Consider the following 54,903-nt stretch of genomic DNA (forward strand, 5'->3'; position numbering starts at 1 on the left):
CGGAGCCGGAGATGGTGAAGAAGGGCACGTTGGCCTCGCCCGCGACCGCGCGGGCGGTGAGTGTCTTGCCGGTGCCGGGCGGGCCGACGAGCAGCACGCCGCGCGGGATGCGCCCGCCGAGACGCTGGAACTTCTGCGGATCGCGCAGAAACTCCACCACCTCCTGCAAATCCTCCTTCGCCTCGTCAATCCCCGCAACATCGTCAAACGTGACGCGGCCATGGGCCTCGGTGAGGAGCTTCGCCTTCGACTTGCCGAACCCCATGGCGCGGCCTGCGCCATTCTGCATCTGCCGCGACAGGAACACCCAGGCGCCGATGAAGAGCGCGATGGGCAGGATGTTCATGAGGACGGCGATGAACCAGGGGGTCGAATCCGATTGCGGACGGGCCGTGATCTGCACGCCCTTCTGCTGCAGCTTCGCGACCAGGTTGGGGTCGTTGGGCGCATAGGACGAGAAGTTTCGGCCGTCGGTATAGGTGCCGCTGATCTCCGGCCCAGAGATAATCACGCTCGTGATGCGGCCGGCATCGGCGTCGCTCAAAAGCTGGCTGTAGGCGATGTCGCTGCCGCCGCCCCGTTGACCCGGGCTCTGGAAGAGAGTGACGAGCGCCAGCACCAGCAGGAAAATGACAACCCACAAGGCGAAGTTGCGGAAATTTGAATTCATCGGATCAGGTTCTGCCCCAGAGGGAGATGAAGCACGGGAAAGGCAAGAAATCTCCCCGCACGGCTAAACTCAATGTAGGCACACCATTCTCCCTTGCCAAGGGAATGCGGCGCGTATGGGGCATCATCCCAAGGTCTTGGCTAAGAGAATTGGCTAACGGCCCCGTGAGCGCGGCGGTTCCGGACCGAGCTCCAGACGGCCTGCCCGGTCGAGATGGAGAAGAGCTGCCGCGATCGTCAGCCGCAAGGGCTCACCTGCCCCGATGGCCTCCCTCAGGCGCTCCAGGCAGGCTTCGAGCCGCTCCAGGCGGGTGCTCTCGAAGCCAGTACGGTCCAGGGCCTGCTGCAGAATGCGTAAGGCGATCTCGAAGGGCTCTTCCACGAGGCAGGCGGCCTGGAAGGCGAATGTCCCCTCCCCAGCCTCGGGATGTGAAGCTTCCAGAGCCCGGCGGGCCTTGATCTCCAGCGCCTCCTCGACCTGGGCGGCCCGCTCGGCGAGGCGCGCCAGGCGCTCGGCGGTGAGCCCCTCCTTCTCAAGAAGAGGCATCAGTCCGCGCCATCGCACCCGGGCGAAGCGCTCGTCCGCATTGGACGGGTCGGTGACGAAGCCCCATCCATTGCGCCAGCACAGATCGAGAAGCGCCGCCTTCGGCCAATCGAGGAGCGGCCTGACATGGACAAGGCCCTCCCGGTGCCGCTCCCGGCGCATGCCGGCCAGACCCTTGAGGCCCGATCCCTTGGCAAGGCGCATCAGGATCGTCTCGGCCTGATCGTCCTGCGTATGGGCGGTGACGAGATGGGAGGCTCCAATCTCGCGTGCCAGTTGCCCGAGAAGGCGATAGCGCGCCTCCCTCGCGGCCTCCTGCAGGCCCGTTTGCGGCTTGTCGCCCGTCCAGACGAGGGTGCGGTGGGGAAGACCTAAAGCGCTCGCCTCCTGGGCGACGAAAGCAGCCTCTTCAGCCGCTTCGGGGCGAAGGCCATGATCGACGGTAGCGACGAGAATGGGAGGGCGATGCGCAGGCGCCCAGCGGGCGAGAAGATGCATCATGGCCATGGAATCCGGCCCGCCGGAGACGGCGGCCAGAATGCCCGTGGCATGGCTCAAACTGGAAAAGTGAGGCTCCGGATCATCGCTCCGGATCGGATCGTCAGGCGAAGGAGCGGACACTGTTCGCGTGCTCGGCTGTCAGCCTCGTCAGGTGCATTTGTTGCGCTTCTGCTCGCGCTCGGATGCCTGGCGCACATTGGCGGAGGCTTGCGGATACTTGCGGTCCAGCTCGCCGAAGACGGCGCAGGCCCGGTCGCGGGCGCCCATGTTGTTGAGGGAGATGCCAAGACGCAGCATCGCATCGGGAGCCTTGGCGGCATCGGGATGCTCGGCGGAAACGTTCAGGAACTGCTCGGCGGCCTCCCGATGGCGACCGCGCTGAAGATAGGTTTCGCCGAGCCAGAACGTGGCCTCGGCCACCAGTCGGTCGCGCGGATTGGATTGCAGGAAACGGCGGAAGCCCATCTCGGCCCCATCGTAATCCTTCTGCGTGAAGGAGGCATAGGCCGTATCGAAATCGGCCTTGGGATTGCCGACGCTCGTCGCAGCCACGCTTGGGCCGGGGCGAGGTTGAATCGCGCCCTGCGGCATGGCCATGCCGTTGCCGACAGCGCCAGGAGCAGGCTCCCCGTCTTCCTCAATCAGCTCGCCAATGCCACCGAACTGCTCGCCCCCCTGCTCCGCTTGCGCCAGAGGCGGCGAAGCGGGCGTGGAGCCCAGCGGGCGCGGGGCGCCCGGGGCTGACGGATCCTGAGAGGGATCGTACACGTCGCTGCGGCGCTGCGGTGCCGTCTGAGGCTGGGCCTGCGGCTGCGCCGGGCGCGGAGCAGGCGTGGCCGAGGGCTTCGAGCCGCCACGGCCCGAGCTTTCCTGGAAGCGGAACTCCACGTCCTCCTGGAACTTGCGGAGCTGGTCCTTCAGCTGGCGGTTCTCGAACTGGAGCTGCTCGAGCTGGCCGGACATCTGCCGCATCTGGTTCTCGAGGCGGTTGAGACGCACGATGGCGTCGGCCGCATCCTGCGCGGCGGCAGGGAGTGCCAGAGCAAGGCTTAGGGCGAAAAAGCTTAAGAAACGTCGAAACATGCTGGATACCGTTAAAGGTCGTTGAGCGACCGTGCCGATAACACAAAAGCGCCGCCACGGCGATAATGTGGCGGCGCTTCTGAGTTTCACATTTCAGTGGTTTGCAGATTTACGCGCCGGCTCCGCCACCGAGGACGGTGACCGCGCGGCGGTTCTGCGACCAGCACGAGATGTCGTTGCAGACGGCCACCGGGCGCTCCTTGCCGTAGGAGACCACGCGGAAGCGGTTGGCCGGAATGCCGCGCGAGATCAGGTAGTCACGCGCGGTCTGGGCGCGGCGGGCCGAAAGCGAGAAGTTGTACTCGCGGGTGCCGCGCTCGTCCGCATGGCCTTCGAGGATGAAGGTGTAGTTCGGATAGCGCTGCAGCCATTGGGCCTGCTTGTCGAGGGTGGCCACCGCCGTGGGGGTGAGATCGGTCGAATCGGTCTCGAAGAACACGCGGTCGCCGACATTCACGACGAAGTCCTGGGCGCTGCCGGGGGTAGCGGCGCCGCCGGCGCCGAAACCGTCGGCCATGCCGTCTTTATTGGAAGAACAGGCTGCGGCTCCGAGGGCGAGAACCATGGCAGCAGCGAATTTGACGGCGCGCAGCGACATCATTGGCATTACTCCTTACACATACGTTTGCCGAACGTTGTGTGCGTTATATCGGGCGGATGGTTAAAGGAGGGTTCCGTCAACCTTCTGAGGGACTGCCGGAATTAAGGTCAATTATGGCCAAGTTGTGGAAGTTGCGCTTAAGGTTAACAGGTTGTGAAGAAGGGTTTCGCCTCTTGTTCGCCCCAATCATGCGTCGAATCCCCGTCTTGAGCGTTGAGAGGTCATGAATCTCATCAAGAACCAGCCCGGCCTGTCGGCTCAACCCTATCGCGCGGCCTTGGACGAGCTCCGGATGGAACGGGCCTTCTCGCGCATCGCCGACAGCGACCTGCGCCAGGGCAACGCCATCCGGCTTCTCAAGGACGCCAAGGAAAACTACCCGGCCTGGCTCGAGGCAATCCGGTCCGCCCAGGACGTGATCCATTTCGAGAACTTCATCATCGCCAATGACGATACCGGCCGAATGTTCGCGGAGGCGCTCATGGAGCGTGCGCGCGCAGGCGTGAAGGTGCGCGTGCTCTACGATTGGCTGGGCTCGTCCTTTCGCGCCCTGCCCGCCTTCTGGCGCCGCCTGCGCGATGCGGGGGTGGAAACGCGGGTGTTCAACCCGCCGCGTCTGATCGACCCGTTCTGGATCCGCCGCAACCACCGCAAGCTGATCACTGTGGACGGTCGTATCGGCTTCGTCTCAGGCCTTTGCATCTCCGACAGCTGGGAGGGCGGCAAGGAAGGCGATAAGGAAAGAGAACCCTGGCGCGACACAGGCATCGCGGTGGAAGGCCCGATGGTGGGCGACCTCGATGCAGCTTTCGCGGATAGCTGGGTGATCGCAGGGATGCGGCCGATCCCGAAATCGGAGCTTGCCCAGGCCGAGGCGATTCCGCATGCGGGCAGCACCGCCGCGCGTCTCATCAGCGGCGAGCCCGGCATGTTCCGCACCTACCGGGTCGACCAGTTCATCGCCGCGACCGCGCAGCGAAACCTGTGGCTCACGGACGCCTATTTCGTCGCCACCACATCCTATGTGCAGGCATTGGGCGAAGCTGCGCGCGATGGCGTGGACGTGCGCCTGCTCGTGCCGGGCACGAGCGACGTTCCAGCCTTGCAGCCCATCGTGCGCGCGGGCTACCGCTCCCTCATTGAAGCGGGCATTCGCGTGTATGAGTGGAACGGCTCGATGCTGCACGCTAAGACCGCCGTGGTGGACGGGCGCTGGGCGCGCGTGGGCTCCACCAATCTCAACTTCGCGAGCTGGGCCACCAACTGGGAGCTCGACGTCATTGTCGAGGATACGGCTTTCGCCGAGGCCATGGAGGCGATGTACCTGGAGGATCTCGCCAACGCCACCGAGATCGTGCCCGGCTGGCAGGCCCGCCGCAGGCGCGCGAAGAAGATGCGCTCCAAGCGCGGCCAGCGCCTGAAGCGCGGTGGCGTGCGCAGGCTTGCCGCCGGCGCGCTCGCCTTGTCGAACAGCATCGGCAAGGCCATGGGATCGCGCTCGCTGACAGCGACCGAGACCAGCAGCATCGCCATCATCGGCTTCGCGCTGCTAGCGCTTGCGGTGCTCACCATCGTGGTTCCCGCCATCGTCGTTACGCCGGTCGTGATCGGGCTCGTCTGGTTTGCGCTGGCCCTTCTCATCCGCGCTTTCCGCATCAAGCGACGCATGCGCCTCAGACGCCGCAAGATGGCGATCCGTCGCCGCTTGAGCAAAATTCGGGCAGAAACCCCCGCTGGAAAATAAAGGAAACCGGTTGCCAAGCTCCGGCATTGGGAGGATGCTTCTCCGCGAAGGGGCTGATCGAAGGAGACGACGATGACTGCCGGAACCTCCAACCCTTCTTATGATCCGTTCTATCGCGCCGAATCCATGAGTGCGCTTCTTGCGCGCAACTGGTGGGCCATGGCGCTTCGCGGCGTGTTCGCCGTGATCTTCGCGCTGATCGCCTTTTTCTTGCCGGGCGCGACGATCCTGTCCCTCGTCTTGTTCTTCTCGGCCTACATGCTGGTCGACGGCGTGTTCGGCATCATCTCGGGCATCCGTGCCGCTTCGCGCCAGGAGCGTTGGGGCCTGTTGATCCTAGGCGGCATCCTCAACATCCTTGCCGGTGTCGTCGCCTTCATGATGCCGGGATTGACGGTGCTGTTCTTCGTCACGCTGCTTGCCGTCTGGTCCCTGGTCACCGGCATCTTGACTGTTGCCGCCGCCTTCAAGTTGAACCCGGCTTTCGGACGCGGCTGGCTGGTTTTCAGCGGCCTCATCTCGGTGTTGTTCGGTGTGGCGCTTCTGATCGCGCCTCTCATCGGCGCCGTGGTACTGACCTGGTGGCTCGGCGCCTATGCAATGGTCTTCGGCATCGCGCTCATTGCGTTCGCACTCAAGCTGCGCAGCCGGAAGGACGCGCTCATCGATAACGCTGCGCTGCATGCGTGAATGAAAAAGGGGCGCCGATTGAGCGCCCCTTCGTTTCTCTTACTGTCGCGTCTCACTGAGCAGCGGAGACCAGGTCGGGTCCGACGCGAAGGACGGCGTCGGCACGGGCTGCTCCACGCGGCCGGTGACGTCGACCATGTAGAGCTTGCCGCCGGACTGACCGCCCGGGTCACGGAAGAACAGGATGTACTGGCCGTTCGGCGCCCAAACTGGGCTCTCATTGTGGAAGCCTTCCGTCAGGATGCGTTCGCCCGATCCGTCCGGCTTCATGATGCCGATGGCGAAGCCGCCGGAATGCTGCTTGGTGAAGGCGATGTAATCGCCGCGCGGCGACCAGGCCGGCTGCGAATAAGAGCCGTCGCCGAACGAGATGCGGCGCTGGTTGGAGCCGTCGGCATTCATCGCATAGATTTGCTGCTTGCCGCCGCGATCGCTCTCGAACACGATCTGCGAACCGTCCGGCGAGAACGATGGCGAGGTGTCGATGGCGCCCGTCGAGGTGAGGCGCGTGGTGGCCTGCGAGCCGAGATTCATCAGGTAGATATTGGCGTTACCGCCCTGCTGCAGGCTCATGACGATGCGCTGTCCGTCGGGCGCGAAGCGCGGCGACGACGTCATGTCGGGGAAGTTGCCGACGATCTGCCGGGCGCCGGTTTCGAGATTGATCACCTGCACGCGCGGCTGCTGGCCTTCCGTCTGCGACATGTAGGTGATCTCCTGCGTCACCGGCGAGTATCGCGGCGTGACGACGAGGTTTTCGCCTTGCGTCAGATAGCGCACATTGGCGCCGTCCTGATCCATGATGGCGAGACGCTTGCGGCGGTTCTCCTTGGGGCCCGACTCTTCGACGAACACGATGCGCGTATCGAAGAAGCCGCCGACACCGGTGATCTTCGTATAGACCGCATCGGAGATGATGTGGCCGACGCGGCGCCAGAAATTGGCGTCCGTCACGTATTGCTGGCCCGTGAGCTGCTGGCCGGAATCGATGTCCCAAAGGCGGAACTCTGCGCGAAGGCGTCCCGAGGGATCGCGCGACACGCGGCCTGTCACGAGCGCCTGCGCGCCCGCCATCTTCCATGCATCGAAACGCGGCGCTGCATCGAAGGACGGACGCTCCGGGAAACGCGACCTGTCGAGCGGCGCGAAATAGCCGGAACGCTGGAGATTGTTGGCGATAATGCCGGACACGCGCTGGCCGAGATCACCCTCGCCCGAGAAATCGGCGACGGCAATCGGCATGGGCTGGAACTGCCCACCCGGGCCAATACGAAGAGATAATTGCGCGGAAGCTTCAGGTGCCGCCACGACGAAAGCGCCAATGAAACAGAATGCTGCGAGCACAGCGTTGAGCAAAGACGACCGAAGAGGCATGTTCATATCCATTGCGTGGTCATGAGGTGTCATCGAAGCGAGGGACTCAGATCTGGTTGGTATCGAATTCGATATTCCAGAGCTTCCACTCATTGTAGTACGGCGCGAACTTCGCCGGGATATTGTAAGGGGCGCAGCGTCGCACGGCACGCAAAGCAGCTTCAGCGGTGCTCCTGTCGATCTGATTAGGACCAGAGCGAAGAATCTTGGGCTCTGTGGCAAGACTGCCGTCCTGATTGAAGCGCACGTCCAAAACCGGGAGCATGACCGTTCCGCCTGCAGCGCCGATGGGCGGCTGATAGCAACGTTCCATTTGCTCCTTTAAGAGCCCTCCAAGAGCATCCCGCATGCTCGGATTGAGCTTCGGAGCCGTGCCGGTCTGCGTGCCGAGCGAGGCCTGCTTGTTCACTTCCGCGCCAGTGGAACCAGTCGACCGGCTCTTGTCCTTGTTGTCGAGGAACTGCTTCAGGTCGCCCATGTCGAGCTTCTTCGCGACCTGAGCTTCCTTGCGCGCTTTCGCCTCGGCTTCTTCCTTGGCCTTCGCGTCAGCAACCTTCTTGGCTTCTGCTTCGGCTTTCGCCTTTGCTTCGGCCTCGGCCTTCTCCTTGGCCTTCGCTTCCGCGACGCGCTTGGCCTCGGCGTCCGCCTTTGCCTTCGCTTCAGCTTTGGCTTTCGCCTCCGCTTCGGCCTTTGCCTGCTCGATCTTTGCGTTCTCGATGGCTTCGGCCTCAGCCTTCTCGGCCGCTTTCTTCTCTTCTTCCGCCTTGGCTTCCGCAGCTTTCTGCGCCGCGGCCTTGGCGGCGGCAGCCGCGGCAGCAGCGGCGGCTTCCTGCTCGGCAACCTTCATGTCGTCGGGACGCTTCGGAGGAGCCGGCGCGTTGGTCTTGTCTTCGCCAGGCGCGTTCTGCTCGACCTTGTCGGCGACGCGGTCGGCGCGCGGCTTCGGCGTCGGCTGAACGCTCTTGGCATCCGTCTCGCCCTTGGTGATCTGCGAGAACTGATTGTCGGTGATGACCTCGACGGGGATGCCTTCCTGCGCGTCGGGGAATTCGGCGGCGAAAGGCAAGCCGATCAGGGCAGCCGCCAGCAACGTCACATGCGTGACGCCGGAGACCCAGAAGCCCGGTTCGGATGGGTTGAATTTCAGCTTCAACGCCACGTTTTCTTGCCCCTTACCACCAATCGAACGTCTTACTGCGCCACCTCGGTCACGAGCGCGACGCGCTTGTAGCCTGCGGTCGTCACGATGCTCATGATCTGGGCGACGCGCCCGTAATCTACCTTCTTGTCGCCTCGCACGAAGACGCGCTCGTCGAAGCCCGACTTCGACACTTCGGCGAGCTTGCCGACGATGGCGTCATCGGTCAGCTCGGTCTCGCCGAGGAAAACCTGTCCCGTCGCCTTGATGGAGAGCGTGACGGGCTTGGCATCCGAGTTCAGAGGTGCTGCCTTCGTCTGCGGCAGATCGAGCGGAACGCCTGCGGTCATCATCGGTGCCGCCACCATGAAGATGATGAGCAACACCAGCATGACGTCGATGAACGGCGTCATGTTGATCTCGTTGATCGCGCCGCCGCGCTTCCCGCGTCTGCGACGACGCCCGCCTCCGTTTCCTGCTGCAACCATGGCCATGGCTTAAAGATCCTTATCTCAAGCCGCGCGCGAGATGCGCTCGTCGATCTGACGCGACAGGATGGCGGAGAACTCGTCCGCGAAACCTTCAAGCCGCGATTGCATCTTGCCGACCTCGGCCTGGAGCTTGTTGTAGGCAAGCACGGCCGGGATAGCGGCGAAGAGGCCGATGGCGGTGGCGAATAGGGCCTCCGCGATACCGGGAGCCACGACCGCAAGGCTCGTGTTCTTGGACGCCGCGATCGAGGTGAACGAGTTCATGATGCCGACCACCGTGCCAAAAAGGCCGATGTAAGGACCGGCCGAGCCTATGGAGGCGAGAATCATCAGGCGGGAATCGAGACGCTCCACCTCGCGCTGGATGGTGACGTCGAGAACCTTGTCGATGCGCTGGGACAGGCTCTGGAACGAGCGGCCCGAGCCCTCGAAGGAGCGCTTCCACTCGCGCATGGCAGCGACGAACACGGCCGCCAAGCCGGTGGCCGGGCGGCTCTGGAGGGAGCGGAACAGCTCCTCCAGGGACTGGCCGGACCAGAACACGTCCTCGAAACGATCCATGGCCCGCTTGGTGCGCGCGTAGAGCAGGGTCTTGTCGATGATGATCGCCCAGCACCACACGGAGGCCGCGAGCAGGCCCATCATCACGAGCTTGACCAGGAAGTGGGCCTGCCAGAACAGGCCGATGAAGGACATGTCGTGCACCACAGGAGCGGCCTGGGCTACATCAGCCGGATTCATAAGTTTCGTCCTCGCTCTTCGAGCAGCCTTGAGAGGAGCTCAAGGCCCCCGCAACACGGTCTAGGAAAATCTTGTTCTGTTACCCTGCTCGTTCGCGCGCGAATCTGTCGAAAGTAAGGGCGCGACGCCCCAGGCAGCCCATGATGTCCAGATCGTTGTCTTTTAGGCACAGGGTAAGGTTAAGGCTTGGTTTAAGAGTGGCATGAAGCCCGGAAATAAAGGGGGAACCTGCCCTATGGTCACGGTTGCCGGAAGCGCGGAACGGGCCCTAAAATCCAACCGAATTCCCGCCCGAACTCGGCTTGAGGGGGATTTGAGCCCTGCTAAGCCTGCAACCCTGCCCGGCGTGTCCGGACACCCCGACCCGGAATGACGATGCCGATGAACCAGAACTCCTCCAAGGTCGTCGAGCGTCAGCTTGACGCCTATAACGCCCGCGATATCGACGCCTTCATGGCGTGCTGGGCAGAAGATGCGCAGGTTTTCGCCTTCCCCGACACTCTGCTGGCAGAAGGCGCTCAGTCGATCCGCGAACGTCATATCGCCCGCTTCCAGGAGCCGAACCTCCACGGCAAGCTCATCTCCCGGATGGCCGTCGGCACCATGGTCGTGGACCAGGAGGTCGTGACCCGGACCTTTCCGGAAGGCTCAGGGACAGTCGAGGTAATCGCGATCTACGAGGTCGAGGATGGGCTGATCCGCAAGGCCTGGTTCAAGATGGGAGCGCCGGTTCTCGACAAGGCGGCGTGAGGTTTATTCCTCACCGCCCGAGAGCGCAGCGCGAAGATTGTCGGGAATGCGCACGGCCCGCCCGTCGCGCACGGCGGCCACCATGACGTCGGCGCGCACGAGCACCTCGTCACCGCGACGCACCTCCTGCTCCAGGGTCATCGACGCGCCGCGCATTTCCTTGGAACGCGTGACGATGGTGAGCACATCGTCCATCACGGCGGCACCCAGGAAATCAATCGTCATCTTGCGCACGACGAAGGCAAGGCCGCCCATCTCGGCATGAAGATCCGATTGCGCAACTTCCACCGCACGCAAGATTTCCGTGCGTCCGCGCTCCAGAAAGCGCAGATAGCTCGCGTGATAGACGCGCGCGGAAAAATCCGTGTCTTCGTAGTAAACGCGCACGGGCAGATGATGCGCGCCGTCGTGCATGATACCTGAGAGATGGGGCCAGGATTGTTCTACCTCACGCATCCTCATCCCCGTTGAACAGCCCAAACTGTGCCGTCGTCTCGCGCGTCGGTTCCGGCATGCCGAGATGCTTGAAGGCGTGCGGGGTGAGGATGCGGCCGCGTGGGGTGCGCTGCACGAAGCCTTTCTGGATGAGATAGGGCTCGATGATATCCTCGATGGCGTCGCGCGGCTCGGAGAGTGCTGCCGCGATGGTCTCGATGCCGACCGGTCCGCCGCCGAAGGAATTGGCGATCATGGTAAGGTATTTGCGATCCATCAGGTCGAGACCGATGGGGTCGACATCGAGCAGGCGCAGCGAACGGTCTGCGAGTTCGCGCGTGACGGTCTCCGCATTCTCGACGATGGCGAAGTCGCGCACGCGGCGCAGCAGGCGGCCCGCGATACGCGGCGTTCCGCGCGCGCGGCGGGCGATTTCGTTCGCGCCTTCCTCGCTCATATTCAAGCCCATCACGCGTGCGCCACGGCGCACGATGAGTTCGAGTTCATCCACGGTGTAGAATTCGAGACGGATCGGAATGCCGAAGCGGTCGCGCAGCGGCGTCGTGAGAAGGCCCGCGCGGGTGGTGGCACCCACGAGGGTGAATTTCGGCAGCTCGATCTTCACCGAGCGCGCGGCGGGGCCTTCGCCGATGATGAGGTCGAGCTGGTAATCCTCCATGGCGGGATAGAGGATTTCCTCCACGGCAGGATTGAGGCGGTGGATCTCGTCGATGAAGAGCACGTCGCGCTCTTCGAGGTTGGTAAGCTGCGCCGCAAGGTCGCCCGCCTTGGCGATCACGGGGCCGGAGGTGGAGCGGAAGTTCACGCCGAGCTCGCGCGCCACGATCTGCGCCAGCGTGGTCTTGCCGAGGCCGGGCGGGCCGACGAAGAGCACGTGGTCGAGCGCATCGCCCCGCGCCTTGGCGGCATTGATGAAGACCTGGAGATTGGCGCGCGCGGCGGCCTGGCCCGTGAAGTCGCCGAGCGACAACGGCCGGATCGACGCATCGACATCGTCCTCGCGCTTTTCGGCGCTGAGCAGGCGGCGGGAATCGGTCAAAGAGGCTTACCTTCCAAAGGCTTCATATAGGCGAAGGGACACTAATACGCCATTCTTAACAGGATCAAAACAGGAACGTCGATGGGTCGCGGTCCTTACCGCGCCAGTTCCCTCAATCCCAACCGGATCAGCGTCTTCGCCTCAGCTTCCTCGCCCGCCTGTTTCATGGCGGCGGCGACCGCTGCGGAGGCCTGGACCTGCGGGTAGCCGAGATTGACCAGCGCCGAGATGGCGTCGGCCACAGGTGCGGGCGCGCTCCTGTCGTCGATGGCATCCGACAGGCGGATGAGCGCCGGGTCGACGGCGGCGAAAGCCGGTGCCTTGTCCTTAAGTTCTGAGACGATGCGTTGCGCGAGCTTCGGGCCGACGCCGGGGGCGCGGCCGACCGAGGCCTTGTCGCCGGTGGCGATGGCGGTCGCGACGCTGCCGGGATCGAGCACCGAGAGGATGCCGAGCGCCACCTTGGAACCTACGCCCTGCACGGATTGCAGCAGGCGGAACCATTCGCGCTCCGCGTCGGACTTGAAGCCGAACAGGCGGATCATGTCCTCGCGCACATGGGTCTCGATGGACAGCACCGCGGCCTCGCCGGTAGGCGGCAGATTCTGCAGCGTGCGAGAGGAGCAATGGACCACATAACCTACCCCGTGCACGTCGAGGATCACGAAATCCTCGCCGTAGGAATCCACCACGCCTTTGAGTTTGCCGATCACGTCAGTCCATCCCCCTGGTGGTCATCCCGGGGCTGCGGAGCAGAACCCGGGATCGTGTGCAGGATAAAACACTGTTTCCCCCAGAAGGGAAGTCTTTGGTCGCGCTTTGTTCTCATAGCAATCCCGGATCTTCGCTTTGCTTCGTCCGGGATGACGCTTTTTCAGATGGGCTTAAAGGCTCGCCGCCAAAGCCCGCGCCTTGCGGTGATGCGCATGGGCGATGGCGATGGCGAGCGCGTCGGCAGCATCGGCCTTCTTGAAGTCGGCCTTGGGCAAAAGGATCTTCACCATGGCCTGGACCTGCTCCTTGTCGGCGTGTCCTGCGCCCACCACGGTCTTCTTCACCTGGTTGGCGCCGTATTCGGCGACTGGCAGGTTGTGGAGCGCGGGCACCAGCAGGGACATGGCGCGGGCCTGTCCGAGCTTGAGGGTTGCCTGCGCGTCCTTGTTGACGAAGGTTTCTTCCACAGAGACCTCGTCGGGCGTCCAAGTGCGGATGACATCCGTGATGCGGTCATGGAGCTGCTTGAGGCGAAGCGCCAATTCGAGATCGCCGTCCGATGTCACGACACCGCAGGCCACGAAAGAGAGCTTCGTCCCCTCGACGGTGATGACGCCCCAGCCCGTGTTGCGCAGGCCGGGGTCGAGGCCGAGGATGCGGACGCGCTCGCTCACATTCAGCCCGCCATCTTCTGCATGAGGGCGTCGGACAGCTCGAAGTTGCCGTAGACGTTCTGCACGTCGTCGTGCTCTTCCAGCGACTCCATGAGCTTCATGAGCTTCTCGCCGGTCTCGTCATCGACGGCGACGGGGGTCTGCGGCTTCCACACGAGCTTCGAGGCTTTCGGCTCGCCGAACTTGTCCTCAAGTGCCTTCGTCACCTCGTTGAGAGAGGTCTGCTCGCAATAGATTTCATGGCCGTTCTCCGTGGAGACCACATCCTCGGCGCCGGCCTCGATGGCGGCTTCGAGCATCGTGTCAGCGTCCGTCACGTCCGCGCCGAATTCCACATAGCCCACGCGGTCGAACATGAAGGACACCGCGCCGGTCTCAGCGAGGTTGCCGCCGCTCTTGGTGAAGTAGGAGCGGATGTCCGAGGCCGTGCGGTTGCGGTTGTCGGTCATCGCCTCGACGATGATGGCGGCGCCACCGGGGCCGTAACCTTCGTAGCGGATCTCGTCGTAGTTCTCGCCGTCGTTGCCCGCCGCCTTGTTGATGGCGCGCTGGATGTTGTCCTTGGGCATGTTCTCGGCGCGGGCGGCGAGGATCGCGGCGCGCAGGCGCGGGTTCATGTTCGGGTCGGGCATGCCCATCTTGGCCGCCACGGTGATTTCGCGGGCGAGCTTGGAGAACACCTTGGAGCGTACGGCATCCGCCTTGCCCTTGCGGTGCATGATGTTCTTGAACTGTGAATGTCCGGCCATCGGGGCCTCCGGGAAACGGCCGAGAGCGGCCCTTCCGGGCGCTCGTCAGGCGCATGAATGTTGACGATGAAGGGCTTATAAGGCGGCGAAGGGCTTCAGGCCAAGCCCCCCTCCCATCAAAGCCCCTGCTTAAAACCCGAGCCAGCCCGGCAGGTTATGAATGGTTGCCAGGATGAGGTGATAGGACGCCCCGAGCACGGTCACTGTGTAGGCTAGCCCCGCGATGCCGATGAGATAGCCCACGATCAGCAGATAGCCATCCTCCTCCATCACCGCGATGGAAGCGATCACGAGAGCAATGGAGGGCGGAAAATTGGTGCCGGGAAAGGGAATGAGCACCGACACGGCCACCAGGAAGGCAAAGAGCCCGACAACCCGGTCGCCGATGGGGCCGAAGAGCTGCGTCATTCGCGGCTTGCACCAGCTCTCCAACTTCTGAAGCTTCGGCTCGGCCACATCGATCAGGCGCTTGAACTTCGAAACCGAGACAGTCTGGCGCAGAATGAAGCCGGGCAGCCAGGGCCTCTTGTGGCCCAGCATCATCTGAATGCCGAAGATGAGCACGGGCGTACCCACGATGCCCGCGATGCCGGGCACGTTCGGTACGCAATTCGGCAGGGAAAACAGGATCAGCACGAAACCGAAGGCGCGCTCGCCAAAGGCCTCGATGATCTCGCCGATGGAGATCGTCTCGCCCTTGGCCTCGTCGATCACGGCGCGCAGAACGGCGGAAGCGCTCTGATGCTCATGCGCCTGATGGAATTCGCTGTCCTCGCGGTAAGGGCGTCGTCGGGCGCTGGTCGGCTCTGTCTTGGCGTCCACCTTTATCCTCCGTCGCGCAGAGATGGGGATGCGATTGGGCCAAGCCAAGTCTCAAACGGCAGAGAAGACGCTCAATCCCAAAACCGTGGCCAGGTCTCTTCCAGGTTTGGACCCAAGCGCACCGCCGCCACGCGGACGGCCAAACCCGTGCGGTCGTCGGTCTCGACCGCGATGCCGGAGAGCGTGCCCTCGCCTAAGCCCGGTTCGAGGCGGGTGCCGGGAGTCTTCTGGATGAAGCGGCGGATCGCCTCTTCCTTCTGCATGCCGAGCACGGAATCGTAATCGCCGCACATGCCCGCATCCGACATATAGGCCGTGCCGCCTGACAAAACCCGATGGTCCGAGGTCGGCACATGGGTATGGGTGCCGACGACCAGGCTCGCGCGTCCGTCGAGATAATGGCCCATGGCCTCCTTCTCGCTGGTCGCCTCGGCATGGATGTCCACGATGATCGCATCCGCCACCTGGCCCAGGGGGCAATCCTCCAGCGCCTGATCGACGGCGGCGAAAGGATCGTCGAGGGCATCCATGAACAGGCGGCCCATCGCCTGTACTACGAGGACCCGGTGGCCGGAGCGGGTGTCGATGAGGTTCGCGCCGCGGCCCGGCGTGCCGGGCGGGTAATTGATGGGACGGATGAGCCTCGGCTGCCTCTCGATGAAGACCAGCGTCTCGCGCTGGTCCCAGGAATGGTTGCCGAGCGTGACGGCATCCGCGCCAGCGTTCAGGATCTCGTCGCAGATCGCCTCGGTGATGCCGAAGCCTCCGGCGGAGTTCTCGCCATTGATGACCACGCAATCGAGCTTCCAGCGCTCGCGAAGCCCCGGCAGGCGCTCGATGACGGCATTGCGGCCGGGCCGCCCGACGATGTCGCCGAGGAAGAGAAGACGCATGGTGGTCCCTTAAACAGGCTTGGTCCGAATAAGCTCGGTTTCCGTGACGATAACATCGAGCAGGCGGTCATGCTCTTCGACCGGAACCTGCTCGATCTCCTGAACCGCATAAGCCAGACCAATGGTCAAGGTGTGATGCTGTTTTTCGAGCGCCGCGATGGCCCGGTCGAAATGGCCTTTGCCGTAGCCGATGCGCCCTCCCCTGCGGTCGAAGGCGACGAGGGGGACGATAAGGCATTTCGGGAAAACCTCCGGCGCATCGGGTCCGGGCTCGCGCACGCCGAAGCCGCCTTTGACCAGCACGTCGCCGGGCTGCCAGAGGCGCCAGCTCAAATGGGGATGGAGGATCTGGGAGAGAGCCACGTCCTGCCCGCGCTCAAGGAGAGCCTCCATCAGCGAACGCGGATCGACCTCGCTGCGGATGGGCCAATAGCCGCCGACCGGGGTGACGTCTCGAAGAGCGGGAAAGCCGAGGGCCTGGGCACTGATCGCCTGTGCCGCCTCCTCGCGAAAATCCTTGTCGAGCCCGTCGCGGCGGGCGAGCGCTTCCTGGCGAAGCTGTTCTTTTAAGACCGGAGGAGACGAAGAATGCATGAAGTGCGGAGCCACAAAAGCCGTCGGAGAAGCGATCCCGGGAACCTACAAAGTAGGTGGGCGCCATATGTTCCGGTCCAGGGACCGGGCAGGGACAGCTCCCGTTGGGATCGATAAGGCCCCGGGGAATATGAACTCCTAACGCGCCCCGCAGCCCCGCCTTTCCTATGTAGGGAGGAAGCGAGCCGGTTGAAAGGGAAAAGTGCACGAGGTTTTCGAGAACTTCGGAAGCCAAGTGCGGCAAAGATTGCCCTTAGGGAAATTACGGATGGCCTTGGCCGTTGGAGTGCCTTTATATTCGGCCGCGTGGGGGATGTGCCGTTGCTCGAGGGAGGAACCATGGCCCATCTGAAACCGAACAATTACAAAGAACTTTATTCCAGAGATTATAACGGCTCGCCCAGCATCGACGCCATGATGCGGGAAGTGCTGCACATGCTCGGCAATATCGATTTTGAGCATGAGATGGAATTGGACAGGCTCGAGAAGAGCGCCACCGATCAGGAGCTGAAAAGCTACATCAAGAGAAAGATCAGAGCTGCCTATGAGGAGAGGCGGGAGCCCTATGTGGAGCTTCTGGCGACGCTCAGGCAGCGCCAGCATCGCCTGTCGTTTTCTCAATAACTCATCTCAATCGTCATCCCGGACGGCGTAAGCCGATCCGGGATCGCGTTTAGTAAAGAGGCGCTATTCTCGTCTCGCGATCCCGGATCTGCGCTTCGCTCCGTCCGGGATGACGCCTTTTGAATTCAGAACCGTCTCTTCAATAGAGTGTGGAATCAGCTCAACCACCCCTCGACTTCAAGGAAAGTTGTCTCGTAACAGAGTTACGCAAAACAACTTCGAGAGTCGAAACACAATGCTGAACTTTATCCCCAAGCCCGTCCAATGGTTCCTCGCAATCGTCATCCTCGCCGGCCTCGGCTACGGCCTCTGGGAATGGACGACCTCCATGGGCCGCGACCGGCTGATCGATGTCGCCAAGACCCAGAACCTCTGCCAATCGGTGGAATGTGCCGAGGGCATTTCGCAGGTTTCCGCCCTTCTCGGTGCGAAATACAGCGTGGCCCCGTCCCTCGTTCAGTGGTGTGTCGGCGTTGATCGCTGGGCCGGAACGCGTGCCCGGAAGATGGAATGGCTGAAGGGCATCGTCGTCTCCGGCATGTACCTGCCCTGCCCGAGCATCACCGAAGGACGCCGCTAATCGCGGGCCTTTAAAGGGGGCGGCCCTATCCCTCGGCCGCACCCGGCGCATTGAGGCTGCGCGCCAGCTGCTCGATCCGCTCGGCGGCCCTGTTGACGCCCTCCGCCAGACGCGCCTCGATCATGCGGCTGCGTTCATCTCCAGGCGACCCGACAGGGGCCGCCTGGGCGAGCTCTATGGCCGCCAGCCGCCTTTGAGCCTCATACAGCTCGTCGGCCTGGATCATGGCTGCCATGACGTGAAGGCGCAGGTCGCCGATATCGCCGAAAGCCGCCCGCATCTCGTCGATCTTGGAATCGTAAGCAGCCGCGAGCCGCTGCACATGCGCCTCATCGCCTTCGGCGCAGGTGATCCGGTAGTTCTGGCCTGCAATGGTGACCGTGACTTGCGCCATAACCCAGCCTTTCGCTCTTAACCTTCTTCCAGCTCAAGCTGACCTGCCTGGGCCAGCACGGTCTGGACGCTGAGGATGGCGAGCTGAACCCGCTGGCCCACATCATCGGTGGCGGCCTCATAGCGCTGGACGCGGGTGAGCGCCCCGTCGAGCTCCTCGGCAAGGCGGGAGCGGTCGTCCTGCATGAGCTGCAGCTCGGTCTCCAGGCTCCCGCGGCGCTTCTCGGCGTCCAGACGGCGGGAGACAGAGGCTTCGAGGAGCCCCAGGGCCGCATCGAGCCGTTTCATCGCGTCGTCGAGAGGGGACGTCATTCAGCCTCCGGGAATCGTCTTAAAAGATTAGGCTGCTCCCCCTTTCACGGCAACGGTTCATCGGAGGATTACGACCTTCGTGCCTTTGACTCGAAGTCCCCCCGTGTTAAGGAGCCCACGCCTTTTCCCAGACAGACCCGCCCCTTCGCGGGGCTTCAAGATTGTGGATCACGCCGTGCTGAACACCGTCCCCGCCGATCGCGTCACCCATTCCGATCTGGCGAACGCCGTGCGCGTCCTCGCCATGGATGCCGTCGAACAAGCCAAATCCGGCCACCCCGGCCTGCCCATGGGCGCCGCCGACATAGCCACGGTGCTGTTCACCAAGTTCCTGAAGTATGACGCCGCCGACCCGAAATGGCCGGATCGCGACCGCTTCATCCTCTCGGCCGGCCACGGCTCCATGCTGCTCTACGCCCTGCTCCACCTTACCGGCGTGAAGGGCATGACCATCGACGAGCTGAAGAACTTCCGTAAGCTCGACTCGAAGACCCCGGGCCACCCGGAAAACTTCATGACTCCCGGCGTCGAGACCACCACGGGCCCGCTCGGCCAGGGCATCGCGACCGCCGTGGGCTTCGCGCTCGCCGAGCGCATGCTCGCCGCCGAATACGGCAGCGACCTTGTCGATCACTTCACGTACGTGCTCGCCTCCGACGGCGACCTGATGGAAGGCATCAGCCAGGAAGCCATTGCGCTCGCAGGCCACCTGAAGCTCAACCGCATGATCGTCCTGTGGGACGACAACGAGATTTCCATCGATGGCCCGCTCTCGATTGCCGACTCGGTCGATCAGGTGAAGCGCTTCCAGGCCTGCGGCTGGAACGCCGTGCGCATCGACGGCCATGACCCCAAGGCGATCCAGCGCGCCATTTCCCGCGCTCAGAAGTCGGACAAGCCGACCCTGATCGCGTGCAAGACCACCATCGGCTACGGCGCTCCGAAAAAGGCCGGCACCTCCAAGGCCCACGGCGAGCCGCTCGGTGCCGAGGAGCTGGCAGGCGCAAAAGCCTCCTACGGCTGGAGCCATGAGGCCTTCGTGATTCCGGAGAGCATCCAGGCGGCCTGGGCCAAGGCCGGCAAGAAGGGCCGCCGCGTGCGCAAGGCCTGGGAAGACCGCCTGAAGGCCTTATCCCCCGACAAGCGCGCCGAGTTCGAGCGCCGCGCCAAGGGCGAGCGCCCGAAGGCACTCGCTGAAGCTGTCGCCAAGCTGAAGGACAAGCTCGTCGCCGAACCGCAGAACGTCGCCACCCGCAAGGCCAGCGAGATCGCGCTCGAGGTTCTCACCGAGGCCGTGCCGGAGCTGGTGCTGGGCTCGGCGGATCTGACGCCCTCCAACAACACCAAGACCAAGAATCTCACCGCCATCTCGCCGGGCAACTACGCGGGCCGGTACATCCATTACGGCATCCGTGAGCACGGCATGGCTGCTGCCATGAACGGCCTCGCGCTCCATGGCGGCTATGTGCCCGCCGGCGCGACCTTCCTGGTCTTCACCGATTATGCGCGCCCCGCCATGCGCATCGCGGCGCTCGCCGGCATTCCGGCAGTTTACGTCATGACCCACGACTCCATCGGTCTGGGTGAAGACGGCCCGACCCACCAGCCAGTGGAGCATCTGGCTGCTCTCCGCTCCATGCCTAATATGCGCGTGTTCCGCCCGGCGGACGCCATCGAGACGGCGGAAGCCTGGCAGATGGCTCTCGAGAACACCAAGGGCCCGACAACGCTTGCCCTGACCCGCCAGAACCTGCCGCAGGTTCGTAAAGAGGGCGGCGCGAAGAATCTGTCGGCCACCGGCGCCTACGAGCTGTCGCCCGCCCAGGGCAAGGCCCGCGCCACGATCTTCGCCTCCGGTTCGGAAGTCGAGATCGCGTTGGCTGCCCAGAAGCTGCTCGCCGAGAAGAACTTTGAGGCCCGCGTGGTTTCCGTGCCCTCGCTCGACCTGTTCTTAAGCCAGCCCGAGAAGGTGCGCCATGAGATCATCGGTGATGCGCCGATCAAGGTCGCGGTGGAAGCCGCTGTCCGCTTCGGCTGGGATTCGGTGATCGGCCCCGACGGAATTTTCGTGGGCATGCATGGGTTTGGCGCCAGCGCGCCCTACAAGGACCTCTACAAGCACTTCGGCATCACGCCCGAGGCAGTGGCGGAAAAAGTTCTCAGGACGCATAATCTCTGAGACGACGAGAGGCATTGCCTCAACACAAGGGAGTTAAGACTATGACGGTGAAGGTCGCGATCAACGGTTTCGGTCGCATCGGGCGCAACATCCTCCGCGGCATCGTGGAGAGCGGCCGTAAGGATATCGAGGTTGTTGCCATCAACGATCTCGGCCCGGTGGAAACGAATGCCCACCTCCTGCGCTTCGACTCCATCCATGGCCGCTTCCCGGCGGACGTGCAGGTCGACGGCGAATTCCTCGTCATCAACGGCAAGAAGATCCGCGTCACCGCGATCAAGGACCCGGCGACCCTGCCGCATCGCGAGCTCGGCGTCGATATCGCCATGGAATGCACGGGCATCTTCACCTCGAAGGAGAAGGCCGCAGCCCACCTCACCGCCGGCGCCAAGCGCGTCATCGTCTCGGCTCCCGCCGACGGCGTCGATCTGACGGTCGTCTACGGCGTGAATCACGACAAGCTGACGAAGGATCACATCGTCATCTCGAACGCCTCCTGCACCACGAACTGCCTCGCGCCCGTCGCGAAGATTCTGCATGAGACGGTGGGCATCGAGAAGGGCTTCATGACGACGATCCACTCCTACACCAACGACCAGCCGACGCTCGATCAGATGCATAAGGACCTGTATCGCGCCCGCGCTGCCGCCCTGAACATGATCCCGACCTCGACGGGTGCTGCGAAGGCTGTCGGCCTCGTGCTGCCGGAACTCAATGGCAAGCTCGACGGCTCGTCGATCCGCGTTCCGACCCCCAACGTGTCTGTCGTCGACTTCAAGTTCGTGGCGAAGAAGAACACCACGAAGGAAGAGATCAACGCGGCGATCAAGGCTGCGGCCGATGGCCCGCTGAAGGGCATCCTCGGCTACACGAACGCCCCGAACGTCTCGTCGGACTTCAACCACGATCCGCATTCCTCCGTCTTCCACATGGACCAGACGAAGGTGATGGAAGGCAACTTCGTGCGCGTGCTGTCCTGGTACGACAACGAGTGGGGCTTCTCGAACCGCATGGCCGACACCGCCATCGCCATGGCGAAGCTCATCTAAGGGAGGCTGCAGAATGACCGCCTTCCGCACGCTCGACCAAGCCGACGTCAAGGGCAAACGCGTTCTCCTCCGTGTGGACCTCAATGTCCCCATGGAGAACGGCAGGGTGACGGATTCCACGCGCATCGAGCGCGTGCTCCCCACCATTCGGGAAATCTCCGACAAGGGCGGCAAGGTGATCCTGCTCGCCCATTTCGGACGCCCGAAGGGACGCGACCCGAAGGAGTCGCTGAAGCCGGTTGCGGAAGCGGTCTCGCAGCATCTGAAAAAGAACGTGGCCTTCGCCGATGACTGCATCGGCGAGGCCGCAGCAAGCGCCGTTTCCTCGCTGAAGGATGGCGACATTCTTCTTCTCGAAAACACCCGCTTCCATGCGGGCGAGGAGAAGAACGATCCGGCTTTCGTGAAAGAACTCGCGAAGCTCGGCGACCTTTACGTGAACGACGCCTTCTCCGCTGCGCACCGTGCGCATGCTTCGACCGAGGGCCTTGCCCGTGTGTTGCCCGGTTATGCGGGCCGCACCATGCAGGCGGAACTCGATGCACTCACCAAGGGCCTTGAGGCTCCCAAGCGTCCGGTCGTTGCCATCGTCGGCGGCGCGAAGGTTTCCTCGAAGATCGACCTTCTCGAAAACCTCGTCACAAAAGTCGATGCCCTCGTCATCGGCGGCGGCATGGCCAACACTTTCGTGCACGCGACGGGCCTCAATGTCGGCAAGTCGCTTGCGGAGAAAGACCTCGCCGCGACGGCCATGCGCATCATCGAGAAGGCGCGCGAATCCAACTGCGCGATCATTCTTCCCGTCGACGGTGTCTGCGCCTACGAGTTCAAGGCCGGCGCGCACAATCACACCTACGGCATCGACGCGATCCCCGACGATCAGATGATCCTCGACGTGGGCTCGCAATCGGTCGAGCGCATCAATGCCGCCATCAACGACGCGGCGACGCTCGTGTGGAACGGCCCGCTCGGCGCCTTTGAGATCCCGCCCTTCGACCAGGGCACGGTGGCGGCAGCCCGCCATGCGGCGCAGCGCACCAAGGAAGGCAAGCTCGTTTCCGTCGCCGGCGGCGGCGATACGGTTGCTGCCCTCAACCACGCTGGCGTTGCGGAAAGCTTCTCCTATGTATCCACGGCAGGCGGCGCCTTCCTCGAATGGCTCGAGGGCAAGGCGCTACCCGGCGTGGACGCTCTGAGGGCCTGAGTGAGCATCCTCCGACGAAGGGCTTATCGCTTCGTCGGAGAAACAATGCGACAGGCTCCGCGAGCTTAATCGCCGGTTCAGGTTGAAGACGCTTATAAAGCTAAAACCAATACGGAGGACGAGATGGCCCGCATCACCATGAGGCAGCTTCTGGATCACGCAGCCGAGCAAGGCTACGGCGTGCCTGCCTTCAACATCAACAACATGGAACAGGCGCTCGCGATCATGGCTGCGGCCAATGAGGTCGATGCGCCGGTAATCATCCAGGCGTCGCGCGGTGCGCGCTCCTATGCCAACGACGTCATGCTCAAGCACATGATGGACGCGGTCACCGAGATCTATCCGCATATCCCGGTCTGCGTGCATCTCGACCACGGCAACGAGCCTGCCACCTGCATGACCGCGATCCAGGCCGGCTTCACCTCGGTGATGATGGACGGCTCGCTCAAAGCCGACGGCAAGACCCCAGGCGACTGGGACTACAATGTCGGCGTCACCAAGAAGGTGGTCGAGATGGCCCATCTCGGCGGCATCTCGGTGGAAGGCGAGCTGGGCGTGCTCGGCTCTCTCGAAACCGGTGAGGGCGAGGCCGAGGACGGCCACGGCGCCGAAGGCAAGCTCTCGCACGACCAGCTGCTGACGAACCCCGACGAGGCCGTGAAGTTCGTGGCCGAGACGAAGGTCGACGCGCTCGCGATCGCCATGGGCACCTCGCACGGCGCCTACAAGTTCACCCGCAAGCCCGATGGCGCGATCCTCGCGATGAACATCATCGAGGAGATCCACAAGAAGCTGCCGAACACGCATCTCGTGATGCACGGCTCGTCGTCCGTTCCGCAGGACCTGCAGGACATCATCAACCAGTATGGCGGTCAGATGAAGCCGACCTGGGGCGTGCCTGTCGAAGAGATCCAACGCGGCATCAAGCACGGCGTGCGCAAGATCAATATCGACACGGACAACCGCATGGCGATGACCGGCCAGATCCGCAAGGTTCTTTCCGAAAACCCCGGCGAGTTCGACCCGCGCAAGTATCTCAAGCCCGCCATGGACGCGATGACGAAGCTCTGCAAGCAGCGCCTGCAGGAGTTCAACACCGCCGGCCAGGCCTCGAAGATCAAGCGCGTGTATACGCTGGCCGAGATGGCCAAGCGCTACGCCTCCGGCGAGCTCGACCCGACCTTCGGGTCGGCCAAGCAGGCAGCCGAGTAAGATCGATCCGGTTTTTGCCGTAATCCTGATTGAGAAGCGGGGCCTCGCAAGATGGCCCCGTTTTCGTTATGGGATGTTTATCTTGTCCTTTTGAGTTTCGTCACCGATGTCCGAATCCGCTCGCCTTTATCTCATCACCCCCGTCGTGGAGGATGCCTCCTTCGCTCCCAGGCTGGCGGAAGCCTGCAAGGGCGGAGCGGTGGCAGCCGTGCTGCTGCGGCTTGGGAATCTCGACGAGCGCGGCCTCATCAATCTGGTGAAGGCGCTTGCCCCCTCCGCGCAGGATCATGGCGCTGCCCTGATCGTGACCACTGACGGTGAGGTCGATATCGCCAATGTGGCCGTGCGCGGCGGCGCGGACGGAGCCCATGTCTCTGGGGCAAACCCTGCGGATGTCCGTGAGCTGCGCGAGCGCCTCAAAGCCGAGCGCGCCATCGGCGTAGGCGGCATCCGCACCAAGGACGAGGCCATGAATTTCGGTGAAGCCGGCGTCGACTACCTGCTGTTCGGCGAGCCCCGCCGGGACGGCTCCCTCCCCTCCCTGGACAGCGTTTCCGAGCGCGCGGCATGGTGGGCCGAAATCTTCGAGACGCCCTGCGTCGCCTATGCCCCTGACCTTGAGGCGGTCGAGACGCTCGCGGCCACGCAAGCCGAGTTCATCGCCCTCGGAGATGCGGTCTGGAACCATCCGGACGGACCGGCGGCAGGGGTAAAGGCGGCAACCGACATCCTCGCTCGCGTGGAGACTTCGCGTTGATGCGCTCCTCTGGTCTCATCGGCGGTGTTCTGCTGCTGGCTTCCGTCATGGGAGTCCAGGCGGCCGAGCCCGATCTCGCCTATGGCGCCTATCAGCGCGGCCTCTACCAGACGACTTTCCGCGAGGCGACCCTAAGGCTCGAGAAGAACAAGAACGACGCCGCCGCCATGACGCTTCTGGGCGAGCTGTACAATCAAGGCCTCGGGGTCACGCTCGATCCGAAGAAGGCGGCCGAGTGGTATCTGCTCGCGGCGAAGCAGGGCGATGCCAATGCCATGGCGTCGCTGGGCCTCATGTCCCTCGATGGGCGCGGCGTGCAGAAGAACCCGGCCCAAGGCAAGACCTGGCTCGAGCAGGCCGCCGCCAAGGGCAATGCGGTTGCCAGCCACAACCTCGCCCTGCTGCTGCTCACCAGCGGCTCCGACATGGACCTGGAACAGGCAGTCGATCTGCTGCAGAAGGCGGCGGATGCGGAAATTCCCGATGCGCAGCACGCGCTCGGCGTGCTCTATCTCAAAGGCCGCGGCGTCGCGAAGGACGCTTCCGAAGCCGCCCGCCTGTTCGAGCGCGCCGCGAAGAACGGCAGCTCCGTGGGCGAGGTGGAATACGCCATCCTGCTCTTCAATGGCGAGGGCGTGACGGCTTCCGAATCCCAGGCCGCCCGCTATTTCCGCCGCGCCGCCGCCAAGGGCAACGCCATCGCGCAGAACCGTCTGGCCCGCCTGCTGGTGGCCGGACGCGGCGTTCCGGCCAACAAGATCGACGCGGCCGCCTGGCACATCCTCGCGGCAGCCCAGGGCCTCACCGATCAATGGCTCGACAACGCGCTCAAGGATCTCACCACCGACGACCGCAAGCGCGCCGAAAAGCTCGCCGCCGAGCGGCTGGGGATGCGCTAAACTCCATGAAATTGCCCAAGCGGAGGATCAATTAGGCACTCGCCCGGTTATCCCCCGCTTGACGCCAACCCTCCCGTGGTCCATCGACCACATCATCGAATTCACGCTCTTTGCCAGGACCCGTCCAATGATCCGCTCGCCCCTCATGACCGTCATGACAGATGCCGTGATGAAGGCTTCGCGCTCGCTCAAGCGCGATTTCGGCGAGGTGGAGAACCTGCAGGTCTCGCGCAAGGGCCCCGGCGACTTCGTGTCCGCCGCCGACCGCAAGGCTGAGAAGATCCTGCGCGAGGCGCTGGAAAAGGCCCGCCCCGGCTACGGCTTCGTCATGGAAGAATCCGGCATCGTCGAGGGGACCGATACGAGCCACCGCTGGCATATCGACCCGCTCGACGGCACCACGAACTTCCTGCACGGCCTGCCGCAATTCGCGATCTCCGTCGGCCTGGAGCGCGACGGCCAGATCGTCGCCGGCGTGATCTACGATCCCGCCAAGGACGAGCTGTTCATCGCCGAGAAGGGCAAGGGCGCCTATCTCAACAACCGCCGCATCCGCGTGGCCGGACGCGACGAGATGGCGGAAGCCGTCATCGCCTGCGGCCTGCCCCATATCGGCAAGGGCGATCACGGCCTCTTCCTGCGCGAATGCGCGTCCGTCATGGCCCATGCCGGCGGCATGCGCCGCTTCGGCGCCGCAGCGCTCGACCTGGCGTATGTGGCCTGCGGCCGCTTTGACGCCTATTGGGAGCGCGGCCTGAACTCCTGGGACATGGCGGCGGGCATCCTCATGGTGCGCGAGGCCGGCGGCTTCGTCGCGGATGCGGACGGCGTGCCGAACCCCATGGCCACCGGCTCCATCTCCTGCGGCAACGAATACATGCACCGCGAGCTGCTGAAGCTGCTGAAGAAAGCCAAGGGCTGATCGCGGCGCATCGTGCGGACCCACTTTTGGGTCCGATGATCCAGCCTCCTATCCGATGCTTTAGGACACGATATTTCTGTTCGTGTTCGTGCGTGCAGCCATGCTCGTGCTTGATCCTCTCGTCCGAGGCGGTCACACTGGATTAGTCCCGAAGCACATGAGCACAGGATAACGATGGCGGACCAACCCCTTACCCCACCGCGGATTTACCTCATCCGCATGGCGGTCTTTCTGGTTTTGGCGGGGTTCATCGCCTTCATCCTGTATCGGCAGATCTGGGAGGCCTTCCAGGCGAATCCCGGCCTCAACGCCCTGATCCTGGGCGTGATGTTCATTGGCATCATCCTCGCCATCCGGCAGGTCTGGCGCCTCTTTCCCGAGGTGCGCTGGGTCAACACGCTGCGCCAGACCGAGGAAGGGCTGGTCGCCCCGACCCCGCCGGTGCTGCTCGCCCCCATGGCGGCCTTTATCGGTAACCGCTCGGGCAATTCCGTCTCCATCGCGGCCATGCGCTCGCTGCTCGATTCGGTCGGCGCGCGCCTCGACGAGAGCCGAGAGATCCTGCGTTACATGGCAGGCCTTCTGGTATTTCTCGGCCTTCTCGGCACCTTCTGGGGCCTCATCGATACGGTCGGCTCCGTGGGTAAGATCATCGGGTCGCTGCGCACGGGCCAGGATTCGGCGGTGCTCTTCGACGAGCTGAAGAACTCGCTCGCCGGCCCCCTCCAGGGCATGGGCCTCTCCTTCTCGGCCTCCCTCTTCGGCCTTGCCGGATCGCTCGTTCTCGGCTTCCTCGATCTCCAGGTCGGTCAGGCCCAGAACCGGTTCTACACGGAGCTGGAGGATTGGCTCGCCACCACCACATCCGACACGCCCGGCGAGGCGCTTCCGCGCTCGACCACGCCGCACGACCTGACGGTCGCCCTCAACCGCCTCACCGCCGCCGTGAACGACGGCGCGGGCGGGCGGGCGGCGACGCAGGCCATGGCGAATCTGGCGGAAGGCGTGCAGGGCCTCGTCCAGCACATGCGCGCGGAGCAGCAGATGATCCGCGACTGGGTGGAGGCTCAGGCCACCCGCGAGAAAGAGCTGAAACAGGTGCTCGACCGCATCTCCCGTGAAAGGCTGCCCTGATGCCGGTCTCGAGCTCAGGCGGACGCAGGCGCGGGCGCGGCGGCCAGCTCAATTACTGGCCGGGCTTCGTGGACGCCCTGTCCACGCTTCTGCTCGCCATCATCTTCCTGATCTCGGTCTTCACCGTGGGCCAGTTCTTCCTGTCCCGCGAGCTGTCTGGCCGGGACACAGTGCTCGACCGTCTGAACCGCCAGATCGCGGAACTGACCGATCTCCTCTCGCTCGAGCGCTCTGGCCGTCGCACGGTCGAGGAAAGCCTCACCTCTCTGCAGACCACCCTGAAGGCGGCGGAAGCCGAACGGGCCCGCCTGCAGAGCCTTGTGGATTCCGGCGGCGCCGCACAGACCCAGGCCGGTGAGCTGAATGCCGCGCTCGAAGCCGAAAAGCAGGCGACGGGCCGCGCTTTGAGCCAGGTGGAAATCCTCAACCAGCAGATCGCCGCCATGCGCCGCCAGCTCGCGGCCCTGGAGGAGGCGCTCAATGCCTCCGAGAACCGGGACAAGGAAAGCCAGGCCCGCATCGCCGATCTCGGCAGTCGCCTCAACGTGGCGCTGGCCCAGCGGGTGCAGGAGCTGGCCCGCTACCGCTCCGACTTCTTCGGGCGGCTGCGCCAGATCCTCGGAAACCGGCCCGACGTGCGCATCGTCGGCGACCGTTTCGTGTTCCAGTCTGAAGTGCTCTTCCCGGGGGGCCAGGCAACCCTACGCCCCGAAGCCTCCGGCGAAATCGACCGTATCGCGAGCGCCTTGGTAGAGCTGGAAAAGCAGGTCCCGCCCGATATTCCATGGGTAATCCGCGTCGACGGCCACACCGACGCGCGTCCGATCAACACCGCGCAATTCGCCTCGAACTGGGCCCTCTCCTCGGCCCGCGCCATCGCGATGGTGCAGGCGCTCATCGCCCGGGGCGTGCAGCCTCAGCATCTGGTCGCGGCTGGTTTCGGTGAGTTCCAGCCTCTCGATAACGGTACGACGGAAGAGGCCTATGCCCGCAACCGGCGCATCGAGCTGAAGCTGACGGAACGGTGATCGTGAAAGAGATCATCGGATAAATCCCAAAAGTGCATCCCACTTTTGGGTCCGATGCTATGCCTCCTTGCCGAGAGCACGGGCAACATCCTTCACCCCAACACCGACCCGCCTGACGGTCTCGACGATCTGGAAGCGCGGGACGCCCCATCGGTCGGACCAATAGCGCATCTCCCAATCCTCATGGAGATTGATGTTGGGTGCATCCTGCGGATGCCTTCTGAAGGTCGCCGCCATTCCCGATCTCCCCGAATGCTCGAAGGGCCGATCTACGCCGACCTCCAAACCAACGGCGGGATAAGAGATGTGTTCAATGGACCCGGTTATTCGGCTGCCATGCCGTGTTCCTGCGCACCCGTGAACTGCAGCCGGGCGAGGCGCGCATAGAGGCCGCCCTGTTCGAGCAGACTGTCATGCGTCCCCTCCTCCACGATCAGTCCCTTGTCCATGACGAGGATGCGGTCGGCGGAGCGAACCGTGGCGAGCCGGTGGGCGATGACGAGGGTGGTGCGGCCTTCCATCAGCCGGTCGAGGGCCTCCTGCACCTTGCGCTCGCTTTCGGCATCGAGGGCCGAGGTCGCCTCGTCGAGAAGCAGTATCGGCGCATCTTTCAGGATCGCACGGGCAATGGCGAGTCGCTGGCGCTGGCCGCCGGACAGCGTGACGCCGCGCTCGCCGATCATGGTCGCGTAGCCCTGCGGCATTGCCTCGATGAAGCCATGGGCCGAGGCGAGTTCCGCTGCGCGGCGCACCTCCTCCTCGGAGGCTTCGGGGCGACCGTAACGGATGTTGTCGAGGACGCTCGTGGCGAAAATCGTGGGCTCCTGCGGCACCAGGGCCATGCGGGCGCGTAAAGAAAACGGATCAGCCTCGGTGATCGGCACCCCATCGACCTCGATCGTGCCGGTTTGCGGATCGTAGAAGCGCAGCAGCAATTGCAGGATCGTGCTCTTTCCCGCTCCCGAGGGGCCGACGACTGCGACCCGCTCGCCTGGAGAAACGGTGAAGCTCAAACCGTGGAGAGCCCGCTGTTCGGCGCGAGTCGGATAGGCGAAATGCACATCCTGGAAAGTCACGGTGCCGAGCGAGGGCTGGGGCAGGGCTTTCGGGTTTTGCGGAGCCTTGACCGCAGGCTTGGCCTCGAGAATTTCGCCGAGGCGCTCCGCCGCGCCGGCCGCCTGGGACAATTCGCCATAGACCTCCGAAAGCTGGCCAAGGGAGCTGGCGGCGAAGACCGCGTAAAGCACGAACTGCGACAGCCGCCCGCCGGTCATGGCGCCTGCCAGGACGTCCTGCGCGCCATACCAGAGCACGGCCACCACGCTCGCGGACACCATGAAGATGCCGGCTCCCGTAAGAAAGGCGCGCATGGTGGTGGACAACCGCGCCGCGTCGAATGCTTCCTCGGCGGCCGAAGCGAACCGGGAGGCGGTGAGGCTTTCCATGCCGAAGGCCTGCATGGTGCGAACTGCGCCGACAGCTTCCGCCGCATAGGCCGAAGCATCAGCGAGCCGGTCCTGCGCCGCTCGGGAGCGGCGGCGCACCGCTCTGCCTGAGAGCACCAGGGGCAACACGATCAGGGGGATGGCGAGGAGCACGAGGGCCGAGAGCTTCGGACTCGTGATGGTCATCAGAACCACGGCCCCGAGGAAGAGGAAGAGATTACGCAGCGCGATCGAGATGCTCACCCCGAAGGCGGCCTTCACCTGGGTGGTATCGGCGGTGAGCCTGGAGACAATCTCGCCGCTCTTGGTCTGGTCGAAAAAGGTGGGATCGAGGGAAGTCAGGTGCCGAAAGACGGCTGAGCGCAGGTCCGCCACCACCCGCTCGCCCAGCGTGATCACGAGGTAATAGCGAAGGGCGCTGGAGATCGCGAGCACGGCCACGACCACGAGAAGCAGGATGAAATAGGCGTTGATGTAGGCCCTGCCCTGCTCCGAAAAGCCGAAATCCACCACCCGGCGCACGGCGACCGGCACCACGAGGGTCGCGGCGGAAGCCATGGTGAGCGCGGCGAGCGCCGCGGCGATCCGCCCCTTGTAAGCGAGGCCGTAGGGAACGAGCGGCTTCAGGGCACTTAGCGCGGCTTTGGGGCGGTTCTGATGGGACGGCAGGTCGGCCATGTCATCCTTCGTTTCAGGCGTTCGCGAGGCGGAGCTGTTTCATGGGCATGAAATCAGCCCTTTTCCTTGAGATACCGCAATTTTTGACGGCGAAGCGGACCCGCTTCGTCGAAAAATGCTCTGGAGCGGTTTAACACCTTTGCCCCGGCTTGTTTCAAGGTTCTAAGTGAGGTATAGGCCCGCATTCATCAATTCAGGCTCGATCTTACGCTGCGGGCTGACCAGATGTGGCTGGCCGCAAGAAGGACTATGGCAATGGCGCGCAAAGAAACCGATCACCCCGACTACCACTTCATCAAGGTGGTCATGACCAATGGCACCGAGTACACCACTCGCTCGACCTACGGCAAAGAGGGCGACACCCTCAACCTCGACATCGACCCCAACACCCACCCGGCCTGGACCGGCGGTTCGCAGCAGCTGCTCGACCGCGGTGGCCGCGTGTCGCGCTTCACCTCGCGCTTCGGCAACCTGGGTGCCAAGAAGTAATCCGGTTTCCGGAGCTTCGCACAGAATGCAAAAAGCCCCGCTTCGGCGGGGCTTTTTCTTTGTCTTTGATGATCCTCAGGGTGAAGCCTGAGCCATCATTACAGGACTCACCCCGCCGGAGCGAAGGCCTGGTGCAGCATGCTGAGCTGGGCCGCAACCGGGTTCGGGCCCTGCGCCAGAGGCGGCTCCTCCGCCATTTCGAGCAACAGGCGGTCGAGATGCAGGATGCGGGCATGGAGGCGTGTGGCCAGGCCTATCAGCTCGCGCAGGCGCAGAGGCAAGGCCTCGTATTCCACGAGGGTCGTGGCGGTCTCGTGGGAGTTCAGGCGCACGCGGGCCTTCTCGGCCTGGGCCTGGTCAGGGGTGATCTCGCCCTCGGCCACGGCGCGCTGCAGCAGCAGCCAGGAGGCTATCTGCATGAGGCGGGTGGTCAGGCGCATGCTCTCGCTGGCATAGGCCACGCTCGTCTCGCGCTGGAGAAGGCGCGATTCCTCGCGGCCTGGGCCGTCGAGATAGGCGGCCGTTTCCTCGACCAGCTCCATGCCTTCCTGGAACAGGGCCGAGAAGGCCTCCGATCCCACGAAGCTCTGCCCGAAGCGGACAGGGTCGACCTCAAGTCTGATCACGTCGGGCTCGTTCAAGAGACCGTCTCCCAAGGCGTTGGCCAGGCCGAAAGGCCAGGAAATGTTCGTTGTCGGGAGGGAATATAGAACGAGCTTCGAGAGGATGCTCTGGTAACCTCTTCTTAAGGTTAAACCTGAGATCCGCCACAAAAAGCGAGCCGCCAAGGCGGCTCTAAGTCCAACAGGGAGGCGTCAAGCAGAGTGGTGAGGAAGAACCACTCTTTCGTGTCCGGCGGGAGAAAAACCGGACACCTTCATGAAGCGCCCGAATCCTTAAAATCGCGTTAACCCTGTCCGAGCTTGAAGAAGGCGCTGGCGGCGGCGCGGGAATTTTCCTTGGCGGCCTTCGCTTCTCTCAGGCGCGCGATTTCTTTTTCCAACAAGGCAACGCGCTCATCGAGCTCATCGACGGAGAGCATCGACAGGTCCTGACCGATCTCATGAGCGCCCAATGGTGCCCGCGGCTCGTCGGCGAAGGGATCGAAGGCCATGGCATTCTCCTTAAGAGATTTTCCCGAACGTTAATCCGGCATGCATTCCTTGCCAACTTCGCCCTATATGGGCGGAGCTTGACCAAAGGAGGGAAATTATGGAGCCGATTCCAGGCACGATGCGCGCCGTCATCGCCGAGGGCAGCGGTGGTCCCGAGGTCCTGAAACTGGTCGAGCGGCCCGTCCCCCATCCCGGAGAGGGCGAGATCCTGGTGCGGGTGAAAGCCGCAGGCATCAACCGCCCGGACGTGATCCAGCGCCAGGGCGGCTACCCCCCTCCTCCCGGCGCCTCGGACATTCTCGGCCTTGAGCTTGCGGGCGAGGTGGTGGGCTCGGATCCGAACGCCAATCGCTTCCCGGCGGGCGCCCGGGTCATGGCCCTCGTGGCGGGTGGGGCTTATGCCGATTACGCCGTGGTTCATGAGAGCAATGCCCTGCCCATCCCCGATGGCTTGTCCTTCGAGGAAGCCGGCACGATCCCGGAAACCTATTTTACCGTCTGGACCAACGTGTTCGAGCGCGGGGGCCTTAAAGAGGGCGAGACCCTGCTCGTCCATGGCGGCACTTCAGGGATCGGCACCACCGCGATCCAGCTCGCCAAGGCCTTCGGGGCCAAGGTGATCGCGACCGCAGGCTCTCCTGAGAAATGCGAGGCCTGCCTGCGGCTTGGGGCCGATCTGGCGGTCAATTACCGGAATGAGGACTTCGTCGCCGCCGTGAAGGAGTTCACCAACGGCCAGGGCGCGGACGTGATCCTCGACATGGTCGGGGGCGACTACATTCCCCGCAACCACGAGGCCGCCGCCCTGGACGGGCGCATCGTGCAGATCGCCTTCCTGAAAGGGGCCAAGGTCGAGCTGGATTTCCGCCGCCTCATGCTCAAGCGCCTGACCCATACGGGCTCGACCCTGCGCTCCCGCTCGGTGCCCGAGAAGGCCGCCATCGCTCAAGGAATCGAGACCCGGGTGTTGCCCCTGCTAGCCGAGGGCCGCTGCAAACCCGTGATAGACTCGACCTTTGCGCTCGAAGACGTGGCCAAGGCCCATGCCCGGATGGATGGGGGCGAGCATATCGGGAAGATCGTTCTGCGCCTTTAAAGTTTGCAACATCGCCCGGCGCTCCCTATAATCATCCCGTTTCCCTCACATCGTGAGACGAGATGCTCCGGTCCGGACCGGTTCGGAGCGCAAGAGAGTTTTGCCGTGCGGCGCCGATGTCCGGTGCCCGGCTCGAAGGAGGTTCGCCCCATGTCCCAGGGACCGCTGATGCCGAAGGCGACGGCCGTTTGGCTCGTCGAGAACACATCCCTGTCGTTCGACCAGATCGCCGATTTCTGCAAGCTCCACCCGCTCGAGGTGAAGGGCATCGCGGACGGCGAAGTTGCGGCAGGCATCAAGGGCCTCGACCCGATCACCACCGGCCAGCTGACCCGTGAGGAGATCGAGAAGGCTCAAGGTGACACCAGCCACCGCCTGCGCCTCGCCGAGTCGCGCGTGAAGCTGCCCGAGCAGAAGAAGATCAAGAAGGGCCCGCGCTACACTCCCGTGTCGCGCCGTCACGACCGCCCCAACGCGATCCTCTGGCTCGTGCGCAACCATCCGGAGCTGAAGGACGCGCAGATCATGCGTCTGGTGGGCACCACCAAGACCACGATCCAGCAGGTCCGCGAGCGCACCCACTGGAACTCCGCGAGCCTCTCGCCGATGGACCCGGTGACGCTGGGCCTGTGCTCGCAGATCGACCTGGACTTCGAAGTGCAGCGCGCCGCCAAGGACCGTCCGCACGTGGAGCCGCAGGATCAGGGCGGCACCCTGCTTCCGGCGGAAGTCTCCACCGCCGAGCCTACCCGCGACGAGCCCTTCGCCGACATGAGCCGCCCGAAGCCGCAGGAAGAAGACATCGACGTCAACTCGGTCTTCGCCAAGCTCAAGCAGCTCAAGCGCTCGGACGACGAGGAAGAATAAGACAAAAGGTCCGGAGCGATCCGGGCCTTTTTGTTTCAACAAATATAAAGTGCCGAGCGCCTGCAACCACCTATAGCACAAATACTTAAGGGGGGGCTCATCGTGTCCAATCCAAGTGAACAGTACGTACGCGATGTAATTGTCCCAATTGCCGAGGTTGAACTTCAACACGATGAGCTTGCGTATAAGCGTCTATGTGGGACAGGTTTTGTAATTGGTCGATCCAAATATCTCCTAACAGCAGCTCATGTGCTTGAGAACGTTGAGTTTGCCGTTGGCATGAAAACCAAAGAAGGAAATTGGTTCTCGATCGAGATAGAGATTGCGGCTCAACATCCTTCAGAAGACATCGTCATATGCGCAATAAAAGACGATCAATTTTTTGAATCATGGCTTCGCCTTGACGGCAATCATTATCATCAAGCATGCGAATATCATATTTTTGGCTACCCAGATGATGTGCTCTATGAAGCAGATCAGCGAGGCATAGATGGAAGAATACTTCAAAGACCAGATCTAATCTATACTAAGGGCTATATTAGAAGAAGATTTTCGTCTAAACTACCAGGACTGAGGGGACAGTCTTTTTTTGAACTGAGCGATCCTGCTGGAGCAGGTTGCTCTGGTGCGCCATTAGTAATGGGATTTGATACACCCTGGCGAGTTGCAGGTATCTATGTTGGGGAAAGAACGACCGAGCAAGCAGGTCGGGCACTCAGGGAAAGAGGCTACGCACTTAGAATCGAAGCAGTTACAGATTGGCTGAGGGCGATAGACCCAATCCTCCTTGAGTAAATCAAAGACTTTTAATCGAGATTAAATCACAATCCCTTCGCCATATCAGACTAGAGAAGAAAGCCTTTTATTCTCTTGTGCAATGCCAGCATTTATCCCGCCACGCCCCTGCTCTTCAGCGCGTCGCCGATCTCGTCCAAGATCAGCGGATCGTCGATGGTGGCGGGCATGCTCCATTGATCGCCGTCGGCGATCTTCTTCATGGTGCCGCGCAGGATTTTTCCCGAGCGGGTTTTCGGCAGACGCGGCACGGTGATCGCGAGCTTGAAGGCGGCGACAGGGCCGATCTTTTCGCGTACGAGGCCGACGAGCTCTTTCTCGATCTCGGCGGGGGATTGCTGCACGCTGGATTTCAGCACCACGAAGCCGCAGGGCACTTCGCCTTTCAGTGAATCCTTCACGCCGATCACGGCGCATTCGGCGACCGCCGGATGGGAGGCAAGCACCTCCTCCATGCCGCCTGTCGAGAGGCGATGACCCGCAACGTTGATGATGTCGTCCGTGCGGCCCATGACCCACACGTAGCCATCCTCGTCGATATAGCCCGCATCCGACGTGTTGTAGTAGCCGGGATAAACGGAGAGATAGGATTCCTTGAAGCGCTCATCCGCCTGCCACAGCGTCGGCAGAGCGCCGGGAGGCAACGGCAGCTTGATGACGATGGCGCCCATCGTGCCCGGCGCAACCTGCTTGCCGCCTTCATCCAGAACTTCGACGGTGTAGCCCGGCAGCGGCACCGTGGGCGAGCCGTGCTTGATCGGAAGCGCGCCGAGCCCGAGCGGATTGCCGACCACCGGCCAGCCGGTTTCCGTCTGCCACCAATGGTCGATCACCGGAACTTTCAGAATATCCTCGGCCCATTTGACCGTATCGGGATCGGCCCGCTCGCCCGCGAGAAACAACGCGCGGAACGAGGAGATGTCGTAGTTCTTGAGAAGCTCCGCCTTCGAATCTTCCTTCTTGATCGCGCGGAAAGCAGTAGGTGCGGTGAACAGCGTCACGACGCCATGATCGGAGATTACGCGCCAATATGCGCCTGCATCCGGCGTGCCCACGGGCTTGCCTTCATAGAGGATCGCGGTGCAGCCCTGCAGCAGCGGCGCGTAGACGATGTAGGAATGTCCGACGACCCAGCCCACATCGGACGCGGCCCAGAACACCTCACCCGGCTCGACGCCGAAGAAGTTGCTCATGCTCCATTTGAGCGCGACCATGTGGCCGCCATTGTCGCGCACCACGCCCTTCGGCTTGCCGGTGGTGCCCGACGTGTAGAGCACGTAAAGCGGATCGGTTGCGGCAACCGGCACGCAGGCGGCCTTCCTGCCTGCTGCTTTCGCTTTCGCGACTTCCTGCGCCCAATCGAGATCGCGGCCCTCGATGCGCGAACATTCGAGCTGCGGGCGTTGATGAATCAGGCACGCATCGGGCTTGGTCGAGGAGAGTTGAATCGCCTCGTCGAGCAGAGGCTTGTACGGAACGACCTTCGCGCCTTCGATGCCGCAGGACGCGGAGAGAATGACCTTCGGTTTCGCGTCGTCGATGCGGGTCGCGAGTTCCTTCGCGGCGAAACCGCCGAACACCACGGAATGAATCGCGCCGATGCGCGCGCAGGCGAGCATCGCAAAAGCCGCTTCCGGGATCATCGGCATGTAGACGATAACGCGGTCGCCTTTCGTAACACCCATGTCCTGCAACACGGCGGCGAGCGTGGACACTTCATCCTGAAGTTCAGCGTAAGAGATGCTGCGCTTTGAATTCGTCACCGGGCTGTCGTAGATGATCGCAGCCTGGTCGCCGCGCGTCGCCACGTGGCGGTCGACGGCGTTGTAGCAGGTGTTGCACTCCGCACCCTCGAACCAGCGGCCATAGGCGCCGGATTGGGGATTGAAGATCGTCTCGGCGGGCTTGATCCAATCGATCTCGCGCGCAGCCTCTTGCCAGAAACCGACCGGATCGGACTTCCAGCGCGCATAGACCTCACGATAGCGGCTTTGGGTTGATGAGCGTTGGGTTGATGACATGGCGCTTCCCCGTTGCTGTCACCGCATGAGACTTGTGGTTGTCGTTGTGGTAGCAGGCAAAACAGCTGTGGTCAGCGACGACTTTCGGCCACTCTACTTTCGGTGAGTCCCTTCCAGGTTTTTCGATGATCACCAATCCGCTTTTCTATGCCGCCGCCGTCCCGGCCGTAACGCTCATGGGATTGGCCAAGGGCGGCTTCTCGGGGCTCGGGCTTCTCTCCCTGCCGCTGATGGCGCTGGTGGTCTCGCCGGTGCAGGCCGCCGCCATCACCCTGCCGATCCTGATCGTGCAGGATGTGGTGTCCGTCTGGGCCTACCGTCACACCTGGGACAAGCGCAACGTGGCGCTGCTGATTGCGGGCGCTGTCGCCGGCGTCCTCATGGGCTATCTGCTGGCGGCACAGGTGTCGGATGCGGCGATCAAGCTCGCCGTGGGCGTGATCTCGATCAGCTTCGCCATTCGTAGGGTCGTGCTGGAGCGCAGCGCCACTCCACCGGACGCCGCCTTCGCCGATACGCCGCGCGGACTCTTCTGGGGCTGGGTGACGGGCTTTACCAGCATGATCGCCCATGCGGGTGGACCGCCCTTCCAGATCTACGTGATGCCGCAGAAGCTGCCGCGCGACGTCTTCGTCGGCACGGGCGCGGTCGTGTTCGGAATCCTCAACTGGATCAAGGTGCCGCCCTATGCGGCGCTCGGCCAGTTCACCGCGGAGAATCTCGCGACTGCGGCCGCTCTGTTTCCTGTGGCCATCGCTTCCACCTGGGCAGGAGTTCTGCTCGTCAGGCGAGTATCCGGCCAAAGCTTCTACACAGCCGTGTATGTGCTGTTGGTGCTGGTAGGTGGGAAGCTTGTCTATGACGGCACTGTCGCGCTGTTCTGAATCTCGTCCATGAAAAAGCCGCCACTTCCTGAGGAAGCGACGGCTCTGTGGGGGAATGCTGTGAAGATGACCTTAGTGCACCGCCATGTCTGACGTTCTCAGGCGGCTGATCTCATCCTTCAGTTGGAGTTTTTTCCGCTTCAGCTCTGCAAGTCTCATGTCGTCCGTCGATGGGCTGTTGAGGGCGTCCTGGATCTCGCGCTCGAGAGCCCGATGCTTCCGTTCTAGTTCCACCAGATGGTTCTGCAGCGGCATGTCAGTTCCTCCTGTCTGATTACTGACGGGAGATAGTTTGCCAGACATAGTGTGGCGAGTCGAAGGCCAAAAACAAAAAAATGGCGGGGTGAAGATGCGGCCCTCGTCTTGCCCTCCGACAGCCTTGCGCGCATAATCCCGCGCTCTCGTCGGCCTTCCCTAAGGCACGGATATCTGGATCGATTTTTCATGACCGAGCTGGCTGAACTGGAAACGGACTTGGCGCGCCTCAAGCAGGAACATCGCGACCTCGACATGGCCATCGACGCTCTTGAGAGCATGATCGCGGGCGATCAACTTCAGGTTCAGCGCCTGAAGAAGCGCAAGCTCGTCCTGAAAGATCAGATCATCCGCCTGGAAGACCAGCTGACGCCCGACATCATCGCCTGAAAAGGCCGCGCTTCCCTCGGCAAATGCTTGCTTGCTGGAAGCGCCTTCGCTATGCCGCTGTGAACACAGGCTATCAGCGGAGCCACATCATGGCGCAAGCCCCCGTTGCCATCATCATGGGCAGTCAATCGGACTGGGCGACCATGCGTCATGCCGCCGAGACACTGGACGCGCTCGGCATCGCCTATGACGCCCGCATCGTTTCCGCCCACCGCACCCCGGACCGGCTCGTGACTTTTGCCAAGGGCGCGAAGGCGCAAGGCTTCCAAGTGATCATCGCAGGCGCGGGCGGCGCCGCCCACCTTCCCGGCATGGCCGCCTCCATGACCCCCCTGCCCGTCTTCGGCGTGCCGGTGGAATCGAAGGCGCTGTCGGGCCAGGACAGCCTGCTCTCCATCGTGCAGATGCCCGCAGGCATTCCGGTGGGGACGCTCGCCATCGGCAAGGCCGGCGCCGTGAACGCAGCGCTTCTCTCGGCTGCCGTGCTCGCCCTCCACGATTCCACCCTGGCCGACCGGCTCGACGCCTGGCGCAAGCGCCAGAGCGAAAGCGTGGCCGAGCGCCCCTCAGACGAAGGCTAGAACCATGATCCGCCCCGGCTGCACCATCGGAATTCTCGGCGGCGGACAGCTTGGCCGCATGATGGCCATGGCCGCGGCCCAGCTTGGCCTGAAGGCGCATATCTACGCCCCGGAAGAGAACAGCCCCGCCTTTGATGTAGCCGCCGATGTCACCGTCGCCGCCTATGAGGACGAGGCCGCCCTGGTGCGCTTCGCCAAGGCCGTGGATGTGGTGACGTATGAATTCGAGAATGTGCCGAGCGAGACTGCGGCGACGTTGAGCGCCCATACCCTGCTCGCGCCGAATGCCCAGGCGCTCGCCGTGTCGCAGGACCGTTTCCTGGAAAAGACCTTTATTTCCGGCCTCGGCATTCCGGTGGCTCCCTTTGCGAATTTCGACAACGAGGCCGAATTGATCGCAGCCGTCGAGAAGCTCGGCCGTCCCGCTGTGCTCAAGACCCGCCGCTTCGGCTATGACGGCAAGGGGCAAGTGATGATCCGGCCCGACACCGATCCCGTGGCCGCCTGGGCCGAGCTGGGTCGGTCGCCCGCCATCCTCGAGGGCTTCGTGCCCTTCGAGCGGGAAGTCTCGGTGGTGGCCGCCCGCACCGCCTCCGGGGCCTTCGCAGCCTACGATCTCTGCGCCAACGAACATAAGCACCACATCCTCGACATCACCCAGGTTCCGGCAGGCGTCTCGGGCGCGACCGAGGCCGAGGCCATGCGGATTGCGAAGAGCATCGCCGATGCCCTCGATTATGTGGGCGTGCTGGCGGTCGAGCTGTTCCTGGTGACGGAGAATGGCCGGGAGCGGCTGGTGGTCAACGAGATCGCGCCCCGGGTGCATAATTCCGGCCACTGGACCCTCGGCGGGGCTGAGACCTCGCAGTTCGAGCAGCATATCCGCGCCGTCTGCGGCTGGCCTTTGGGTTCGGCCGCCCGCCTCGGTCGGGTGGAGATGAGGAACCTGATCGGCCACGATGCGGACGAGTGGGAGGGAATCCTGGCTGAGCCCGGCGCTCATCTCCACCTCTACGGCAAGGCTGAAGCCCGGGCTGGCCGCAAGATGGGCCATGTGACCCGGATTTTCCCCGAAAAGGGCTGAACCTTTTTCAATCGGGGGCGTTATTCCCCTGGCTCGGCGGTTTGTACGGTGCTTTTGTCGGAAGGAACCCTGGACAGGCAAGGCTTCTTCTGTTATCGACGCCAGCCAGATTGAGGTGCGCCTGACGCGCCTCGTTTTCTTTTACACAATCGAAACGGTTCAAATACGAGGAATTCGCGTGCAGGTTCTTGTCCGGGATAACAACGTCGATCAGGCGCTCCGCGCTCTCAAGAAAAAGATGCAGCGTGAGGGCATCTTCCGCGAGATGAAGCTCCGCGGCCACTACGAGAAGCCGTCTGAGAAGAAGGCCCGCGAGAAGGCCGAGGCCGTCCGTCGCGCCCGCAAGCTGATCCGTAAGCGTATGCAGCGCGAAGGCCTCCTGCCTTCGAAGCCGCGTCCGACCACAGCAGCCCGCCCTGGGGCTCGCTAAAATCTTCAGCCGGCCTTTTTGAGGCCAGCCCGTCGATTGTGAAACAGCGCCTTCTGCGCAAGCAGAGGCGCTGTTTGCATGTCTGGGCTCCGGATCCGGCGACCTTTTGACCCAAGACTCAGGCAATGGATGGAATATTGTCCTCCAGCCCGCCTTTCTGTTGCCGTGTTTCACGGCTGTTAAGGATTTTCCGCTAAACCGCCACTCACCGAGTTTGAGTAAAGAAGTTTGGAGACGAAGGTGCTCGCCCCATCGATTCGCCGTTTCGCGCCCCTGAGCCTGGTCCTGACCGCCTTGAGCCTTGCCGCCTGCAGCACCGTGGGAGGTGGCGCCACTTCCCAGCGTATCGCCGTGGTGGAAGAGGACACGCAGGGCACGAGCCAAGTGAACATTGCGTCCCTGTCGGATGTCATCCAGCGCAACCCGAACGACCCGAGCGCCTATAACACCCGCGGCGCGGCCTATGCCCGCGTGGGCCGCTACAGCGACGCCATCTCGGATTTCTCGAAGGCGGTCCAGATCGACCCCAACTATGCTCCGGCCTATACGAACCGGGCGCTGGCCCTTCGCCAGACCAACCGGAATGACCAGGCACTCGCGGACTTCACCCGTTCGATCCAGGCCGACCCAAATTACGGACCGGCCTATATCGGCCGCGCCAACCTGCTGCGCGCGCAGAACGCCTACCAGGAAGCCCTGAGCGACCTGAACATGGCGACCCGCCTCCTGCCCGAATCGGCCGAGGCCCTGCATTCGCGCGGCCTGCTCTACCAGCGCCAGAACATGCACCAGCAGGCGATCCTGGATTTCGACGCCACCATCGACCGCAACCCCTTCGTGGGCGCTCCTTACGCGGCTCGCGGCCAGAGCTATGTGGCGACGAACCAGTTCGACAAGGCTGTCGAGGATTTCAACGCGGCGCTCAACGTCAACAACAGGGATGCCGATTCCTGGGCTTGGCGCGGCGTGGCGCTCGAGCGCAAGGGCGACCGTAGCCAAGCGCTCGAAAGCTATTCCCGCGCGCTTGCCCTCGACTCGTCCAACACGGTCGCCCGCCAGGGCAGCTCCCGCCTCCAGGGCGGCGTGGCAGGCCTGTTCCGCGGCTAAGGCAGGTGCGGCATGAACCTTGCCGCCTCCCCTTTGCGCGATCTCGACGACATCGCACAATTTCTCGAAGCGCATGCAGGCCTGCATGCGCTTCTTTTGCATGTGGAGAGCCTCGCCCTGCCGGATGCCTGGATCGGCGCAGGCTTCATCCGCAACGCGGTCTGGGATGTGCTCCACGGCTATCCCATCGACCCTTCCCGGCTCAACGATGTGGACGTGATCTACCTCGATCCGGCCGAGACGGCGGACGGATGCGAGGATGCCCATGAGCACCAGCTCATGGCTCTTGCGCCAGGCGTTCCTTGGCAGGTGAGAAACCAGGCACGCATGCATCTCCGCAATGGAGATGCCCCTTACCGAAGCACCTATGAGGCCATCGCCCGCTGGCCTGAAACGGCAACGGCAATCGCGGCGCGAACGGTGAGCGGAAAAGTCGAAGTCATTGCGCCTTACGGCATCGGGGATCTCATTTCCCTCATCGTGAGACCGACGCCGGCCTTCGCCCATAAGATGGATGTATACCGCGAGCGGCTCCGCTCCAAGGATTGGGCACTGCGATGGCCGAGGCTTACGTTCAGTGAAACGGTCCCTAAGCCCGGCTCATAGTTCCTTCTTCAGGAACGACACGTAAGGCTCGAAGCCGAACTGGCGGTACGTGCGCTCGGCGCGTTCATTAGCGACGAGAGCGCCGATCATGAGGCGCTTGAGGCCAGCCTCTTTCGTGAGGCGCTCGGCCTCGTTCAGCAGCATCTGTCCGATGCCCTTGCCCCGCCACTCCGCGTGAACGATCAGATCCGTCACCGTGCCGTGGCTGCGGAATTCGGCGGCCACATAGGCTGCATCCTGATCGAGCGAGAAGCCCATGGCTCCGACGACCACATGTTCCACAATGGCCAGAACGATCCGCCCGTTGCGCCGGGACAGGCGCATCATCAGCTCGTCGTAATAGGCATTGGCCCCGTCATGATCGCGCCGACGGTCGCCGACGAGATCCGCCTCGAACACGTTGAGCTGGTGGATCAGCTCGACAACCGTGTCGCGGTCTTTCGGAAGAGCGGTGCGCAGGGTGATGGACGACATGACGAAACCTGAAGGCGACTGAACTGTGCCTTCCTTAAACCAGCTTTCGCGAACTTCGTCATTCCAGAAACGACCGCCTCCCACGATGTCGAGTGAAGCGGAAACGAAAACGCCCGGCACGAGGCCGGGCGTTTCGTAATCCGATGAAGAGGATCAGATGCTCTTCAGAATCGCGTCCACCACCTTCTTGGCGTCGCCGAAGAGCATCATAGTGTTGTCGCGGAAGAACAGCTCGTTCTCAACGCCCGCGTAACCTGACCCCATGCCGCGCTTGATGAAGAGCACGGTCTTGGCGCGCTCCACGTCGAGGATCGGCATGCCGAAAATCGGCGAGGCCGGATCGGTCTTGGCGGCGGGGTTCGTGACGTCGTTGGCGCCGATCACGAAAGCCACGTCGGCCTGCGCGAACTCGCTGTTGATGTCCTCGAGTTCGAACACCTCGTCGTAAGGCACGTTGGCTTCCGCGAGCAGCACGTTCATGTGCCCGGGCATGCGGCCTGCGACCGGATGAATGGCGTATTTCACTTCCACGCCCTCGGCCTTCAGCTCGTCCGCCATCTCACGAAGCGCATGCTGCGCCTGCGCCACCGCCATGCCGTAGCCCGGCACGATGATGACCTTCGCGGCATTCTTCATGATGAAGGCCGCATCATCGGCGGAACCCTGCTTGACGGGACGTGTCTCGACGACGCCGCCCGCGGCGGCAGCCGTCTCGCCGCCGAAGCCGCCGAGGATGACGGAGATGAAGCTCCGGTTCATGCCTTTGCACATGATGTAGGACAGGATCGCACCCGAGGAGCCGACCAGCGCGCCCGTGATGATGAGCGCGAGGTTGCCGAGGGTGAAGCCGATGCCGGCCGCGGCCCAACCCGAATAGGAGTTGAGCATCGACACCACCACGGGCATGTCCGCGCCGCCGATGGGGATGATGAGCGTGACGCCGAGCACGAAGGACACCAGCACGATGAGCCAGAACATCGTGTGGCTCTCGGTGCGGATGAACATGACGAGGAGCAGCAGCAGAGCCAGCCCCAGGCCGATGTTGATGAGGTGGCGGCTTGGCAACAGGATCGGCTTGCCGGACATGCGGCCATCGAGTTTCAGGAACGCGATGACGGAGCCTGTGAAGGTGATTGCGCCGATGGCGACGCCGATGCCCATCTCGAAGAGCGAGCCGCCGTGGATCGTGCCCACGGAGCCGATGCCGAAGGCCTGCGGCGCATAGAGCGCGCCTGCCGCCACCAGCACGGCGGCAAGGCCGACGAGCGAGTGGAAGGCAGCGACGAGCTGCGGCATCGCCGTCATCGGCACGCGCTTGGCGACGACCGCGCCGATGGTGCCGCCGATCACGAGGCCCCAGAAGGCCAGGAACCAGCCGCCGAAGCCTGCCGGAGGCGACACCATGAGCGTGGTGAGAATGGCGATGCCCATGCCCACCATGCCGAACAGGTTGCCCTGCCGGGAGGTGGTGGGGTGAGACAGGCCGCGCAGCGCCAGGATGAAGAGGACGCCGGAGACGAGATAGAGGATCGAGGCAAGGTTCGCCGACATGGCCTCAACCCTTCTTGCGATACATGGCGAGCATGCGCTGGGTCACCAGGAAGCCGCCGAAAATGTTGATGCTGGCCAGAATGAGCCCGATGAAGCCGAGCGCTCGCGCCCAGACCGGTCCGTCGCTGATTCCGTCTGCGAGATTGACACCCACCGCCAACAGCGCGCCGACCACGATCACCGAGGAGATCGCGTTCGTCACCGACATGAGCGGCGTGTGCAGCGCGGGAGTCACCTGCCAGACCACGTAATAGCCAACGAAGATCGCCAGCACGAAGATGGCAAGACGGAACACGGTGGGGTCCACCGCGCCGTGCGTGACCGTGGAGACGGCAGCACCTGCTGCGGCCGCCACCTGATCGGCAAGCGCTTGCGCCGTGTCGGCAGCGCGCTGCGCCGTCTCGGCTGCTGCGCGGGCCTGCTGGACGGCCTGTTCGGGCGTGAGTGTCGCCATGATTGTCCTCCCCCTTGATTTTATGCTGCGGGCTGGAAGGCGGGGTGAACCACCGCGCCGTCACGGGTCAGGCAGGTCGCCTTCACGAGTTCGTCGTCCCACTTCACGGCCAGCGCCTTGCTCTCCTTGTCGACCAGTGTCTCGACGAAGGCGTAGAGGTTCTTTGCGTAGAGGCTGGACGCCGTGGCGGCGAGACGGCCCGGCACGTTGAGATGGCCAACGATCTTCACGCCGTTATGCGTTGCGACCTTGCCGGGCTTTGCGACCTCGCAATTGCCGCCGCGCTCGACCGCGAGATCGATGATCACGGAGCCCGGCTTCATGGATTCCACCATGGCCTTCGTCACGAGCTTCGGAGCCGGACGGCCCGGGATGAGAGCCGTGGTGATGACGATGTCCTGCTTGGCAATGTGCGAGGCCACGAGTTCAGCCTGCTTGGCGCGGTATTCCGCGGACATTTCCTTGGCGTAGCCGCCTGCCGTCTCGGCCTGCTTGAACTCTTCGTCCTCGACCGCGATGAACTTGGCGCCCAGGCTCTCCACCTGCTCCTTGGCAGCGGGGCGCACATCGGTCGCCGTCACCACCGCGCCGAGGCGGCGGGCCGTGGCGATGGCCTGAAGACCAGCGACGCCTGCCCCCATGACGAAGACGCGGGCGGCAGGCACGGTGCCGGCCGCCGTCATCATCATCGGCATGGCGCGGCCATATTCGGCGGTGGCGTCGATCACCGCGCGGTAGCCCGCAAGATTGGCCTGGGAGGAGAGAACATCCATCACCTGGGCGCGGGTGATGCGGGGCATCAGCTCCATGGCGAAGGCTGCGACCTTGGAATCAGCGAGGCTCTTCAGAGCCGCGTCCTGGCCGTAGGGGTCCATGATGGCGATGAGGAGGGCGCCGGGCTTCGCCCCCGAGAGCTCCCCGTCAGCCGGACGGCGCACCTTGAGAACGACGTCGGCATCCTTGAGGGCTTCCTCGCGGGTGGCCGCAACGACGGCGCCAGCCGCTTCGAACTCGGCATCCGTGATGCCGGCCTTGGTGCCGGCCCCGGCCTGGACGACCACATCGGCGCCGAGGCCCTTGTATTTCTTGACCGTCTCAGGAGTCGCGGCGACGCGGGTCTCCGCTCCCTCGGTTTCGGAAAGAACGGCGATTCGCATGATAGCCCCCTGCGATCGGTAGAGACAAAGAAAAGGCCCTGGAAAACAGGGCCTTATGATTCTCAGTAAAAGAAGAGTGCCAACAGCAGAAGCACGCCGACCGCGGCCGGGGCGCGAACCCCGATCGAGGGAGCGATGGCTCCGACAGCGCCTGCAGCAAGCGAGAGGATGACCCCGAAGATCGCCGTCAGCCAGGCATGCTTGAGGCCGCCGACTGCGAGAGCCAGCACGTGACAGATCACGACGGCCGTGCCGATCTCGGCAAACCGCACGAATCCGTTGTAGGTCACCTCATGGGCAGGGCCGTCCATATCCGGACTGTAACCCCCATGCGGCGCATGTTTTGTATCGGCCATGATTCAACGCCCTATTCAGATCGGTTGTTAACTGCTGCGTTTAACGCATGCGGTGAGGAGCCGCAATCTTTCGAAGCCGCTCCGGGGAAACTTTTAAAACGCCCGGGCCGGTTATTTTATTCCAAGAAATTCCTTCCATTGCGGCAGGCAGACCTTTTCGTAATCGTATCGCTCGACGGCGATCCGGCGGCCTTCCCTCGCCATGGCGGCGGATTTCTCCTTATCCGCCAAAGTCTCCCGCACCCGCTCGGCCAGGGCCTTGTGGTCGAAGAAGGGAAAGAGACGGCCGTTCACGCCATCCGTGATGATCTCGCGAACCGGAGCCGTATCCGAGGCCACCATCCGGCATTCGAGCGCCATGGATTCGATGGAAGACCAGGACAGGACGAAGGGATAGGTCATGTAGATATGGGCCGAGGAGACCTGCAGCACCTTCACGAACTGGTCGTAAGGGAGGTTTCCGACGAGATGGACGCGGGACCAATCCACCGGCCGGTCGATCTTGGACACGAAATGGTCATACCAGGTTTTTCCGCCCGGGGCCTTGCCCGAATAGCTGTTGCCCTTGCCGCCGATGACGACGACCTGCAGGTCCGGGTCGATGTCGAGCAGATAGGGCAGGCTCTTGAAGACGATATGGGCCCCGCGCATCGGTTCGATATTGCGGGTCACGAAGGTGACCACCGGCTTCTGACGGCTCAGCTTGGCGCCATCCTTGCCGATCTGGATCGCCGAGTTGGGGCTCGGCACGAGCCGCTTCGTGTCGATGCCGTCATGGATGATGGCGATGCGGTCATGCAAATAGGCGGGGAAGGTATCGCGCTGATAGCGCGTCGGAGCCACGGCCAGATCGGCGGCATCGAGAGCGCCGAGCTGCATGGAGTTTTTCAGGCGAAGGCGCCAGATGACCTCTTCGTTGGTGACCGGGAATTCCGGATCGAAGTCGAGATCCTGGCCCTTGGCGGCATAATAATACTCGAAATAGGCCACATGCTTGGCCTTGGGCCACACATCCTTCAGGAACAGGTTCTCGCCCCAGCCCGTATTGACCACCACCACATCGGGCTCGAGGCCTTGATTGGCGAGTTCCCGCGCCCTGTGCGCGACGCCGTAAGCCCGGCGCAGGCGGGGAATCACAGGAGAGAAGCGGGCCTCATGCTGCGGGTCTTCAGGGCCCGGCACAGGGCTGTAGTGAAAGTACTTCACGCCCGGCAGCGGGCTTTCCTTGGAATTCATCCCCAGGGCCACGACCTCGTGCCCTTCGGCCACGAAGGTCTGGGCCAGCCGCAAAAACTGGCCCGGAAAATTCTGGTGGACGAATACGATCTTCATGGCTGCCCCTTACGTTTGGTAAGCTGTGTAAGGCTTTACCGAACTAGATGCAACCTCATTACATAGGAATCGGTAAACCGGAAGCTTCCAGAACCTCGGCCTGTCGCTGGGCCAGACCTTCGAGGGAGAAGCGCTCGATCTCAGTCTCGAAAAGCTGATGATAGTTCAGCTCGGCCCTCAGGTGCAGGAACACGGCGCCGAGGCCCACCGCCGCTCGGTCCATGAACACGAACTCGCGGGGGACCGTGACCGGCCCCTTCTCTTTCAACGCTTTATGCACCTCGAAGGCCTGACGGCGGCCGTATTCCCCGGGCTTCACACCGTCGGCGACGGTGCGCACTCGGTCATCGAGGAGCGGAGCGTAAATGAAACGCGCCCAGATATTGAGGATGTCGATCAGTTCGTTCGACAGGTTCTTGAAGCCCCAGGTCTCATAGGCATGGACGATTCGGGCGCGGTCGTCCGTCTGGAGACCGCGATAGAGATCGACCACGCCGCCGACGAAGCGCGGATGGAAGATGCGGATGCAGCCGTAATCGAGAAGGTTGATGCCCCTCGCCTCGCCATCCTCCGAGAAGACCGTGTAGTTGCCGAGATGCGGATCGCCGTGGATCACCGCCGCATGGCTGAAAGGATGCCACCACGCCTTGAACATGGCGATGGCCAGCCGGTTGCGGATCTCGACCGGGCTTTCCACGAATTGCAGAATCTTCTCGCCCTCGAGCCATTGCAGCGACAGAAGCCGCTTGGTGGAGAGTTCCGGATGCACGCGCGGCACGCGCACATGGTCCACATCCGCGAGCGCCTCGGCATAGAGTGATGCGTGCTTCGCTTCGCGCTCGTAATCGAGTTCCTCGCGCACGCGCTCGCCGATCTCCTGCGCGATCTCTCGGGTGTCGATGGCGGGGTCCATGCGCCGGTGCAGGGCGAAGACGAACTCGAGTTGGCTGAGATCCGCTTCGACGGCGGATTGCATGTCGGGATATTGCAGCTTGCAGGCGAGCTTCTCGCCATCTTTCGTCATGGCCTGGTGCACCTGGCCCAAGGATGCTGCGGCGGAAGGATTGAGATCGAACGAACCGAACCGGCCCTGCCATTGCGGACCCAGCTCCGCCTGCATGCGCCGTTTCACGAAGGCCGCGCCCATGGGCGGCGCTTCGCTCTGCAGCTTCTGCAATTCGGCGGCGTATTCCGGCGGGATGAGATCGGGAATGGTGGCGAGCAGTTGCGCCACCTTCATGATCGGCCCCTTCAGACCACCCAAGGCCTGCGCGAGCGCCGCCGCGTTGGAGGCATCGCGCGCATCGCCGCCGAAGAGACGCGCGCCTGCCATGCGCGCGGCGACGCCGCCCATATTCGCGCCGACGCGGGCATAGCGCGCGGCGCGGGCGGAGAAGCGGTTCGCCTCGTTGTCGCGATCCGCCATCAGGCCGTCTTTTCCATCGCCTCGAGCTCGCCGATGAGACGCTCGATCATGGAGAGACCGATCTGCCAGAACGACGGATCCTTCGCATCGAGACCGAAGGGCGCGAGAAGCTCGCCGTAAGGCTTGGAGCCGCCCGCCGAGAGCAGCGCGAAATAGCGATCCACGAAGCCCTCATTGGAGTGCTCGTAGATGCCGTAGAGCGAGTTCACGAGGCAATCGCCGAAGGCATACGCATAGACGTAGAACGGCGAATGGATGAAGTGAGGAATGTAGGTCCAGAAGGTCTCGTAGCCTTCGCCGAGACGGATGGACGGACCAAGGCTCTCATCCTGCACGGACATCCAGAGTTCGCACAGTTTGTCTGCTGTGAGTTCGCCGTTGCGGCGCTCCAGATGTACTTTCCGCTCGAAGGAGTAGAACGCGATCTGGCGCACCACCGTGTTGATCATGTCCTCGACTTTCGCGGCGAGCATCGCCTTGCGCTGCACGGGGTCGGTGGTCTGATCGAGCAGTCGGCGGAAGGTAAGCATCTCACCGAACACGCTCGCCGTCTCGGCGAGCGTCAGCGGCGTCGGCGCCATGAGCGCGCCGTTGGGGGCTGCGAGAACCTGATGCACGCCGTGACCGAGTTCATGCGCGAGCGTCATCACATCGCGCGGCTTGCCCTGGTAGTTGAGCAGAACGTAAGGGTGCGCCGACGGCACGGTCGGATGCGCGAAGGCGCCGGGCGCCTTGCCGGGGCGCGTCGGCGCGTCGATCCAGCCCTCGTCGAAGAAGCGGCGCGCAATGTCGGCCATGCGCGGCGAGAAAGCCCCATAAGCGGAGAGCACCGTGTCGCGCGCATCGTTCCACGGAATGGTCCGCTGCTCGACCTTGGGGAGCGGCGCGTTGCGGTCCCAATGGTCGAGCTTGTCCTTGCCGAACCACTTGGCTTTCAGCGCGTAATAGCGATGGGAGAGACGAGGATAAGCTTCGCGAACGGCGGCGACCAGCGCATCCACAACCTCGCGCTCGACACGGTTGGCAAGGTGGCGCGAATCCGCCACGTCCTGGAAGCTGCGCCAGCGGTCGGAGATTTCCTTGTCCTTGGCGAGCGTGTTGGTGACCAGCGTGAAGGTGCGCAGGTTTTCCTTAAAGGTCTTGGCGAGCGCGTCGGAAGCGTCCTTGCGCACGCTCTCGTCCGTGTCCTGCAGCTTGTTGAGCGTGGGCTCGATGGGCAGCTCCTCGCCGCGCACGTCAAAGCGCAGGGAAGCGATGGTCTCGTCGAACAGGCGGTTCCAGGCGGAACGCCCGGTCACGGATTTCTCATGGAAGAGCTGCTCGATCTTGTCGTCGAGCTGATAGGGCTTGTCCTTGCGCAGATCCTCGACCCACGGCTTGTAGTGAGAGAGCGGCGCCTGGGACACGGCCTTGTCGAGCGCCGCGTCGTCGATGCGATTGAGTTCGAGACCGAAAAACAGAAGCTCGGTGGAGGCGGCGGTGAGGCGCTCCTGCGTGTCGCCATAGAACTTCGCGCGCACCGGATCGGTGGTGTCGCCGGAATAGACGAGGCCTGCATAGGACATGATGCGCCCGAGCAGATCTTCCAGCGCTTCGTAGCGCTTGATCACGTCGGTGAGAGCCTGGGGGCCGTTCTCGGCGCGGGCCATCTCATCGAGCTTGCCGCGATAGGCCTCGGCGAAGGCCTTGCACTCGGCCTCAGCCTTCGCGAGATCCCCCTTGAACGCCTCACTGTCCATGCCCGGATAGAGGTGGGTCAGGTTCCACTCGGGAAGAGCGCCGAGCTCGACCTGAGCGGCGGCGGTTGAGGAGGTCTGGTGCACGGGAGAGGCTTTCTGGGACATGGCTCGAAGCGTGTTGAAAGAAGGTGAACCACATATTGGCTGCCAAAGCCCCGGGATCAACCCGGGCCGGAGGGCGGGCCCCTTCAAAAGCGCAGGGCGTTAAGGCCAGGTTTACCCTTGTCCCCCAGCATCGCCGGAACCGATTCCCGACATTCCGCCCTCTCTATGCCCCTTCACCTTTTCTTCGCAGACGACATTCGAGCCCTCCGCCAGGGCACGGCTGCCTTCGCTGCCGGTTCGGAAAGGGAGAGGACGGCCCGGCTGGCGGACCGCGCGGCGCGCTCCCCCCTCCCCATTCTCATCGAGACGGAAGCCGGCAGCGGCGCCAAGGCATTGGCACGGGCGATCCATGAAGCCGGAGAGCGAAAGGTCCGCCCCTTCGCCGTCTTCCAGGCGGGGGAAACCCTCTCCGGAACAGAGACACAGGCAGCAGCCCTCCTCCGCCATATGCGAGAGGCGCAGGGCGGCACGCTTCTCATTGAAGGCGTGGAGCATCTGACCGATGAGGCGCAAGGCCGCCTGATGGACGGGCTGTTTCGGCAGGAGGCCAGCACGCGGCCAGGGCGCCGCCTCGACATCCGCCTCATCGCGAGCGCGGGTTTCGATCTGTCCGACAGGGTGCGCGAAGGCCGGTTCAAGGAAGACCTCTACTACCGCCTCCAGGCCATGCCGATCGCGCTGCGTCCCTTAAGAGCTCAGCGACAGGCCGTCAGCGAATGGGCGATGTTGTTCGCCGAGCGCTTTGCGAAGGATGAGGGCAAGAAGGTTCGCGGTTTCTCCGCCGATGCCATGTCGCTTCTCGCCCGCTATGACTGGCCGGGCAATCTGCGTCAGCTCGAGAACGCGATCTATCGCGCCGTGATCCTCGCGGATGGAGCCTTTCTGACCCCATCCGAGTTTCCTCAGATAGCGGCCCATGTGGACGGCTACCACATCGACATTCCGCCTGTCCCGGCGGTGTGGAATCCTGCGCCCGTCCGCATGCACGAAACTCCCGACAATGCCGATCCACACGCGCTCTCTCTCATTCGCGAGAGCGGAGACATGCTCACCCTCGCGGAGCTGGAAGAGCGCGCGATCCGCTTTGCCCTCGTGCATTACCAGGGGCATCTGTCGGCAATTTCGCGGCATCTCGGAATTGGCCGCTCGACCCTTTACCGAAAATTGAAGGAACTTGGGTTAAGCGATGCAGCCGCATGACGTCTTCGCGCGTTAAGCGTAGCAGAGGTGTGCCTGCACACTGACGAAATTTTTGAAACGGAGGATGCAATGTCCTCCGACATCATTGCGATGAGGAGATGGGCCATGCGTGATTTGCGCAGGACGGCATTATGGCTGGGGCTGATCGGATCGGTCTCGTTCCTGTCCCTTTCCGCGATGGCGCAGACGACGACAGGCGACTCGCCGGACACTTCCCAGCCCGTTCTTGCCCAGAGCCCTGCCGAACCGTCGTTCCACGATGTGGCGGTCCAAGCCGCACCGACGCAGGCAGAACCCACGCTTCCGCTCATTCCTCTGCCCGAGCCCGCGCCTTTCAGCATGCAAGCCGCCGATGCGGAGCCGAAAATCGAGATTCCCCTGCCGGATGCAGCCCCCGTGACAGCGCTGATGCAGCAGGATGTGCTGCGCATGATTGTGGAGGGCCTGCTCGCGGATGACGCAGCCATGCGCAGCCTTCGCCTCTCCCGCAAGGAGCGCGATGCCCTGACGGCCTTCTATGCGCAGGCCGAGCGTCCGCTGGCATGGTCACAGGATGGCGCCTTCACGTCCGCCGCGATGGGAGCCGTCGCACGGATCAAGGCCGCGGACGAAGATGGTCTCGATCCGACCGACTATCCCCTGCCCGACCTGAAACTGCGCAAGGAAGCCTCTCCCGCGCAATGGGCCGAGGCCGATCTGAAGTTCTCCGCTGCCGTGATCCGTTATGCGCGCGATGCGCGCGGCGGACGCATCGAGCCGTCCCGCCTGTCGGCGCTGGCGACGCCCAAACTCGCGATCCCTGAAGCCGATGAGGTGTTGAAGAAAGTCGCTTTCGCGAAGGACGCGAATGCGGCGCTTTCCTCCTACAACCCGCCGCATGCGGGCTACCGCGCCCTGAAGGAGCGCCTGGCGGAACTGCGCGCCAGCCATCCTTCGCAGCCGAGCGTACGGGTTCCCAAAGGCCCGGCGCTTCGCGTCGGCATGAAGGACCCGCGCGTGCCGCTGATCCGCGCGCGCTTCAACCTGAAGGACGACGACAAACACACCATCTACGACGAGCGCCTCGCCTCAGCGGTGGCGGCCTTCCAGAAGGAGAAAGGCCTGCCCACCAACGGTGTTCTCACGGCGCAAACGGTGGCCGCCCTCTCCGGCCCGTCGCTGGCGCAGCGCGAAGCCGAATTGATCGCCAACATGGAGCGCTGGCGCTGGCTGCCCGAGGATCTGGGCGAGCGGCACATCCTGGTGAACGTGCCCGAGTTCCGCCTCCAGCTCAGCGAGGACGGCAAGGTCACCCACGAGACGCGGGTGATCGTCGGCAAGGAGCAATCGCAGACGCCGATCTTCTCCGAGGACATGAAATACCTGGTGGTGAATCCCTCCTGGACGATTCCTCCCTCGATCATGAAGAAGGAGATCCTCCCGGCGCTCGCGAACGATCCGGACTATGCCGCGAAGAAGGGCTACAGGATCATCCGCCGGGGCAACAGCATCTCGGTGCAGCAGCCCCCGGGCGAGCGCAACGCGCTAGGCTTCGTGAAGTTCATGTTCCCCAACCAGCACGCGGTCTACCTGCACGATACGCCCAACCGCAATCTCTTCTCGGCCACTAGGCGGGCCTTCAGCCATGGCTGCGTGCGCGTGGACAAGCCCTTCGAGCTGGCGGAGGCGGTGATGGGCGAAGGCGCCAAATGGGATGAAAAGAGGCTCAAAAGCCTCATCGGCAAGGGCGAGCGCACCGTGCATCTGCCCAAGCCCCTGCCCGTGCACCTCGCCTATTTCACGGTGGCCGTGGACGAGAAGGGCTCCCTCAAGTCCTTCCCCGATCTCTACGGGCTGGACCAGAAGGTCCGCACGGCCCTCGGCCTCACCCAATAGCTCTTCTCAAAAGCGGCCTTCAGGGCCGCTTTTTCTTATCCACTTAACCTGGAAGTAACCGTCTTCGGCAAAGATCCTTTCACTATAAGTGATTACTGCACCGTCCAAGTGCAGCGAGTACAAGACGAGTATCACAGTGAGAGTATTGCGTTCGGACGGCTTGGTGCGTCGCGCCGGTCTTGGTCTTGCGGTCCTTTTGGCCGTGATGGTCGGCGGCGTGCGCGGCACGCAGGATGCCATCGCCAACGGCGATACGCGCACGCTGACCTTCTATCACAACAATACCAAGGAAACGCTGACCGTCACCTTCCGGCGCAACGGCCAGTACGATTCCGCCGCCTTGCAGCAGCTCAACTGGTTCCTGCGTGACTGGCGGCGCGATGAGCCGACCCGCATGGACCCGCGCCTGTTCGATACCGTGTGGGAGGTCTATCGCGAGGTAGGCTCCAGCGGACCCGTGCACGTGAACTCCGCCTATCGCTCGCCCCACACCAATTCCATGCTGCGCCGCCGCTCCAGCGCAGTGGCCAAGAACAGCCAGCACATGCAGGGCAAGGCCCTGGACTTCTACCTGCCGGACGTCTCCGCCTCGCGCCTGCGCGCGGTGGGCATGAAGCTTCAGAACGGCGGCGTCGGCTATTATCCCAACGCCTATACGCCCTTCGTGCATCTCGACGTCGGCAGCGTGCGCGCTTGGCCGCGTATGACGCGCGATCAGCTCGTGAGCATCTTCCCCGACGGCAAGACGGTGCATGTCCCCTCCGACGGCAAGCCGCTGCCCGGTTACGACATGGCCCGCGCCGAAGTGCTCGCCAAGGGCGGCACGGT

The 54,903-nt window shown here is 63.4% G+C and carries 60 protein-coding genes and 1 other RNA gene (1 of these 61 only partly in view); 28 read left to right on the plus strand and 33 right to left on the minus strand.

What is annotated here, in order from left to right; translation table 11 throughout:
- From MHY87_RS15510 to pal, 4 genes are all read right to left on the minus strand, one after another.
- Positions 1-670: ATP-dependent metallopeptidase FtsH/Yme1/Tma family protein (locus tag MHY87_RS15510; RefSeq protein ID WP_239353324.1), on the minus strand; the 670-nt coding region annotated here is incomplete at its 3' end.
- A 153-nt stretch (positions 671-823) separates the two neighbouring features.
- Positions 824-1,837: a tRNA lysidine(34) synthetase TilS gene (tilS, locus tag MHY87_RS15515; RefSeq protein ID WP_370644954.1), complete on the minus strand. Its 1,014-nt coding sequence runs from the start codon at positions 1,835-1,837 to the stop codon at positions 824-826.
- Positions 1,838-1,864: 27 nt separating this feature from the next.
- The gene (gene ybgF / locus MHY87_RS15520; RefSeq protein ID WP_239353328.1) at positions 1,865-2,800 is read right to left on the minus strand and encodes a tol-pal system protein YbgF; all 936 of its coding nucleotides are present in this window, start codon (positions 2,798-2,800) and stop codon (positions 1,865-1,867) included.
- A gap of 109 nt (positions 2,801-2,909) precedes the next feature.
- Positions 2,910-3,401: a peptidoglycan-associated lipoprotein Pal gene (gene pal / locus MHY87_RS15525; protein ID WP_239353330.1), complete on the minus strand. Its 492-nt coding sequence runs from the start codon at positions 3,399-3,401 to the stop codon at positions 2,910-2,912.
- A 223-nt stretch (positions 3,402-3,624) separates the two neighbouring features.
- Here pal and MHY87_RS15530 point away from each other — a divergent pair, with 223 nt between their 5' ends.
- A complete protein-coding gene (locus tag MHY87_RS15530) occupies positions 3,625-5,145 on the plus strand; it encodes a phosphatidylserine/phosphatidylglycerophosphate/cardiolipin synthase family protein (RefSeq protein WP_239353332.1) in 1,521 nt (506 codons plus the stop codon).
- A gap of 72 nt (positions 5,146-5,217) precedes the next feature.
- Positions 5,218-5,835: an HdeD family acid-resistance protein gene (locus MHY87_RS15535; protein WP_239353334.1), complete on the plus strand. Its 618-nt coding sequence runs from the start codon at positions 5,218-5,220 to the stop codon at positions 5,833-5,835.
- Between the two features lie 39 nt (positions 5,836-5,874).
- On the opposite strand, the gene tolB is transcribed toward MHY87_RS15535, so the two are convergent.
- The 4 genes from tolB to tolQ are packed head-to-tail and all read right to left on the minus strand — an operon-like array spanning position 5,875 to position 9,579.
- Positions 5,875-7,209, minus strand: a complete 1,335-nt coding sequence (tolB, locus tag MHY87_RS15540) for a Tol-Pal system beta propeller repeat protein TolB (protein WP_239353335.1) — start codon at positions 7,207-7,209, stop codon at positions 5,875-5,877.
- Between the two features lie 46 nt (positions 7,210-7,255).
- Positions 7,256-8,362 (minus strand): cell envelope integrity protein TolA, encoded by a 1,107-nt coding sequence (tolA, locus tag MHY87_RS15545; RefSeq protein WP_239353541.1) that lies wholly within the window; start codon positions 8,360-8,362, stop codon positions 7,256-7,258.
- Positions 8,363-8,400: 38 nt separating this feature from the next.
- Positions 8,401-8,841, minus strand: a complete 441-nt coding sequence (locus MHY87_RS15550; protein ID WP_239353337.1) for a biopolymer transporter ExbD — start codon at positions 8,839-8,841, stop codon at positions 8,401-8,403.
- 18 nt (positions 8,842-8,859) lie between these two features.
- Entirely contained in the window at positions 8,860-9,579 is a 720-nt protein-coding gene (gene tolQ / locus MHY87_RS15555; RefSeq protein WP_239353339.1) for a protein TolQ, read from the minus strand.
- Between the two features lie 381 nt (positions 9,580-9,960).
- On the opposite strand from tolQ, the gene MHY87_RS15560 reads away from it, so the two are divergent.
- Positions 9,961-10,329 (plus strand): nuclear transport factor 2 family protein, encoded by a 369-nt coding sequence (locus tag MHY87_RS15560; RefSeq protein ID WP_239353341.1) that lies wholly within the window; start codon positions 9,961-9,963, stop codon positions 10,327-10,329.
- A 3-nt stretch (positions 10,330-10,332) separates the two neighbouring features.
- On the opposite strand, the gene ybgC is transcribed toward MHY87_RS15560, so the two are convergent.
- From ybgC to ssrS, 9 genes are all read right to left on the minus strand, one after another.
- Positions 10,333-10,785: a tol-pal system-associated acyl-CoA thioesterase gene (ybgC, locus tag MHY87_RS15565; protein WP_239353343.1), complete on the minus strand. Its 453-nt coding sequence runs from the start codon at positions 10,783-10,785 to the stop codon at positions 10,333-10,335.
- Positions 10,778-11,824, minus strand: coding sequence for a Holliday junction branch migration DNA helicase RuvB (gene ruvB / locus MHY87_RS15570; protein ID WP_304611134.1), 1,047 nt, complete (start codon positions 11,822-11,824; stop codon positions 10,778-10,780). The genes ybgC and ruvB overlap by 8 nt, the downstream gene beginning before the upstream one ends.
- A gap of 95 nt (positions 11,825-11,919) precedes the next feature.
- Complete coding sequence (gene ruvA / locus MHY87_RS15575) at positions 11,920-12,537, minus strand: Holliday junction branch migration protein RuvA (RefSeq protein WP_239353345.1); 618 nt, start codon at positions 12,535-12,537, stop codon at positions 11,920-11,922.
- A gap of 171 nt (positions 12,538-12,708) precedes the next feature.
- The gene (gene ruvC, locus MHY87_RS15580) at positions 12,709-13,212 is read right to left on the minus strand and encodes a crossover junction endodeoxyribonuclease RuvC (protein WP_239353347.1); all 504 of its coding nucleotides are present in this window, start codon (positions 13,210-13,212) and stop codon (positions 12,709-12,711) included.
- Between the two features lie 2 nt (positions 13,213-13,214).
- A complete protein-coding gene (locus MHY87_RS15585) occupies positions 13,215-13,961 on the minus strand; it encodes a YebC/PmpR family DNA-binding transcriptional regulator (protein WP_239353349.1) in 747 nt (248 codons plus the stop codon).
- Between the two features lie 129 nt (positions 13,962-14,090).
- On the minus strand, positions 14,091-14,783 hold the full coding sequence (locus MHY87_RS15590; RefSeq protein WP_239353351.1) for an exopolysaccharide biosynthesis protein: 693 nt from the start codon (positions 14,781-14,783) through the stop codon (positions 14,091-14,093).
- 71 nt (positions 14,784-14,854) lie between these two features.
- Positions 14,855-15,676: a TIGR00282 family metallophosphoesterase gene (locus MHY87_RS15595; RefSeq protein WP_239353353.1), complete on the minus strand. Its 822-nt coding sequence runs from the start codon at positions 15,674-15,676 to the stop codon at positions 14,855-14,857.
- 9 nt (positions 15,677-15,685) lie between these two features.
- Positions 15,686-16,270: a 5-formyltetrahydrofolate cyclo-ligase gene (locus MHY87_RS15600; RefSeq protein WP_239353354.1), complete on the minus strand. Its 585-nt coding sequence runs from the start codon at positions 16,268-16,270 to the stop codon at positions 15,686-15,688.
- A 4-nt stretch (positions 16,271-16,274) separates the two neighbouring features.
- Positions 16,275-16,430: non-coding RNA, 6S RNA (gene ssrS / locus MHY87_RS15605), on the minus strand.
- A 179-nt stretch (positions 16,431-16,609) separates the two neighbouring features.
- Between ssrS and MHY87_RS15610 the strand changes: the two genes are divergently transcribed.
- Entirely contained in the window at positions 16,610-16,894 is a 285-nt protein-coding gene (locus MHY87_RS15610; RefSeq protein ID WP_239353355.1) for a hypothetical protein, read from the plus strand.
- Positions 16,895-17,129: 235 nt separating this feature from the next.
- Positions 17,130-17,474: a hypothetical protein gene (locus MHY87_RS15615; RefSeq protein WP_239353356.1), complete on the plus strand. Its 345-nt coding sequence runs from the start codon at positions 17,130-17,132 to the stop codon at positions 17,472-17,474.
- A gap of 25 nt (positions 17,475-17,499) precedes the next feature.
- Here MHY87_RS15615 and MHY87_RS15620 read toward each other — a convergent pair whose 3' ends face one another.
- Together MHY87_RS15620 and MHY87_RS15625 are read right to left on the minus strand one after the other, a co-directional pair.
- A complete protein-coding gene (locus MHY87_RS15620; protein WP_239353357.1) occupies positions 17,500-17,868 on the minus strand; it encodes a cell division protein ZapA in 369 nt (122 codons plus the stop codon).
- A gap of 17 nt (positions 17,869-17,885) precedes the next feature.
- Positions 17,886-18,179 (minus strand): DUF4164 domain-containing protein, encoded by a 294-nt coding sequence (locus tag MHY87_RS15625; RefSeq protein ID WP_239353358.1) that lies wholly within the window; start codon positions 18,177-18,179, stop codon positions 17,886-17,888.
- A 244-nt stretch (positions 18,180-18,423) separates the two neighbouring features.
- Between MHY87_RS15625 and tkt the strand changes: the two genes are divergently transcribed.
- The 9 genes from tkt (at position 18,424) to MHY87_RS15670 (ending at position 28,563) form a co-directional block, all read left to right on the plus strand.
- On the plus strand, positions 18,424-20,358 hold the full coding sequence (tkt, locus tag MHY87_RS15630; protein ID WP_239353545.1) for a transketolase: 1,935 nt from the start codon (positions 18,424-18,426) through the stop codon (positions 20,356-20,358).
- A 41-nt stretch (positions 20,359-20,399) separates the two neighbouring features.
- Complete coding sequence (gene gap, locus MHY87_RS15635) at positions 20,400-21,407, plus strand: type I glyceraldehyde-3-phosphate dehydrogenase (protein WP_239353359.1); 1,008 nt, start codon at positions 20,400-20,402, stop codon at positions 21,405-21,407.
- A gap of 13 nt (positions 21,408-21,420) precedes the next feature.
- Positions 21,421-22,611, plus strand: coding sequence for a phosphoglycerate kinase (gene pgk / locus MHY87_RS15640; protein WP_239353360.1), 1,191 nt, complete (start codon positions 21,421-21,423; stop codon positions 22,609-22,611).
- A gap of 123 nt (positions 22,612-22,734) precedes the next feature.
- Positions 22,735-23,823: a class II fructose-bisphosphate aldolase gene (fba, locus tag MHY87_RS15645; RefSeq protein ID WP_239353361.1), complete on the plus strand. Its 1,089-nt coding sequence runs from the start codon at positions 22,735-22,737 to the stop codon at positions 23,821-23,823.
- A 106-nt stretch (positions 23,824-23,929) separates the two neighbouring features.
- Positions 23,930-24,580 (plus strand): thiamine phosphate synthase, encoded by a 651-nt coding sequence (locus MHY87_RS15650; RefSeq protein ID WP_239353362.1) that lies wholly within the window; start codon positions 23,930-23,932, stop codon positions 24,578-24,580.
- Entirely contained in the window at positions 24,580-25,479 is a 900-nt protein-coding gene (locus MHY87_RS15655) for a tetratricopeptide repeat protein (RefSeq protein WP_239353363.1), read from the plus strand. The genes MHY87_RS15650 and MHY87_RS15655 overlap by 1 nt, the downstream gene beginning before the upstream one ends.
- A 127-nt stretch (positions 25,480-25,606) precedes the next feature.
- Positions 25,607-26,401 (plus strand): inositol monophosphatase family protein, encoded by a 795-nt coding sequence (locus MHY87_RS15660; RefSeq protein ID WP_239353365.1) that lies wholly within the window; start codon positions 25,607-25,609, stop codon positions 26,399-26,401.
- A gap of 174 nt (positions 26,402-26,575) precedes the next feature.
- Positions 26,576-27,535, plus strand: coding sequence for a MotA/TolQ/ExbB proton channel family protein (locus MHY87_RS15665; RefSeq protein ID WP_239353367.1), 960 nt, complete (start codon positions 26,576-26,578; stop codon positions 27,533-27,535).
- Positions 27,535-28,563: a peptidoglycan -binding protein gene (locus MHY87_RS15670; RefSeq protein WP_239353369.1), complete on the plus strand. Its 1,029-nt coding sequence runs from the start codon at positions 27,535-27,537 to the stop codon at positions 28,561-28,563. The genes MHY87_RS15665 and MHY87_RS15670 overlap by 1 nt, the downstream gene beginning before the upstream one ends.
- Positions 28,564-28,620: 57 nt before the next feature.
- On the opposite strand, the gene MHY87_RS15675 is transcribed toward MHY87_RS15670, so the two are convergent.
- Positions 28,621-28,800, minus strand: coding sequence for a DUF3606 domain-containing protein (locus MHY87_RS15675; protein WP_239353371.1), 180 nt, complete (start codon positions 28,798-28,800; stop codon positions 28,621-28,623).
- 86 nt (positions 28,801-28,886) lie between these two features.
- A complete protein-coding gene (locus MHY87_RS15680) occupies positions 28,887-30,686 on the minus strand; it encodes an ABC transporter transmembrane domain-containing protein (RefSeq protein WP_239353373.1) in 1,800 nt (599 codons plus the stop codon).
- 255 nt (positions 30,687-30,941) lie between these two features.
- Here MHY87_RS15680 and rpmE point away from each other — a divergent pair, with 255 nt between their 5' ends.
- The gene (gene rpmE / locus MHY87_RS15685; RefSeq protein ID WP_239353374.1) at positions 30,942-31,175 is read left to right on the plus strand and encodes a 50S ribosomal protein L31; all 234 of its coding nucleotides are present in this window, start codon (positions 30,942-30,944) and stop codon (positions 31,173-31,175) included.
- A gap of 107 nt (positions 31,176-31,282) precedes the next feature.
- Here the strand turns inward: rpmE and MHY87_RS15690 are convergent, their stop codons facing one another.
- Together MHY87_RS15690 and MHY87_RS15695 are read right to left on the minus strand one after the other, a co-directional pair.
- Positions 31,283-31,816 carry a DUF1465 family protein gene (locus MHY87_RS15690; RefSeq protein WP_239353375.1) on the minus strand — a complete coding sequence of 178 codons (534 nt, stop codon included), beginning with the start codon at positions 31,814-31,816 and terminating at the stop codon, positions 31,283-31,285.
- Between the two features lie 266 nt (positions 31,817-32,082).
- Positions 32,083-32,289 (minus strand): DUF1192 domain-containing protein, encoded by a 207-nt coding sequence (locus tag MHY87_RS15695; RefSeq protein ID WP_239353376.1) that lies wholly within the window; start codon positions 32,287-32,289, stop codon positions 32,083-32,085.
- Positions 32,290-32,387: 98 nt separating this feature from the next.
- Here MHY87_RS15695 and MHY87_RS15700 point away from each other — a divergent pair, with 98 nt between their 5' ends.
- From MHY87_RS15700 to MHY87_RS15710, 3 genes are all read left to right on the plus strand, one after another.
- A complete protein-coding gene (locus MHY87_RS15700; protein WP_239353377.1) occupies positions 32,388-33,386 on the plus strand; it encodes an NAD(P)H-quinone oxidoreductase in 999 nt (332 codons plus the stop codon).
- Between the two features lie 150 nt (positions 33,387-33,536).
- Positions 33,537-34,253: a DUF1013 domain-containing protein gene (locus MHY87_RS15705; protein ID WP_239353378.1), complete on the plus strand. Its 717-nt coding sequence runs from the start codon at positions 33,537-33,539 to the stop codon at positions 34,251-34,253.
- Positions 34,254-34,355: 102 nt separating this feature from the next.
- Complete coding sequence (locus MHY87_RS15710; RefSeq protein ID WP_239353379.1) at positions 34,356-35,048, plus strand: serine protease; 693 nt, start codon at positions 34,356-34,358, stop codon at positions 35,046-35,048.
- 92 nt (positions 35,049-35,140) lie between these two features.
- Here the strand turns inward: MHY87_RS15710 and MHY87_RS15715 are convergent, their stop codons facing one another.
- Positions 35,141-37,069, minus strand: a complete 1,929-nt coding sequence (locus MHY87_RS15715) for a propionyl-CoA synthetase (protein WP_239353380.1) — start codon at positions 37,067-37,069, stop codon at positions 35,141-35,143.
- A gap of 125 nt (positions 37,070-37,194) precedes the next feature.
- Here MHY87_RS15715 and MHY87_RS15720 point away from each other — a divergent pair, with 125 nt between their 5' ends.
- Positions 37,195-37,953, plus strand: coding sequence for a sulfite exporter TauE/SafE family protein (locus MHY87_RS15720; RefSeq protein WP_239353381.1), 759 nt, complete (start codon positions 37,195-37,197; stop codon positions 37,951-37,953).
- A gap of 72 nt (positions 37,954-38,025) precedes the next feature.
- On the opposite strand, the gene MHY87_RS15725 is transcribed toward MHY87_RS15720, so the two are convergent.
- Positions 38,026-38,208, minus strand: a complete 183-nt coding sequence (locus MHY87_RS15725) for a YdcH family protein (RefSeq protein ID WP_239353383.1) — start codon at positions 38,206-38,208, stop codon at positions 38,026-38,028.
- A 189-nt stretch (positions 38,209-38,397) separates the two neighbouring features.
- Between MHY87_RS15725 and MHY87_RS15730 the strand changes: the two genes are divergently transcribed.
- The 6 genes from MHY87_RS15730 (at position 38,398) to MHY87_RS15755 (ending at position 42,406) form a co-directional block, all read left to right on the plus strand.
- Positions 38,398-38,598, plus strand: coding sequence for a YdcH family protein (locus MHY87_RS15730; protein ID WP_239353384.1), 201 nt, complete (start codon positions 38,398-38,400; stop codon positions 38,596-38,598).
- A gap of 89 nt (positions 38,599-38,687) precedes the next feature.
- Positions 38,688-39,179, plus strand: a complete 492-nt coding sequence (purE, locus tag MHY87_RS15735) for a 5-(carboxyamino)imidazole ribonucleotide mutase (RefSeq protein ID WP_239353385.1) — start codon at positions 38,688-38,690, stop codon at positions 39,177-39,179.
- Between the two features lie 4 nt (positions 39,180-39,183).
- A complete protein-coding gene (locus MHY87_RS15740; protein ID WP_239353386.1) occupies positions 39,184-40,263 on the plus strand; it encodes a 5-(carboxyamino)imidazole ribonucleotide synthase in 1,080 nt (359 codons plus the stop codon).
- Positions 40,264-40,441: 178 nt separating this feature from the next.
- On the plus strand, positions 40,442-40,693 hold the full coding sequence (gene rpsU / locus MHY87_RS15745) for a 30S ribosomal protein S21 (protein WP_239353387.1): 252 nt from the start codon (positions 40,442-40,444) through the stop codon (positions 40,691-40,693).
- Between the two features lie 240 nt (positions 40,694-40,933).
- A complete protein-coding gene (locus MHY87_RS15750; RefSeq protein ID WP_239353388.1) occupies positions 40,934-41,800 on the plus strand; it encodes a tetratricopeptide repeat protein in 867 nt (288 codons plus the stop codon).
- A 12-nt stretch (positions 41,801-41,812) separates the two neighbouring features.
- Positions 41,813-42,406 (plus strand): nucleotidyltransferase family protein, encoded by a 594-nt coding sequence (locus MHY87_RS15755; protein WP_239353389.1) that lies wholly within the window; start codon positions 41,813-41,815, stop codon positions 42,404-42,406.
- Here MHY87_RS15755 and MHY87_RS19000 read toward each other — a convergent pair.
- From MHY87_RS19000 to MHY87_RS15795, 8 genes are all read right to left on the minus strand, one after another.
- A complete protein-coding gene (locus tag MHY87_RS19000) occupies positions 42,401-43,000 on the minus strand; it encodes a GNAT family N-acetyltransferase (RefSeq protein ID WP_239353390.1) in 600 nt (199 codons plus the stop codon). The two genes, MHY87_RS15755 and MHY87_RS19000, sit on opposite strands and share 6 nt — an antisense overlap.
- Before the next feature lie 33 nt (positions 43,001-43,033).
- On the minus strand, positions 43,034-44,431 hold the full coding sequence (locus tag MHY87_RS15765; RefSeq protein WP_239353392.1) for an NAD(P)(+) transhydrogenase (Re/Si-specific) subunit beta: 1,398 nt from the start codon (positions 44,429-44,431) through the stop codon (positions 43,034-43,036).
- Between the two features lie 4 nt (positions 44,432-44,435).
- A complete protein-coding gene (locus tag MHY87_RS15770) occupies positions 44,436-44,885 on the minus strand; it encodes a proton-translocating transhydrogenase family protein (RefSeq protein ID WP_239353394.1) in 450 nt (149 codons plus the stop codon).
- Positions 44,886-44,905: 20 nt separating this feature from the next.
- Positions 44,906-46,042, minus strand: a complete 1,137-nt coding sequence (locus MHY87_RS15775; protein ID WP_239353396.1) for a Re/Si-specific NAD(P)(+) transhydrogenase subunit alpha — start codon at positions 46,040-46,042, stop codon at positions 44,906-44,908.
- A 62-nt stretch (positions 46,043-46,104) separates the two neighbouring features.
- The gene (locus tag MHY87_RS15780; protein WP_239353398.1) at positions 46,105-46,398 is read right to left on the minus strand and encodes an aa3-type cytochrome c oxidase subunit IV; all 294 of its coding nucleotides are present in this window, start codon (positions 46,396-46,398) and stop codon (positions 46,105-46,107) included.
- Between the two features lie 111 nt (positions 46,399-46,509).
- The gene (locus MHY87_RS15785) at positions 46,510-47,730 is read right to left on the minus strand and encodes a glycosyltransferase (protein ID WP_239353400.1); all 1,221 of its coding nucleotides are present in this window, start codon (positions 47,728-47,730) and stop codon (positions 46,510-46,512) included.
- A gap of 58 nt (positions 47,731-47,788) precedes the next feature.
- Positions 47,789-49,156, minus strand: coding sequence for an AarF/ABC1/UbiB kinase family protein (locus MHY87_RS15790; protein WP_239353402.1), 1,368 nt, complete (start codon positions 49,154-49,156; stop codon positions 47,789-47,791).
- Positions 49,156-51,000 carry a M3 family oligoendopeptidase gene (locus MHY87_RS15795; protein WP_239353404.1) on the minus strand — a complete coding sequence of 615 codons (1,845 nt, stop codon included), beginning with the start codon at positions 50,998-51,000 and terminating at the stop codon, positions 49,156-49,158. The genes MHY87_RS15790 and MHY87_RS15795 overlap by 1 nt, the downstream gene beginning before the upstream one ends.
- Before the next feature lie 165 nt (positions 51,001-51,165).
- On the opposite strand from MHY87_RS15795, the gene MHY87_RS15800 reads away from it, so the two are divergent.
- The 3 genes from MHY87_RS15800 to MHY87_RS15810 form a co-directional block, all read left to right on the plus strand.
- The gene (locus MHY87_RS15800; protein ID WP_239353406.1) at positions 51,166-52,200 is read left to right on the plus strand and encodes a sigma-54 dependent transcriptional regulator; all 1,035 of its coding nucleotides are present in this window, start codon (positions 51,166-51,168) and stop codon (positions 52,198-52,200) included.
- Between the two features lie 105 nt (positions 52,201-52,305).
- Positions 52,306-54,075 carry a murein L,D-transpeptidase gene (locus MHY87_RS15805; RefSeq protein ID WP_239353407.1) on the plus strand — a complete coding sequence of 590 codons (1,770 nt, stop codon included), beginning with the start codon at positions 52,306-52,308 and terminating at the stop codon, positions 54,073-54,075.
- A 136-nt stretch (positions 54,076-54,211) separates the two neighbouring features.
- Positions 54,212-54,903: the start of a DUF882 domain-containing protein gene (locus MHY87_RS15810; RefSeq protein WP_239353409.1), read on the plus strand. Its footprint extends 958 nt past the window's final position; only the first 692 of its 1,650 coding nucleotides appear in the window; its start codon is at positions 54,212-54,214; the stop codon falls past the right edge of the window.

The organism is Microvirga sp. ACRRW, from assembly GCF_022346925.1.
In the GTDB taxonomy this organism is placed as follows: domain Bacteria; phylum Pseudomonadota; class Alphaproteobacteria; order Rhizobiales; family Beijerinckiaceae; genus Microvirga.

Coding starts and splice junctions, on each gene's coding strand:
- ybgF (WP_239353328.1), bottom strand. CDS start 2,800: ATGTTTCGACGTTTCTTAAGCTTTTTCGCCCTAAGCCTTGCTCTGGCA.
- pal (WP_239353330.1), bottom strand. CDS start 3,401: ATGATGTCGCTGCGCGCCGTCAAATTCGCTGCTGCCATGGTTCTCGCC.
- MHY87_RS15530 (WP_239353332.1), top strand. CDS start 3,625: ATGAATCTCATCAAGAACCAGCCCGGCCTGTCGGCTCAACCCTATCGC.
- MHY87_RS15535 (WP_239353334.1), top strand. CDS start 5,218: ATGACTGCCGGAACCTCCAACCCTTCTTATGATCCGTTCTATCGCGCC.
- tolB (WP_239353335.1), bottom strand. CDS start 7,209: ATGCCTCTTCGGTCGTCTTTGCTCAACGCTGTGCTCGCAGCATTCTGT.
- MHY87_RS15550 (WP_239353337.1), bottom strand. CDS start 8,841: ATGGCCATGGTTGCAGCAGGAAACGGAGGCGGGCGTCGTCGCAGACGC.
- tolQ (WP_239353339.1), bottom strand. CDS start 9,579: ATGAATCCGGCTGATGTAGCCCAGGCCGCTCCTGTGGTGCACGACATG.
- MHY87_RS15560 (WP_239353341.1), top strand. CDS start 9,961: ATGAACCAGAACTCCTCCAAGGTCGTCGAGCGTCAGCTTGACGCCTAT.
- ybgC (WP_239353343.1), bottom strand. CDS start 10,785: ATGCGTGAGGTAGAACAATCCTGGCCCCATCTCTCAGGTATCATGCAC.
- MHY87_RS15585 (WP_239353349.1), bottom strand. CDS start 13,961: ATGGCCGGACATTCACAGTTCAAGAACATCATGCACCGCAAGGGCAAG.
- MHY87_RS15595 (WP_239353353.1), bottom strand. CDS start 15,676: ATGCGTCTTCTCTTCCTCGGCGACATCGTCGGGCGGCCCGGCCGCAAT.
- MHY87_RS15600 (WP_239353354.1), bottom strand. CDS start 16,270: ATGCATTCTTCGTCTCCTCCGGTCTTAAAAGAACAGCTTCGCCAGGAA.
- MHY87_RS15610 (WP_239353355.1), top strand. CDS start 16,610: ATGGCCCATCTGAAACCGAACAATTACAAAGAACTTTATTCCAGAGAT.
- MHY87_RS15615 (WP_239353356.1), top strand. CDS start 17,130: ATGCTGAACTTTATCCCCAAGCCCGTCCAATGGTTCCTCGCAATCGTC.
- MHY87_RS15620 (WP_239353357.1), bottom strand. CDS start 17,868: ATGGCGCAAGTCACGGTCACCATTGCAGGCCAGAACTACCGGATCACC.
- MHY87_RS15625 (WP_239353358.1), bottom strand. CDS start 18,179: ATGACGTCCCCTCTCGACGACGCGATGAAACGGCTCGATGCGGCCCTG.
- tkt (WP_239353545.1), top strand. CDS start 18,424: ATGGATGCCGTCGAACAAGCCAAATCCGGCCACCCCGGCCTGCCCATG.
- gap (WP_239353359.1), top strand. CDS start 20,400: ATGACGGTGAAGGTCGCGATCAACGGTTTCGGTCGCATCGGGCGCAAC.
- pgk (WP_239353360.1), top strand. CDS start 21,421: ATGACCGCCTTCCGCACGCTCGACCAAGCCGACGTCAAGGGCAAACGC.
- fba (WP_239353361.1), top strand. CDS start 22,735: ATGGCCCGCATCACCATGAGGCAGCTTCTGGATCACGCAGCCGAGCAA.
- MHY87_RS15650 (WP_239353362.1), top strand. CDS start 23,930: ATGTCCGAATCCGCTCGCCTTTATCTCATCACCCCCGTCGTGGAGGAT.
- MHY87_RS15655 (WP_239353363.1), top strand. CDS start 24,580: ATGCGCTCCTCTGGTCTCATCGGCGGTGTTCTGCTGCTGGCTTCCGTC.
- MHY87_RS15660 (WP_239353365.1), top strand. CDS start 25,607: ATGATCCGCTCGCCCCTCATGACCGTCATGACAGATGCCGTGATGAAG.
- MHY87_RS15665 (WP_239353367.1), top strand. CDS start 26,576: ATGGCGGACCAACCCCTTACCCCACCGCGGATTTACCTCATCCGCATG.
- MHY87_RS15670 (WP_239353369.1), top strand. CDS start 27,535: ATGCCGGTCTCGAGCTCAGGCGGACGCAGGCGCGGGCGCGGCGGCCAG.
- MHY87_RS15675 (WP_239353371.1), bottom strand. CDS start 28,800: ATGGCGGCGACCTTCAGAAGGCATCCGCAGGATGCACCCAACATCAAT.
- MHY87_RS15680 (WP_239353373.1), bottom strand. CDS start 30,686: ATGGCCGACCTGCCGTCCCATCAGAACCGCCCCAAAGCCGCGCTAAGT.
- rpmE (WP_239353374.1), top strand. CDS start 30,942: ATGGCGCGCAAAGAAACCGATCACCCCGACTACCACTTCATCAAGGTG.
- MHY87_RS15695 (WP_239353376.1), bottom strand. CDS start 32,289: ATGGCCTTCGATCCCTTCGCCGACGAGCCGCGGGCACCATTGGGCGCT.
- MHY87_RS15700 (WP_239353377.1), top strand. CDS start 32,388: ATGGAGCCGATTCCAGGCACGATGCGCGCCGTCATCGCCGAGGGCAGC.
- MHY87_RS15705 (WP_239353378.1), top strand. CDS start 33,537: ATGTCCCAGGGACCGCTGATGCCGAAGGCGACGGCCGTTTGGCTCGTC.
- MHY87_RS15715 (WP_239353380.1), bottom strand. CDS start 37,069: ATGTCATCAACCCAACGCTCATCAACCCAAAGCCGCTATCGTGAGGTC.
- MHY87_RS15720 (WP_239353381.1), top strand. CDS start 37,195: ATGATCACCAATCCGCTTTTCTATGCCGCCGCCGTCCCGGCCGTAACG.
- MHY87_RS15725 (WP_239353383.1), bottom strand. CDS start 38,208: ATGCCGCTGCAGAACCATCTGGTGGAACTAGAACGGAAGCATCGGGCT.
- MHY87_RS15730 (WP_239353384.1), top strand. CDS start 38,398: ATGACCGAGCTGGCTGAACTGGAAACGGACTTGGCGCGCCTCAAGCAG.
- purE (WP_239353385.1), top strand. CDS start 38,688: ATGGCGCAAGCCCCCGTTGCCATCATCATGGGCAGTCAATCGGACTGG.
- MHY87_RS15740 (WP_239353386.1), top strand. CDS start 39,184: ATGATCCGCCCCGGCTGCACCATCGGAATTCTCGGCGGCGGACAGCTT.
- MHY87_RS15755 (WP_239353389.1), top strand. CDS start 41,813: ATGAACCTTGCCGCCTCCCCTTTGCGCGATCTCGACGACATCGCACAA.
- MHY87_RS15765 (WP_239353392.1), bottom strand. CDS start 44,431: ATGTCGGCGAACCTTGCCTCGATCCTCTATCTCGTCTCCGGCGTCCTC.
- MHY87_RS15770 (WP_239353394.1), bottom strand. CDS start 44,885: ATGGCGACACTCACGCCCGAACAGGCCGTCCAGCAGGCCCGCGCAGCA.
- MHY87_RS15775 (WP_239353396.1), bottom strand. CDS start 46,042: ATGCGAATCGCCGTTCTTTCCGAAACCGAGGGAGCGGAGACCCGCGTC.
- MHY87_RS15780 (WP_239353398.1), bottom strand. CDS start 46,398: ATGGCCGATACAAAACATGCGCCGCATGGGGGTTACAGTCCGGATATG.
- MHY87_RS15785 (WP_239353400.1), bottom strand. CDS start 47,730: ATGAAGATCGTATTCGTCCACCAGAATTTTCCGGGCCAGTTTTTGCGG.
- MHY87_RS15790 (WP_239353402.1), bottom strand. CDS start 49,156: ATGGCGGATCGCGACAACGAGGCGAACCGCTTCTCCGCCCGCGCCGCG.
- MHY87_RS15795 (WP_239353404.1), bottom strand. CDS start 51,000: ATGTCCCAGAAAGCCTCTCCCGTGCACCAGACCTCCTCAACCGCCGCC.
- MHY87_RS15800 (WP_239353406.1), top strand. CDS start 51,166: ATGCCCCTTCACCTTTTCTTCGCAGACGACATTCGAGCCCTCCGCCAG.
- MHY87_RS15805 (WP_239353407.1), top strand. CDS start 52,306: ATGCGTGATTTGCGCAGGACGGCATTATGGCTGGGGCTGATCGGATCG.